This window comes from Clostridium pasteurianum, from assembly GCF_001705235.1.
GTDB lineage: Bacteria > Bacillota > Clostridia > Clostridiales > Clostridiaceae > Clostridium_S > Clostridium_S pasteurianum_A.
Genome location: NZ_MCGV01000001.1, coordinates 461,373 through 519,043, shown reverse-complemented (window position 1 = coordinate 519,043; position 57,671 = coordinate 461,373). Strand labels below are relative to the sequence as shown.

51 protein-coding genes (2 of these 51 cut by a window edge) are annotated in these 57,671 nt (G+C 30.3%); 45 read left to right on the top strand and 6 right to left on the bottom strand.

The features are described from left to right. The 5 genes from BEE63_RS02360 to BEE63_RS02340 all read left to right on the top strand — a co-directional run. A protein-coding gene (locus BEE63_RS02360; protein ID WP_066019860.1) for a 6-phospho-beta-glucosidase crosses the window boundary here: on the top strand, positions 1-545 show its 3' end. The gene continues 886 nt to the left of window position 1, outside the view; only the last 545 of its 1,431 coding nucleotides appear in the window; the start codon falls outside the window, past its left edge; its stop codon occupies positions 543-545. Positions 546-651: 106 nt separating this feature from the next. Further along, positions 652-2,064, top strand: coding sequence for a glycoside hydrolase family 1 protein (locus tag BEE63_RS02355; RefSeq protein ID WP_066019859.1), 1,413 nt, complete (start codon positions 652-654; stop codon positions 2,062-2,064). Positions 2,065-2,198: 134 nt separating this feature from the next. Then, on the top strand, positions 2,199-2,519 hold the full coding sequence (locus BEE63_RS02350; RefSeq protein WP_066019858.1) for a PadR family transcriptional regulator: 321 nt from the start codon (positions 2,199-2,201) through the stop codon (positions 2,517-2,519). A gap of 13 nt (positions 2,520-2,532) precedes the next feature. Next, a complete protein-coding gene (locus tag BEE63_RS02345) occupies positions 2,533-3,267 on the top strand; it encodes a DUF2812 domain-containing protein (protein ID WP_066019857.1) in 735 nt (244 codons plus the stop codon). A 198-nt stretch (positions 3,268-3,465) separates the two neighbouring features. Further along, positions 3,466-6,369, top strand: a complete 2,904-nt coding sequence (locus tag BEE63_RS02340; RefSeq protein ID WP_066019856.1) for a DEAD/DEAH box helicase — start codon at positions 3,466-3,468, stop codon at positions 6,367-6,369. Positions 6,370-6,467: 98 nt separating this feature from the next. Here the strand turns inward: BEE63_RS02340 and BEE63_RS02335 are convergent, their stop codons facing one another. Beyond that, complete coding sequence (locus BEE63_RS02335; RefSeq protein WP_066019855.1) at positions 6,468-10,001, bottom strand: DUF5050 domain-containing protein; 3,534 nt, start codon at positions 9,999-10,001, stop codon at positions 6,468-6,470. Between the two features lie 213 nt (positions 10,002-10,214). On the opposite strand from BEE63_RS02335, the gene BEE63_RS02330 reads away from it, so the two are divergent. The 6 genes from BEE63_RS02330 (at position 10,215) to BEE63_RS02305 (ending at position 17,675) form a co-directional block, all read left to right on the top strand. After that, entirely contained in the window at positions 10,215-11,114 is a 900-nt protein-coding gene (locus BEE63_RS02330) for a 3'-5' exoribonuclease YhaM family protein (protein ID WP_066019854.1), read from the top strand. An 847-nt stretch (positions 11,115-11,961) separates the two neighbouring features. Continuing rightward, a complete protein-coding gene (locus BEE63_RS02325) occupies positions 11,962-14,349 on the top strand; it encodes a BglG family transcription antiterminator (RefSeq protein WP_066019853.1) in 2,388 nt (795 codons plus the stop codon). A gap of 70 nt (positions 14,350-14,419) precedes the next feature. Further along, the gene (locus tag BEE63_RS02320; RefSeq protein ID WP_066019852.1) at positions 14,420-14,731 is read left to right on the top strand and encodes a PTS fructose transporter subunit IIB; all 312 of its coding nucleotides are present in this window, start codon (positions 14,420-14,422) and stop codon (positions 14,729-14,731) included. A gap of 101 nt (positions 14,732-14,832) precedes the next feature. Beyond that, on the top strand, positions 14,833-15,912 hold the full coding sequence (locus BEE63_RS02315; RefSeq protein ID WP_066019851.1) for a PTS fructose transporter subunit IIC: 1,080 nt from the start codon (positions 14,833-14,835) through the stop codon (positions 15,910-15,912). Between the two features lie 16 nt (positions 15,913-15,928). Continuing rightward, positions 15,929-16,780 (top strand): class II fructose-bisphosphate aldolase, encoded by an 852-nt coding sequence (locus BEE63_RS02310; RefSeq protein WP_066019850.1) that lies wholly within the window; start codon positions 15,929-15,931, stop codon positions 16,778-16,780. Positions 16,781-16,802: 22 nt separating this feature from the next. Beyond that, complete coding sequence (locus BEE63_RS02305) at positions 16,803-17,675, top strand: ketose-bisphosphate aldolase (RefSeq protein ID WP_066019849.1); 873 nt, start codon at positions 16,803-16,805, stop codon at positions 17,673-17,675. 72 nt (positions 17,676-17,747) lie between these two features. Here the strand turns inward: BEE63_RS02305 and BEE63_RS02300 are convergent, their stop codons facing one another. Then, positions 17,748-18,626, bottom strand: a complete 879-nt coding sequence (locus tag BEE63_RS02300) for a MurR/RpiR family transcriptional regulator (RefSeq protein ID WP_066019848.1) — start codon at positions 18,624-18,626, stop codon at positions 17,748-17,750. Between the two features lie 230 nt (positions 18,627-18,856). Here BEE63_RS02300 and BEE63_RS02295 point away from each other — a divergent pair, with 230 nt between their 5' ends. The 18 genes from BEE63_RS02295 to BEE63_RS02215 all read left to right on the top strand — a co-directional run bounded on the left by BEE63_RS02295 (position 18,857) and on the right by BEE63_RS02215 (position 37,295). Next, the gene (locus BEE63_RS02295; RefSeq protein WP_066019847.1) at positions 18,857-20,332 is read left to right on the top strand and encodes a 6-phospho-beta-glucosidase; all 1,476 of its coding nucleotides are present in this window, start codon (positions 18,857-18,859) and stop codon (positions 20,330-20,332) included. A gap of 259 nt (positions 20,333-20,591) precedes the next feature. After that, positions 20,592-22,349, top strand: a complete 1,758-nt coding sequence (locus BEE63_RS02290; RefSeq protein WP_066019846.1) for an SUV3 family DEAD/DEAH box RNA helicase — start codon at positions 20,592-20,594, stop codon at positions 22,347-22,349. Between the two features lie 306 nt (positions 22,350-22,655). Continuing rightward, positions 22,656-23,645, top strand: coding sequence for an aldo/keto reductase (locus BEE63_RS02285; RefSeq protein WP_066019845.1), 990 nt, complete (start codon positions 22,656-22,658; stop codon positions 23,643-23,645). A gap of 173 nt (positions 23,646-23,818) precedes the next feature. Next, positions 23,819-24,082, top strand: a complete 264-nt coding sequence (locus BEE63_RS22025) for an MFS transporter (RefSeq protein ID WP_066019844.1) — start codon at positions 23,819-23,821, stop codon at positions 24,080-24,082. Between the two features lie 51 nt (positions 24,083-24,133). After that, on the top strand, positions 24,134-24,478 hold the full coding sequence (locus BEE63_RS22505; protein WP_066019843.1) for an aldo/keto reductase: 345 nt from the start codon (positions 24,134-24,136) through the stop codon (positions 24,476-24,478). After that, positions 24,463-24,645, top strand: coding sequence for an aldo/keto reductase (locus BEE63_RS22500; protein ID WP_431732483.1), 183 nt, complete (start codon positions 24,463-24,465; stop codon positions 24,643-24,645). The genes BEE63_RS22505 and BEE63_RS22500 overlap by 16 nt, the downstream gene beginning before the upstream one ends. Then, a complete protein-coding gene (locus BEE63_RS02270) occupies positions 24,614-25,633 on the top strand; it encodes a Gfo/Idh/MocA family oxidoreductase (protein ID WP_066019842.1) in 1,020 nt (339 codons plus the stop codon). The genes BEE63_RS22500 and BEE63_RS02270 overlap by 32 nt, the downstream gene beginning before the upstream one ends. A gap of 159 nt (positions 25,634-25,792) precedes the next feature. Next, complete coding sequence (locus BEE63_RS02265) at positions 25,793-26,680, top strand: LysR family transcriptional regulator (protein WP_081312441.1); 888 nt, start codon at positions 25,793-25,795, stop codon at positions 26,678-26,680. A 173-nt stretch (positions 26,681-26,853) separates the two neighbouring features. Next, entirely contained in the window at positions 26,854-28,134 is a 1,281-nt protein-coding gene (gene larA / locus BEE63_RS02260; protein WP_066019840.1) for a nickel-dependent lactate racemase, read from the top strand. 102 nt (positions 28,135-28,236) lie between these two features. Then, positions 28,237-28,965, top strand: coding sequence for an MIP/aquaporin family protein (locus BEE63_RS02255; protein ID WP_066019839.1), 729 nt, complete (start codon positions 28,237-28,239; stop codon positions 28,963-28,965). A gap of 215 nt (positions 28,966-29,180) precedes the next feature. Next, positions 29,181-30,164 carry a cobalt transporter CbiM gene (gene cbiM, locus BEE63_RS02250; RefSeq protein ID WP_066019838.1) on the top strand — a complete coding sequence of 328 codons (984 nt, stop codon included), beginning with the start codon at positions 29,181-29,183 and terminating at the stop codon, positions 30,162-30,164. Then, complete coding sequence (locus tag BEE63_RS02245; protein ID WP_066019837.1) at positions 30,161-30,955, top strand: energy-coupling factor transporter transmembrane component T family protein; 795 nt, start codon at positions 30,161-30,163, stop codon at positions 30,953-30,955. Before cbiM ends, BEE63_RS02245 begins: the two co-directional genes overlap by 4 nt. A gap of 21 nt (positions 30,956-30,976) precedes the next feature. After that, entirely contained in the window at positions 30,977-31,702 is a 726-nt protein-coding gene (locus tag BEE63_RS02240; protein ID WP_066019836.1) for an energy-coupling factor ABC transporter ATP-binding protein, read from the top strand. A gap of 218 nt (positions 31,703-31,920) precedes the next feature. Next, positions 31,921-33,129, top strand: a complete 1,209-nt coding sequence (larC, locus tag BEE63_RS02235; protein ID WP_066019835.1) for a nickel pincer cofactor biosynthesis protein LarC — start codon at positions 31,921-31,923, stop codon at positions 33,127-33,129. 19 nt (positions 33,130-33,148) lie between these two features. Continuing rightward, positions 33,149-33,958: an ATP-dependent sacrificial sulfur transferase LarE gene (gene larE / locus BEE63_RS02230; protein WP_066019834.1), complete on the top strand. Its 810-nt coding sequence runs from the start codon at positions 33,149-33,151 to the stop codon at positions 33,956-33,958. Positions 33,959-34,004: 46 nt separating this feature from the next. Further along, positions 34,005-34,751, top strand: coding sequence for a nickel pincer cofactor biosynthesis protein LarB (gene larB, locus BEE63_RS02225; protein WP_066023126.1), 747 nt, complete (start codon positions 34,005-34,007; stop codon positions 34,749-34,751). Positions 34,752-35,153: 402 nt separating this feature from the next. Further along, positions 35,154-36,464, top strand: coding sequence for an MATE family efflux transporter (locus BEE63_RS02220; RefSeq protein ID WP_066019833.1), 1,311 nt, complete (start codon positions 35,154-35,156; stop codon positions 36,462-36,464). 18 nt (positions 36,465-36,482) lie between these two features. Beyond that, a complete protein-coding gene (locus BEE63_RS02215; RefSeq protein WP_066019832.1) occupies positions 36,483-37,295 on the top strand; it encodes a MerR family transcriptional regulator in 813 nt (270 codons plus the stop codon). Positions 37,296-37,721: 426 nt separating this feature from the next. On the opposite strand, the gene BEE63_RS02210 is transcribed toward BEE63_RS02215, so the two are convergent. After that, complete coding sequence (locus tag BEE63_RS02210; protein WP_066019831.1) at positions 37,722-38,870, bottom strand: DEAD/DEAH box helicase; 1,149 nt, start codon at positions 38,868-38,870, stop codon at positions 37,722-37,724. 432 nt (positions 38,871-39,302) lie between these two features. Between BEE63_RS02210 and BEE63_RS02205 the strand changes: the two genes are divergently transcribed. Together BEE63_RS02205 and BEE63_RS02200 are read left to right on the top strand one after the other, a co-directional pair. Then, positions 39,303-41,060 (top strand): SUV3 family DEAD/DEAH box RNA helicase, encoded by a 1,758-nt coding sequence (locus tag BEE63_RS02205; RefSeq protein ID WP_066019830.1) that lies wholly within the window; start codon positions 39,303-39,305, stop codon positions 41,058-41,060. Between the two features lie 12 nt (positions 41,061-41,072). After that, positions 41,073-41,540 (top strand): ASCH domain-containing protein, encoded by a 468-nt coding sequence (locus BEE63_RS02200; protein WP_066019829.1) that lies wholly within the window; start codon positions 41,073-41,075, stop codon positions 41,538-41,540. A gap of 94 nt (positions 41,541-41,634) precedes the next feature. Here the strand turns inward: BEE63_RS02200 and BEE63_RS02195 are convergent, their stop codons facing one another. Beyond that, a complete protein-coding gene (locus tag BEE63_RS02195; RefSeq protein WP_066019828.1) occupies positions 41,635-42,276 on the bottom strand; it encodes a cysteine hydrolase in 642 nt (213 codons plus the stop codon). A gap of 86 nt (positions 42,277-42,362) precedes the next feature. Between BEE63_RS02195 and BEE63_RS02190 the strand changes: the two genes are divergently transcribed. From BEE63_RS02190 to BEE63_RS02170, 5 genes are all read left to right on the top strand, one after another. Beyond that, a complete protein-coding gene (locus tag BEE63_RS02190) occupies positions 42,363-42,833 on the top strand; it encodes a hypothetical protein (RefSeq protein WP_175400820.1) in 471 nt (156 codons plus the stop codon). 133 nt (positions 42,834-42,966) lie between these two features. Further along, a complete protein-coding gene (locus BEE63_RS02185; protein ID WP_066019827.1) occupies positions 42,967-43,782 on the top strand; it encodes a dienelactone hydrolase family protein in 816 nt (271 codons plus the stop codon). Between the two features lie 51 nt (positions 43,783-43,833). Further along, positions 43,834-44,343, top strand: coding sequence for a GNAT family N-acetyltransferase (locus tag BEE63_RS02180; protein WP_066019826.1), 510 nt, complete (start codon positions 43,834-43,836; stop codon positions 44,341-44,343). Between the two features lie 298 nt (positions 44,344-44,641). Next, the gene (locus BEE63_RS02175) at positions 44,642-45,361 is read left to right on the top strand and encodes a L,D-transpeptidase family protein (RefSeq protein ID WP_100369857.1); all 720 of its coding nucleotides are present in this window, start codon (positions 44,642-44,644) and stop codon (positions 45,359-45,361) included. A 140-nt stretch (positions 45,362-45,501) separates the two neighbouring features. After that, positions 45,502-46,581 carry a hypothetical protein gene (locus BEE63_RS02170; protein ID WP_066019825.1) on the top strand — a complete coding sequence of 360 codons (1,080 nt, stop codon included), beginning with the start codon at positions 45,502-45,504 and terminating at the stop codon, positions 46,579-46,581. 265 nt (positions 46,582-46,846) lie between these two features. Here BEE63_RS02170 and BEE63_RS02165 read toward each other — a convergent pair whose 3' ends face one another. Beyond that, a complete protein-coding gene (locus tag BEE63_RS02165) occupies positions 46,847-48,151 on the bottom strand; it encodes a helix-turn-helix domain-containing protein (protein WP_066019824.1) in 1,305 nt (434 codons plus the stop codon). Positions 48,152-48,386: 235 nt separating this feature from the next. Between BEE63_RS02165 and BEE63_RS02160 the strand changes: the two genes are divergently transcribed. The 6 genes from BEE63_RS02160 to BEE63_RS02135 all read left to right on the top strand — a co-directional run bounded on the left by BEE63_RS02160 (position 48,387) and on the right by BEE63_RS02135 (position 52,059). After that, positions 48,387-48,902: a GNAT family N-acetyltransferase gene (locus tag BEE63_RS02160; RefSeq protein ID WP_066019823.1), complete on the top strand. Its 516-nt coding sequence runs from the start codon at positions 48,387-48,389 to the stop codon at positions 48,900-48,902. A gap of 26 nt (positions 48,903-48,928) precedes the next feature. Continuing rightward, a complete protein-coding gene (locus BEE63_RS02155) occupies positions 48,929-49,498 on the top strand; it encodes a hypothetical protein (protein WP_066019822.1) in 570 nt (189 codons plus the stop codon). 177 nt (positions 49,499-49,675) lie between these two features. Further along, complete coding sequence (locus BEE63_RS02150; protein ID WP_066019821.1) at positions 49,676-50,029, top strand: hypothetical protein; 354 nt, start codon at positions 49,676-49,678, stop codon at positions 50,027-50,029. An 84-nt stretch (positions 50,030-50,113) separates the two neighbouring features. Then, complete coding sequence (locus tag BEE63_RS02145) at positions 50,114-50,653, top strand: nitroreductase family protein (protein ID WP_066019820.1); 540 nt, start codon at positions 50,114-50,116, stop codon at positions 50,651-50,653. Positions 50,654-50,658: 5 nt separating this feature from the next. Further along, the gene (locus tag BEE63_RS02140; protein ID WP_066019819.1) at positions 50,659-51,537 is read left to right on the top strand and encodes a S66 peptidase family protein; all 879 of its coding nucleotides are present in this window, start codon (positions 50,659-50,661) and stop codon (positions 51,535-51,537) included. A gap of 315 nt (positions 51,538-51,852) precedes the next feature. Then, positions 51,853-52,059 (top strand): hypothetical protein, encoded by a 207-nt coding sequence (locus BEE63_RS02135; protein WP_066019818.1) that lies wholly within the window; start codon positions 51,853-51,855, stop codon positions 52,057-52,059. A gap of 40 nt (positions 52,060-52,099) precedes the next feature. On the opposite strand, the gene BEE63_RS02130 is transcribed toward BEE63_RS02135, so the two are convergent. Further along, a complete protein-coding gene (locus tag BEE63_RS02130; RefSeq protein ID WP_066019817.1) occupies positions 52,100-53,815 on the bottom strand; it encodes a methyl-accepting chemotaxis protein in 1,716 nt (571 codons plus the stop codon). A gap of 356 nt (positions 53,816-54,171) precedes the next feature. Here BEE63_RS02130 and dut point away from each other — a divergent pair, with 356 nt between their 5' ends. The 3 genes from dut to gabT all read left to right on the top strand — a co-directional run. Then, on the top strand, positions 54,172-54,612 hold the full coding sequence (gene dut, locus BEE63_RS02125; RefSeq protein ID WP_066019816.1) for a dUTP diphosphatase: 441 nt from the start codon (positions 54,172-54,174) through the stop codon (positions 54,610-54,612). Positions 54,613-54,859: 247 nt separating this feature from the next. Continuing rightward, positions 54,860-56,074: a PucR family transcriptional regulator gene (locus BEE63_RS02120; RefSeq protein WP_066019815.1), complete on the top strand. Its 1,215-nt coding sequence runs from the start codon at positions 54,860-54,862 to the stop codon at positions 56,072-56,074. A gap of 652 nt (positions 56,075-56,726) precedes the next feature. Next, positions 56,727-57,671, top strand: the 5' portion of a protein-coding gene (gene gabT, locus BEE63_RS02115; protein ID WP_066019814.1) for a 4-aminobutyrate--2-oxoglutarate transaminase. It continues 393 nt past the right edge of the window; 945 of the gene's 1,338 nt are visible here — the first part of the coding sequence; its start codon is at positions 56,727-56,729; its stop codon lies off the right edge, out of view.

The following is a 57,671-nucleotide window of genomic DNA, read 5'->3' as shown; positions in this document are numbered from 1 at the left end:
CTGAGATATTAAAAGAAGGAACTGTAGATTATATAGGTTTCAGCTATTATATGTCTGATGTCGTTAAATCTGGAGTTAATACTAAAGATGAAAATTCAGTTGTTGGATCAAGCGCAAGTGTTAAAAATCCATATGTAAAAGCATCAGATTGGGGATGGCAGATTGATCCAGTTGGACTTAGGTATTCATTAAATATGCTATATGAGAGATATGAATTACCACTATTTGTTGTAGAAAATGGGTTTGGTGCTGTGGATGTTAAAGAAGAAGATGGTTCTTGTAATGATGATTATAGAATTGATTATTTAAGATCCCATATTACGGAAATGGAAAAGGCTGTCCAATTAGATGGAGTGGATTTGATGGGTTATACTCCTTGGGGATGTATTGATTTGGTGTCATTCACAACTGGAGAAATGAAAAAGCGTTATGGATTTATTTATGTAGATAAAGATAACGAAGGAAATGGAACACTTAAGAGATCTAAGAAAAAGTCTTTTGATTGGTATAAAAAAGTTATTGCATCTAATGGTGAGGAATTGTAAAGAATCACTTTTAGCTGTAATTCTGTTTTGAAAGTATAGTATTGTTTTAAGTTATTAAGGGAAAAATATGACATAGTAAATACAGTATAATAAGGAGGAATAAATTATGGGAGTTAAGTTTCCACAAGGATTTTTATGGGGAGGAGCCACAGCTGCGAACCAATTTGAAGGAGCATATAATGAAGATGGTAAAGGATTATCAATTCAAGATATAATGCCAAAGGGTATAAGAGGACCTATAACCTCAGAGCCAACAGAAGATAATATGAAGCTCATAGGTATAGATTTTTACCACAGATATAAAGATGATATTAAATTATTTGCAGAAATGGGTTTTAAAACTTTTAGACTTTCAATTGCATGGTCGAGAATATTTCCAAATGGTGATGATAAAGAGCCAAACGAAAAGGGATTACAATTTTATGACAATGTATTTGATGAACTTCACAAATATGGAATTGAACCATTAGTTACAATTTCTCATTATGAAACACCACTTGCCCTTGCTAAAAATTATGATGGATGGACAAATAGAAAGCTTATAGGGTTCTTCGAAAACTATGTGAGAACAATATTTACTAGATATAAGGATAAGGTAAAATACTGGCTTACTTTTAACGAAATAAATTCAGCACTTCATGAGCCTTATATGAGTGCTGGAATATGGACACCAAAGGAAAAACTAAGCAAGCAGGATTTATATCAGGCTATGCATAATGAATTAGTAGCTAGCGCACTGGCAGTTAAAATTGGTCATGAAATAAATCCTGATTTTAAGATTGGATGTATGATTCTTGGAGTACCCAATTATCCACTTACTCCAAAGCCAAGTGATGTACTTAAAGCAATGCAGCAGGATAGAGAAAATCTTTTCTTTGCAGATATTCAGGCAAGGGGTAAATATCCTAGATACATGAATAGATTATTTAAGGAAAATAACATAAAGATTAAAATGGAGCCAGGAGACGAGGAAATATTAAAGAATACGGTAGACTTTATCTCGTTTAGTTATTACATGAGCTCATGCGCAACAGCTGATCCAGAAAAGAATAAGTCTGGAGCAGGCAATATTATTTCTGGAGTGCCAAATCCATATTTAAAAGCTTCAGATTGGGGATGGCAAATAGACCCAGAGGGATTGAGATACATACTTAATCTCTTATATGATAGATATCAAAAACCTTTATTTATCGTTGAAAATGGTTTAGGAGCTGTTGATAAGTTAGTAACTGATGAAAATGGCAACAAGACTGTAAATGATGACTATAGAATTAATTACTTAAATGATCACTTAGTTCAAGCGAGAGAGGCAATTGAAGATGGTGTTGAACTCATAGGATACACAACATGGGGCTGCATAGATTTAGTTAGTGCATCAACTGCTGAACTTAAGAAGAGATATGGTTTTATATATGTAGATAGAAATGATGATGGTAGTGGAACACTAGAAAGATATAAGAAAAAGAGTTTCTATTGGTATAAAAAAGTTATTGAAACTAATGGAGAATGTTTAAAATAGTAAGTTTAGGAGGAGCTTTATGGCTCCTCTTAATTTTTGTCTAAATATTTGACAAATATATTATTAAATGATATATTATATTTAATGATATATCATTTAATGATATAGTGTAAATTGCAAAGAGGGAGAGAACTATGCCGCGAAAAGGTTCTATTGATATAGGAGAATTAACTGATTCAGCTTTCTATATTCTATCCAGTGTAATAGAGGAAAAGCACGGTTATTTGATTATGAAAACGATTGAAGAATTAACAGATAATGAAGTTGTAATTGGTCCTGCTTCGCTTTATACTACACTGAAAAAATTATTAAAAGCAGGACTTGTGGAGTTAATTAAAGTGCCAGATGAAAATAAGAAAGTATATAGAATTACAGAATTAGGACGTGAAAGACTTATACAGGAAATTGAACGAAAGAAAAAAATGGTCAAGTTTGCTGAACATTTTTTAAAATAAAGGGGGAGGCAAAATGAAGAATAAATATTTTGCTATTGGTGGATTTGCTTTTAGTGAAGAAAGCGATATGGAGAAACTTAAAAATTATGCAAAAGAGGGATGGATATTAGAAGGTATTTCAGGTGAATTTTTTTATAAATTAAAAAGGGGTAAGCCACAGAATATAGAGTATACTCTTGATTATCAGGATGAGCCAACTGAAGAATATTTTGATTTGTTCTCAGAAGCAGGTTGGACACGGGTTGTTTCATCAGGCAATATAATGCATATATTTTCGGCACCGGAAGGAACAAAACCTATATATACTGAACGTGAATCAGAAATAGATAAGTATACCAGAATGAAGAAACTAACGTGTAAGGGAAGCATTTATTCTCTAATTGCAGTTATTGCTTTTGCAGCCTTATCATGTATTTCATTTGTTTTTATAAGACCTGTATTTATAGCTGCTTTTATATTATTTATTCTAAGTATTTGTACATTCATCTTTAGCTTTATGCCGTATCTAGCATATAAGGGCAGAATAAATAAATTAAATGGAAATAAAAGTATTTTAGGATTCAATACTAAGTTATCTATATTTTATGCATTTATAAGTGTTAGTTTTATTTTTATGGGAATACGTGAGTTAGTGAAAAAGAAATATTGTATTTCATTAATGTTTATATTAATTGCAGTGTTTGATATTATTCTAATAGTATCTAATTTTAGAGAAGACAAAATCTTATGTAGTGGAAAAAAGAAATGATTGAAATAATTGTTTTGATATATTTGTTTATTATTTATTTGCTTTGGTAGTAATGAAAAAATTGGAGCAATAAAAGCACTTTATAGGCGTCATATCAATATAAGTGCTTTTTGTGATATAATTAATTTTGCTAAGGATACAGCTAATTTGCAGGGTTTAGATAATGAGGCTCAGTAGTGTTTTAAAGGAAGTGATTATTTGAAGTTACGTGAATTGAAATCCATATTACTTGAAGGAACTTCCGACTTTATGAAAAAGGAAGGGGAAGATGCTTTAAATAGTGGTTTAGTTACATATTTTAGAGGAAAAAAGATAGATAATATATATCATATTTATAGTAGGATAAGAGACAAAAATAAACCTGATGAATTTAATGTACATATTAAGATTAATTTTGAAAAGAAAAAACTTGATGGAGTAGAATGTTCATGCAGTGACTTCAAAGAGTTGCATTCAAGTGGATATAATTTAAAATGCAGCCATATAGCTGCTGCCAGCTGTAAGTTTCTAAAATTGCTTTCTAGAAGTAAAACAAGCAGACCTCTAGAAAAAAGAGCTACATGCGAAAGCAAAAAAATTCAAAGTAATTCTATATTTAGGCTTATCAGAAAAGTGGAAAATGATTCTGTTTATTATAAAGTTCAGAAAGTTTCAATGGGTGAGTGGGCTTTAATTAAACCAAATAATTTAAGGGCATTTTTAGCTAGCATAGAAAAAAGAAAAATAAAGTTTAAATTTGATTATATAGAATTTATGGTTCCAATTATACATAAGGATTTGCCATTAACCTTTAATTTAAAGGAGGATAAAAGAGGCATAGTTTTAACAACTCATAAGCAATTCCCAGTACCATTGAATTCTAATAATGATGTCTACTACTATAGAAATGAACTTTATTTGCCATCAAAAAATCAGATTGATAAATATTCTGTTTTATATGAAAAACTGAAGGCTAATGGTGAAATTACATACAGAAAAAATATAGGAAGTTATAATAATCTCATTTGTAATTTGAGTAGTATTTCAGATAATATCAATATAGAAGAGAATTTAAAGAACTTTATGTTCAATTTATTAAAGCCAGAATTTCTGGTGCTTGAGGAGAAGGATAAGGTATATTGCTGCGTTTTCTTAAATTATGGAGATAAAAAAGTTAATATATTAGATAAAAATAGACCTCAAGATTCTTTTATGCGTGATTATAAAAAAGAAGAAAAGCTCATTATGAAGATTGAAAATAGTGGCTTTATAAAAATGAAGAATAGATTTATGTTCATAGGTACAGACGAAGAATTGTTTAACATATTAAGTGGACAGAAAAATGGTATTGGAAATTTAGGAAAGATAATTTTAGGCAGCGGACTTAATGATACAAAAGTGTATGGTGCGGATGATATTAAAGTGAATTTAAAAGATATGGATGGGTACTATGATTTCTCGTATAGTATAGATGGTATTGGAGTAAAGGAACTGAATAGTGCATTTCAGGCATATAGGTCTAAAAGTAAATTCTACAAGACGAAAGATAATGGATTTCTGGATTTTGAAGATGATGGTATAGGGAGTTTTTTTAATGTTCTTGAAGTTTTAAATACAGATGATTATTTAGAAGGCGAGAGCATAAAATTAGAAGCCAATAAAGCTTTATATGTGAGTGAAAAATTGAAGTTTATGAAAAGCTCTGATGAGATTCAGAAAATAGAAGATAAATTAACTAACATAAAGGATATAGAAGTACCTAATAATTTTAAAGGTACACTTAGAGACTATCAAATTAAGGGCTTTAAATGGCTTAAAACACTTAGTGAAGTGGGTTTCGGAGGAATACTTGCAGATGAAATGGGACTTGGAAAGACAATTCAAATTATAGCTTTTTTATTGGCAGAGAAAGATAAAAAGGCACTTATTATATGTCCTACTTCGTTGATCTATAACTGGAAGGATGAACTTAAAAAATTTGCTCCTGACTTAAAAGTATTGATAATTCACGGAGCAGAAAGAAAAAAAGCAATAGACAGCATAAGTGAAAATGATGTCATTTTAACTACTTATGGAACTTTAAGGATGGATGTAGAAAGTTATAATGATATTGTTTTTGATTACTGTATTATTGATGAGGCACAGAATATAAAAAATGCTTCGGCTAAAAGCTCGCAAGCTGTAAAGAAAATTAAAGCAGATACAAAATTTGCTTTGACTGGAACGCCTATTGAAAATAGTTTAATGGAACTATGGTCTATATTTGATTTTATAATGCCGGGATACTTATATTCCAGAGAGAAGTTTGAGGAAAAATTTATTTTAACGGGTGATGAAAATTTAGATAACCTTAAGTTTTTGATACAACCTTTTATTTTAAGAAGAACTAAGAAAGAAGTAATAAAAGAGCTTCCTCATAAAATAGAAAAGAAGCTTTTAGTTGAAATGACAACTTCTCAAAAGAATATATATGGTGATTATGTAAAAAGAATAAAGGCTTTAATGAAAAATAATACTCAAGGTAAAATTGAGATATTTTCATATTTAACAAGACTTAGACAGATATGTTTAGACCCCTCTCTTGTAATGGAAGACTATGAGGGAGGAAGTGGGAAGCTTCAGGCAGCATTTGAACTTATTGAAGGACATATAGCTTCAGGAGGAAAGGTACTTTTATTTTCTCAATTTACTTCTGCATTAAATAAACTTAGCGAATGTCTCACAAAACATAAAATTAAATTCTTTTATCTTGATGGAAAGACAAAGCCAAAGGATAGAGTAGATATGGTGAAAAAATTTAATTCTAGTACTTCCGTGCGTGTGTTTTTAATTTCACTTAAAGCTGGAGGTACAGGACTTAACTTAACATCAGCAAATTTAGTTATTCATTTTGATCCATGGTGGAATCCAGCTGTAGAGGCTCAAGCTGCTGATAGAGCTCATAGGCTTGGTCAAAAGAATGTAGTAGAGGTAATTAAGCTGGTGGCAAGAGGGACTATAGAAGAAAAAATAATAAGGTTGCAAGAGGATAAAAAAGAACTTATTCATAATGTTATTACTGGAGAACTTCAAAATAGTAGTTTGTCAAAGGAGGATTTGATACAGCTACTTTACAGGGATTAATTAGTGTGAAAGTAATAATGTTAACTTTATAATGAACTAATTAAAAAAAGAAATTGCAGAGAGTTTAATGCTCTTTGCAATTTCTTTTTAAATAAGTATTAGTTAGTAAAATTGTAGAATTTGTTGATATCTCTTATTGCAGTTTGCTGACCAGATGTTCCATCAAGCTTAACCTTGAATACATATCTTGCTTCATCATCCGATTGTTGATTTGGTAAAGTTCCTGCGTAATAAACCCAGTCGCCTACTACTGTAACGCCAAAGACTACTTCACCGTTATCACATAATTTAACTATAGAAGTACCATCTATATTAGCTTTATATAGTGTACTTGAACCTGGAGCCTGATTATACAAAATATAATTTGGAGTTATTTTAATAGTGTATGGTGATGCATCTACTAGTTTAACTATATTATTTGTATCGATATTAAGCTTGTACAAGGAACTTCCTTTTGTATAGAATACACTATCGCTGATTGTAGCATAGTCTACTAAAGTAATATTACTATCTAATGTTGTTGCAGAAGTGCCATCCATATTTGCTTTCCACAATTGATTTTGAGTGTTACTTGAAGCTTTATTATAAAATATATTGTTTCCTTTACTAAATAAATCGGTACAAGATCCGCTAATAATTTTAATGTCTGAAGGACTGCTGATACTTGTTTTGTATATTCCTGATATATCTGGATATTGTGAATTATTAACAGTATAATATACAGTATCATTTTGAACTATAAATTTATCACTGTAAGAATTAAGGTTGTTGGTTGAAAGCTTAGTTTGACCACTTCCATCTAAGTTCATTTTGTATAGATTACATTCATCAGGAGATTGAGATGTATAAACTATAGTATTGTTTGATATTTCAAATTGTGGTACATTAGCACTTAGCTTTGTTTCTCCGGTGCCATCTGTATTACTTCTATATAATGAATAATAAAAGTCATAAATAGAGGCTTTCTTTAAATAGTACTTTCCAGTATTTGTAGTAACTAAGTCTTTAATAGCATCTGGTGAAGTACCAGTCAATTTAGTAGGTTCAACAGAATTAACATTGACATTCCAATCAGAATTATAGAAGTCTTTGTATAAAATATTATTGTCTTGTGCTCCTGTTATATCACTACATATATTGTTATCATAATAATCAAAATTTGAACCATCAGTTTTCATCTTCATAGGAAAATTAAACATTTGACCCCAATCACCGTAAGATCTAGCACTTTGAAGGTTTCCAAAAATCCAATTATTAACTATATTAATGCCAGTGATTATTTTGCTGTCTATATTTGCAAAATTTACTTCTCCAGTACCATCTGTTTTTATTTTATAAGTGTTTTCTGTATATGAAGATGGTTGAATGCCTCCATTGTCAAGTAGAGAATAATAAACCCATCCATTTGCAACATTTAGATTAGTAAACTTAAGTACTGTATCTCCAAAACTTTTCAAAGCTGTTTTTGAAGTACCGTCTACATTTATTTTATATAGTTTATTATCAGCATATGGAGCAAAAGCCTTATAAGCATCGTCAGCAGGAAGATAAGCACTCTTATAATAAATACAACCATTTTCAACTGTAATTGAAGGTGTCTCTGGGTCTATAAAACTGTCACATATTAAAGTATCAGAGGTACCATCTGTTTTTACCTTATGCAATTTTCCTATTGTATCAGGGATGTCTGTTATGGTTATGTCCTCTAATTTAACGTAGTATACCCAATCATTTTCAATTGCATACTTTAATACTTTGTTAGTAGTAACAGTAGATTTTGAGGTGCCATCTGTTTTTATTTTGTATATGCCGTTAAAGTAGTCATCTGAATCATTTGCTGTAGGTATGTAGTAAATCCAATCACCTATTACATTCATTTGTAGAACATTACTCATTTTTAGATCTGTTTTTGAAGTACCATCCGTTTTTACTTTATACGCATTATTATTTTCGTCAGTATAATAAACCCAATCACCTACTACATTTATGTTTCTTACAGCGCCACTTACAAGTACCTGTTTTGATGTGCCATCTGTTGAAACCTTATTTAAAGTTTTAGATGAAATATCATCATAATATATCCAATTGTTTTTTTCTGCTGCAAGTCCATTGTTTGCTAAATTGCTGTTAGTATTTCCTATTTCATTACTTACATTTACATTTGTATTTTGTTTAGGAACTATTTTGACTTTAAGAGCTTCAATTCTTAGATTCTTTCCAGTAGTTCCAGCTGCATCATCGTCGTATTTCCAGTCCTGCCAACCAATATTTTCAATATAAGCTTGATATGCAACTGAATAATCAGGCATATTTTGAAGTTTGATTTTAATACCCTCAATTCTTAAACCTTTCCCAGTTGTACCAGATATATCTCCATTTGATTTATAATCTTGCCAACCAATATTTTGAATATGAGTTTGATAAGATATAGAAGCACCTGCTGGAGCATTAGTAAGATTTATTTTAAGAGCTTCAATTCTAAAAGCTTTACCTTCAGTACCAGATTCACTGCCATCCTTAGACCAAGGTGTTTGCCAGCCTATGTTTTGAACGTGGGCATCATATGTTACACCAATGCCAGGGCTATTTACAGTTACATCGCAGATGGATGTTTTACTTCCATCAGCTGTAGTTGCTGTAATTTTAGCTGTTCCTGCGCTTACAGCAGTTACAACACCAGTACTTGATACAGTTGCTATTTTTGAATCTGAAGTTGTCCATGTTACAGACTTGTTTGTTGCGTTGTCTGGAGCTACTACAGCCGTTAAAGTATCTGTATCTCCAGCTGTTAAAGTATCTGTAGTTTTATTTAAGCTCACAGAACTTGCATTTACAGTAGGAACTATTTTGACTTTAAGAGCTTCAACTCTTAGATTCTTTCCAGTAGTTCCAGCTGTATCATCGTCATATTTCCAGTCCTGCCAGCCAATATTTTCAATATAAGCTTGATATGCAACTGAGTAACCAGGCATATTTTGAAGCTTGATTTTAATGGCTTCAATTCTCAAACCTTTTCCAGTTGTACCGGAGATATCTCCGCTGGTCTTGGAATCTTGCCAGCCAACATTTTGAATATGAGTTTGATAGGCTATAGAAGCGCCTGCTGGAGCATTAGTAAGATTAATTTTAAGGGCTTCAATTCTAAAAGCTTTACCCTCAGTCCCAGCCTCACTGCCGTCTTTAGCCCAAGGTGTTTGCCAGCCTATGTTTTGAACATGGGCATCATATGTTACACCAACGCTAGGGTTATTTACAGTTACATTGCAGCTGGATGTTTTACTTCCATCAGCTGTAGTTACTACAATTGTAGCTGTTCCTGCACTTACAGCAGTTACAACGCCAGTACTTGATACAGTTGCTATTTTTGAATCTGAAGTTGTCCATGTTACAGATTTGTTTGTTGCATTGTCTGGAGCCACTGTTGCTGTTAAAGTATCTGTATCTCCAACTGTTAAAGTATCTGTTTCTTTATTCAATGTTACAGAAGATACACTAACATCACTGGACAAAGTGGATGCATAAACATTGCTGCTATTTGCTGCTTGAATTTTGTTAAAAACAGTAGTATTAGATAAGCTAGCCATTAATGAAATACTTAGAGCTAAACTTATTCTGTATTTTGCCTTTTTCACGGTATTACCCCCATATTCGTCAATATTCCCTTAAATTATAACAATTTTTTTATATAAAGTACATAATTAGTTCATAATTTTGAAAGAAATACTTTTTAGATTAAAAATATATAAAAATAATTTGAAAATATATACATTAGAATTTTTGACTAGTATAAAAAAATTTTATAGTGAAACCATAAATTAAAAGCTAATTTTGGAGGAGTTTAAAATATGTCAAAAACAAATTTCTTATGTAATTTAAAAAGTAGAGATAACGTAAAAACATCATTAATGGTAATGAAGATAATATTCAAAGATAATGATAAAACTGTATGTATATTAGCAGATAAAAGTGGAGATATAAAGGCAAGTATACCTGGAAGAAACAACGATATTAAACAGGGTACAGTAATAGAAGTTGAAGGACTTAAAGCCATGAATTTAGAGGTGAAAAAGTATAAAATAATTTCAAATTACAACATATCGGATTATCTTCCAACAGTGAAAAGACCTATTGAAGAGATTATGAGTGAAATTAAGGTGTATACGGATGAATACATTATCTCAAGAGAGGGGAGGGCTTTAAATGATTATTTTTTTAAAAATGACGAATTCTTAGACAAATTTAAAAGGTGCATAGGTGGGGTTTCTATGCACCACAATTATTTAGGTGGACTTGCAGAACATACCTTAAACGTGATGAAATTAACTTCTGAACTTTGTGAAAAATATGAATGCAGGAGAACTGAACTTGCAGTACTTGCAGCAAAACTTCATGATATTGGAAAAGTATATGAGTATGATTATGATGGACCATTTAAATACACACTTAGAGGACAGATGGAGGGACATATTGTAATTGGAGTAGAACTTGTGGATAGAGCTATTAGAGAAAATCCTAATATTTATACTGAGGATTTTGTAGAGCGAATAAAAGGTTGTATTGTTCAGCATCATGGAAAACTTGAATTCGGTTCTCCAAGAGAAATGAATATGGAAGAGTCATTTATAGTTAACTATGCTGATTCAGTAGATGCTACTATGAATAAAATCTCTCAAATAAAAGAAAAAACGGAGCCTGGCACTTGGTCTGAATTTGATAGAAGAATTGAAAGAAAATTATATCTATGAGCAAAGTAATAATGCTTAAGGAACATTAAAAAAATTCTATAAATCTTATCATAACAGGGGTTTGGGTCAAAGAACAATTATCCTTCTGTATAAAATATAGGCTATCTTAATATTTACGACTAATAATTTCAATTTCTTAACGTTATAATGATTATTTAAACCTCTTAATAATATAGAGAACGTCTGCTTGAAGTAAAGAAGGATAATGGTCAGAGCCCAAGCCTCGCGTATGATAAAATTGAAGTATCTAAGCATTTTATAATTTTTCCATCAAGATTTATTAGAATTTTTTTAAACCGTTCCTTAAACATTATTACTTTGCGTCTACAGTAGTACAAGGAAAAAATTCCTCCGTACCTACGGAATTTTAATATTCTGCATAACATACAGGCTATTTTAATATTTACGATTAATAAGTTTGATTTATTATTAAGGTTTATCTAAGCTTCTTATAACTTATAGACTGCTTGTTTAAAGTAAAGAAGGATAACGATCATACATGGGGTTTGGGTCGAAGACCCATTATCCTTCTTAATTATCAATAGGCATTTTCTATATTACTACTAATAACTTCATATAGGCACTTTATAAATCGCCCAAACCTCGTGTAATTTGAGGAGTGCTTATATTGAGTTAAGAAGGATAATGGGCTCCGCCCAAACCTCGTGTACGATAATATTGATATGTACTTGCGTAGATTGTATAATTAAAAGGTCTGTGCCTTTATTTATGGTAATGATACATGAGTTCCATTTCAAGGGGAACTTATTTGTTATTTTACAATGACGGTATAAATGATATCGTATACATATAGAAAGCACAGAGGCAAAAAGAGAGGAGGTTAAATATGAATAGTCTAAATCCACGGCAAATTGAATTTATAAATTTGCTGCTCAAAGAAAAAGACTATAAACCAATTAAATATTATGGAGAATTCTTAAATGTATCTAGCAAAACTTTAAAGAAGGATCTGGAAGTAATTAATGAATATTTAAGTGGGTTTAAAGTTGAATTAGAGAAAAAGCATGGTGCTGGGATAAAAATAAAGGATGCCCGTAATGCAAAATTAATTTTGAATGATACTCTACAAATCCAGGGAGGAAAAAGTGAGAAGATTTCAATTAATGACAGGCGAATGGAAATTATTAAACACATGCTTATTGATACACATAATATTACCTCAATTCAAAAGCTTTCTGATAAATATTATGTTAGTAAGACTAGTATAGTTAATGATTTTAAATATATAGAGGAATGGTTGTCTTCATTTAAGTTAAAACTGGAGAAAACCGTAGAGGGAACCAAAGTAAAGGGCTCAGAAATCAATATTCGAAGGGCAATTGCATCCTTGTTATTTGAGTATTCAAAGGGTGAAAAAAATGAAAAGACCATTGATGAATTAGCAACAAGACTTGATGGAGTAACCTTGAATGCGTTGTCAGAGCTCTTTGAAAAAGACAAAATAATATATGTAAATAAACTTTTATTGGGTTTACAAAAAAAGTATAATTGCAGGATTGATGACCCATATTATGTTAATCTACTTACGCATATTTTAATCTCAATGACAAGAGGCTCAAAAGGACAATTAATATGTGAAGAAGAACAGCATGAGAATTTAGAATCAGAAAGAGATTATAAGGAAGCTGTTTTATGCATTAATAGAATTAATAAAGATTTTAAAATGAATTTAAATGAGGCAGAGATTTATTACTTATATCAATACTTTGTATCCTTTGGACTCATTAAGGAAAAAAATGAAAGCAAGGATAAAGTATTAAGTAAATTAGATCGCACAGCAATTATATTTAGAGATAATATGACTCAATGTATAGAGGAAATCTTACAGGTAGATATAACAAATGATAAAAATGTAATGGAAAAATTACTACTCCATATAAGACCAATGTTAAATCGTATGGAATATGATATTGAAATATCTAATCCGCTTATTAACGAAATAAAGGAACAATATCCTGTTCTTTTAAATATATGCAATGCTGCTGCACTTATGGTGGCTCATAAGTTGAAGCAAAAAGTTATTCCTATAGATGAAATTGGATATTTAGCTGTGTATTATCAGCTAGGGTTAGAAAGTTGTTCTATAAGGAAACGAGTTTTAGTAGTTTGCCATAGTGGTTATGGAACATCACAATTATTAAGCACAAAGCTCAATAGGCATTTTCCTAACTTTGAGATTATTGATAGCATTTCAGCAAATAGAATTAAGAGTAGGAATCTTGATGACATTGATTTTGTGATTTCAACAGTTCCACTAGATCTTAAAACTAAGCCATATTTATTGGTATCAACGTTTTTAAATGAAAATGATGTTAAAAATATATCTGATTTTTTAGCTCATAATAAAGACACACAAAGCAAGATAACGGTTACAACTAAAAACATAGGAAATTACCTGTGTAAAGATTTAATATATTTTAACAAAAATAAGGATGAAGTGGGGAGGGAAATTAATAGTACTTTAAGTACAAATATTGTTTTTAATGAAATAGAAATCAATTGCAGCTTAAAAATATATATGGGTTTTTGCAAGCAAAAGAGTATACTTGGGCTTTCAATAAACAATATAGAAGATGATAAAAAACAAATAGAGTTTTATATTGCAATGGAAGATATAAATGCGATGACTGGCATATTAAGAGAAATGGTTAATTTCAATATAAATGCTGAATATGCTGGATATTTGAGAAAATGCAAAAAGAAAGAAGATGTAAAAAATTACTTTAAATTAAACAGTAGAGGTGGGGAGAAAATGAGTGTAAATTTATCGGAGGTAATACAAGAGAAAACAATAAAATTAGATATGAATGCGACAACAAAGGATGAGGCATTAAAGGAACTTACAGATTTATTATTTGATAGTGGAGTTCTTTCTGATAAAGAGGCATTCTTAAAGGATGTATATTACAGAGAAACTTTGGGATCAACAGGTATAGGAAATGGAATTGCAATCCCTCATGGGAAATCAAATTTTGTTAGTAAAACATCTATAGCTATTGGTAAAACAAAGGTTGGCATTAAATGGGAGAGCTTAGATGATAAGCCAATAAACTTTATTATATTATTTGCTGTAACAGAATCTGACAAAACAAGTGTCCATGTTAGATTGCTTTCCAAGGTAGCAGCAAAGCTTGGAGATGATGAAGCTTGTAAGGATTTACTTAAAGCAACAAAGCCAGAAGAGGTATATGAAATATTTACAAGGGAAGAATAGTATCAGTTAAAAAGCTTAATAATTATATTTATATATAAATATTAAAAAAAATAGGGAAGGGGAAATTTGTATGAAAATCGTTGGAATAGCAGCTTGTACATCTGGAATTGCACATACCTATATAGCAAGAGAAAAACTAATACGCGCAGGGCAAGCATTAAATCATGAAATTCACATTGAGACTCAGGGCACAATTGGAACAGAAAATGAGCTTACTCCTGAACAAATTAAAGAAGCTGATGTTGTAATCGTTGCAGCTGACATCAAGGTAAGTGGCAGAGAAAGATTTGCGGGAAAGAAGGTGGTTGACTTACCAACAGAAATAGTTATTAAGGCACCAAAAGCAATTATCAATAAAATCCAGAACGAACTAGGACTATAAAATGTATTTATAAGCAGTGAGCAATTAGACAGTTATATTAAAATTTGAACTAATAATTATGGGAAGATATTAAAAATTAATGCAATAAGGGGGAAATTATAATGTGGAAAAAATTACAATTAAAAAAACATGCACTTACTGGTATATCTTATATGCTTCCATTGGTTGTAGCAGCTGGTCTATTAATTGCTGTTGGTAACTTAGCAGGAGGAAATCCTGCCGTAATCACTAATTATAAAAAAGGTTATACTCTCTGGCAGGCAGCAGTTTCACTAGGAGTATTCGGTATGCAATTATTACCTGCTGTTATCAGTGCGGCTATTGCGTATTCCATAGCTGACCGTCCTGGTATTGCACCCGGTTTGTTAATGGGTATGATTGCAAATGCCATGGGAGCTGGATTCCTTGGCGGTATGCTTGGTGGTTACCTTGCAGGTTACTTTGTAAACTTCTTAAAGAAAAACTTAAGAGTACCTAAATGGGCAGAAGGTTTAATGCCAATGATGATTATTCCATTTATCTCATCTGCAGTAGTCGGAGCATTTATGCTATTTGTTATAGGACCTCCTATAGCATCAGCTTCAGCATCTCTTACTGAAATGCTTAATGGTATGAAGGGCGGTTCAAAAGCAATATTCGGACTTATCATGGGTGCTATGGCTGCATTTGACTTCGGCGGTCCTGTTAACAAGGTTGCTTCATTGTTTGCTGATGGATTACTATTACAGGGCGTTTACGGACCAGAAGCTATTAAGATCTGTGCTTCCATGGTTCCACCATTTGGAGTTACATTATCATGGTTAATTAAAAAATCTAGATACACTAAAGGCGAATCTGACAATATAAAAATTGCTTTCCCAATGGGAATATGTATGATAACTGAAGGTGTTATTCCAATCGCAGCTGTTGATCCTATTCGTGTAATTGTATCTTGCTCTACTGGAGCAGCTATTGGTGGTATGTTAATTATGCTATTAGGTGTTGAATCAAGAGTTCCTTCCGGCGGAATGTTTATTGTACCGGCTATGAAAAATCCTGTTGGTTTCTTAATTGCTTTAGGAACTGGTTCTCTTATAACAGCAATCTTGCTTGTATTACTTAAGAAAGATGCGGTAGAGCCAACTGAACCAACTGAAGAAATAGAAGAAGAAGTAGATTTATCAGATATAAAAATAAAATAAAGAAGGAAGTAATGGTATGTATGTTTCAATGACTGAAATGTTAAAGAAAGCCAATGAAGAAAATTATGCGGTTATGGCTATCAATTGTTTCAATTTAGAAACTGCAAGAGGTGTAATTAAAGCAGCAGAGTTAGAAAATGCACCTATCATAATAAATATAGTGCAGGAACATTTGATTAATCACTGCGACAGTGAGCTAATAACTCCAATTGTAAAAAAATTAGCTAGTAGAACTTCAACAAAAGTAGCTTTGAATTTTGATCATGGCCAGGAGGTTTTATTTCTAAAAAAGGCAATAGACGATGGATTTTCTTCTGTAATGGTAGATGCTTCTCGCTTTGGACTTCAAGGAAATATTGACATGACAAGAGAAATTGTAAATTATGCTCATCCTAAGGGTGTAAGCGTTGAAGGTGAAATTGGATGTCTTGGCGCTACTGAGGGAAAAGCATTTACAGAGGATGATATGTATACGGTTCCAGAAGAAGCACTAAAATTTGCAAAAGAAACTGGAATTGATGCTTTAGCAATATCAATTGGTACATCACATGGAAATTATCCAGCTGGAATGGTTCCTAAATTTGATTTTGAAAGACTTAAAAAAATTAAGGAATTAACTAAAATGCCGCTTGTACTCCATGGAGGTTCTGGTTCTGGAAAAGATAATATTCTAAAATCAGTAGAATGTGGAATTAATAAAATCAATGTTGGTTGTGATTTTATGAATGCAAATGTACAAGCCATTAAAGATAGATTAAAAGAAGATCCTAATATTAATTATTATGTATTAATGCATCAAGTTGAACAGGATAGTATGAATCTTGTCAGGGAGTATATTAAGCTGGCTGGATCAACTAATAAAAACTAAAAGAAAAAGGGAGAATGATAGTATGTTAATGAATATGAAGGACTTATTAACTGTAGCAAAGGAACATAAATTTGCAGTACCAGCTTTCAACACAAGCAGTAACATGATTTTAAGAGGAGTTATGGAAGCTTGCAAAGAAAAGAAGGCTCCAGTTATCATAGCAATACACCCAGATGAATTATCATTCGTAGAAGATAGTTTTATAGCAAGTGTAAAGGAAGAAGCTGCAAAAACTGATGTGCCTGTAGTTATTCATCTAGATCACGGCGGGACTTTTGAACAAGTACTAAGAGCAATAAGATGTGGATTTACTTCAGTAATGATTGATGCATCACGTTTATCCTTTGAAGAAAATATTGCAATAACACAAAAAGTAGTTTCAGTAGCACATCCACTTAATATATCAGTTGAAGCAGAACTTGGTACTATAGGAACAACAGGTAATGGAGCAGAAGAAGGCGCTGATAAAATAATATATACAGACCCAGCTAAAGCTAAAGAGTTTGTTGAAAGAACAGGAGCAGATACCCTTGCAATTGCTATCGGAACATGTCATGGAATCTATCCAAAAAATATGAAACCAAAATTGAGATTAGATTTACTAGAAACTATAAGAGATACTGTAGACATTCCACTAGTATTACATGGCGGATCAGCTAACTCAGATGACGAAATTGAAAAATCAGCAAAACTTGGAATATCCAAAATAAATATTTCTAGCGATATAAAAGATGCTTTCTATAGAAAATGTCGTGAAATATTAACTAAAGATCAAGATGCTCGTGAGCCAAATGCTATTTACCCACCATGCATAGAAGCAATGAAAGAAGTTGTTTATCATAAAATAGACTTATTTGATGATGCTGACAAGGTTAAATATTACTACAATAAATAAAACTAATTAAAAGTATAAAGTTGTCCGTGGTTTAAACAGTAGACCACGGGCAACTTTTTTATTATGTTTTATTTATTTTTCCTTAAGTAAAGAACTGGTTGAAAATCTATCATCTATATTTTGGGATACAGTTGTTTTGTACTCCAAATTGTAATCATAATCAAGTTTAAATATGCATGAATATAAAATATCCAAAATCAAATGAATAGAAGTATTACTTGAATATGTGCCAATTTTGGAATAAAGTTTTTCACGTGAAGTTATAGAAAAAGTACAATCAGCAAAGTTTCTCAAATCATTTTCACCAACGCTTGTGAGCACAATCATTGGTGTCTTTCTCTGCTTTAGTATTTTTGCAATTCCGAGGACTTCTTTTGATTCGCCTGAATATGAAATCAGTATAGCGCAATCATTAGGTGAAGAGTTTGAAGCAACAACTGTTTGCTCACCAGACAAACCTTCAATTTCAACACGGCGGTTAATACGCAGCATTTTGTACTTAAAATCATAAGCCATAAGCAGTGAATTGCTGATGCCATATACATTAATTATTTGTGCTTTGTGTAATAAGGTAACAGCTTTTTTCATGTCATCATTTTTTAAAAGTGACAGTGTATCCTCAATGCTGTCTGAGGCAAGGTGACCGATTTTTGAAGCTATATTCATAAAAGTATCGTGAGCTTCAAAGGGAATATTAGAATTAATTTTAGAAAAATGTTCATTTAAATATTTAAGCTCTTCAAGGTACTTTTCCTTTAATTCATTCCAACCGCTGAAGCCAAGCTTTTTAGACAAACGAATTACTGTAGACGGAGAAGTATAAGTTGCATTTGCTAAGTCCTTTGTAGATAATTTTTCTATGTTTTCTTTTTCACGAAGAATATAGTTTGCAAGAATTTCTTCTGATTTAGAAAGGGAATCTGTGGATTCCAGTTTATTCATAATAAGCATAGTATACTCCTTCTTTTTCACAAGTGTTAAAATAGCGTTTCGATATTATATATTAAATTCCACAAAAAAATGAAATGTCATTTTAATATATGGAGAAAATGTTTAAAATAATAAATTTATTATATATGATTATACCATAGAAGTAATTGTTTACATAATTAAAGATAATAAGAATAAAATGATTTTGCATATTGTTATTTAAAATTAAGCAAACGAGAGGAGATTATGAAATGAGTTTTAGAAAAGATTTTTTATGGGGCGGTGCTACAGCTGCTAATCAATTTGAAGGTGCATACTTAGAGGATGGTAAAGGATTAAGTACTGCTGATATTATGACTAACGGCAGTCATACATCTTCTAGAAGAATTACTTATACTATGCCTGATGGGACTAAAAAATCTCAAAGTACATTTCCATTTAAATCAATACCTGATGGTGCTGTACTGGAATGTCATGAGGGAGAATATTATCCAAGCCATCAAGCTATAGATTTTTACCATCACTATAAAGAGGATATAGCATTATTTGCTGAAATGGGATTCAACTGTTTTAGATTATCTATAAACTGGGCAAGAATTTTTCCAAATGGTGATGATGAAGTACCTAATGAAAAAGGATTACAATTTTATGATAATGTATTTGATGAACTTTTAAAATATAATATTGAGCCAGTAGTTACTATTTCTCATTATGAAACTCCACTTGGATTAACAAATAAATATGGTGGATGGCTTGATCGTAAGGTAATTGATTTCTATGTAAGATACTGTGAAACTATATTTAATAGATATAAAAACAAGGTAAAATACTGGATGACTTTTAATGAAATTAATATAATTGATTTTATGCCTACTTTCGGTGCGGGACTTATTAAGGATGATGCTAAGTCAAAAGCACAGGCAGTTTATCATCAATTTTTAGCAAGTGCAAAGGTTGTTAAATTGGGACACAAAATTAATCCTGATTTTCAAATTGGTATGATGACTGCTTATGGATCAACATATGCTCTTACATGTAATCCAGAAGATGAATTAAAATTAATGAAAGCTGATCAGGAGAGACATTTCTTCTCTGATGTTCAGTGCAGAGGATTTTATCCTCAATATAAATTAAAAGAATATGAGAGACTAGGAATAAAACTTGAAAAACAAGATGGTGATGATGAATTACTTAGAACAGGTACAGTAGATTATATTGGTTTTTCATATTATTCAAGTTCAGTTGTTACTACAGATAAATCTAAAACTGTAACAGATGGAAACATGTCTACTTCAGTTTTAAATCCTTACTTAAAGGCAACAGATTGGGGATGGCAAATTGACCCTGTTGGTTTAAGACTTGCACTAAATAGACTTCAAGAAAGATATAATTTACCTTTATTTGTTGTTGAAAATGGTATGGGAGCTCTTGATAAGGTAGAAGAAGATGGATCTATTCACGATGATTATCGTATTGATTATTTAGCTAAACATATTGAAGCAATGAAAAAAGCTGTTGAAGAAGATGGTGTAGATTTAATGGGATACACTCCATGGGGATGTATCGATCTTGTTTCAGCTGGTACTGGAGAAATGAGAAAACGTTATGGATTTATTTATGTAGATAAAAATGATGACGGTAATGGACCACTTACAAGAAGCAGAAAAGATTCTTTCTACTGGTATAAAAAAGTAATAGAGACAAACGGAGAAAATTTAGAATATTAATGTTTTAAGGGAGGCGATGAGCCTCTCTTTTTTATTTTGAAAAACACTTAATTTGGAGTTAGTATGAACAAGTAATTTAGAAAAATTAAAAAAATGACTTGGATAATAAGGTATAATAAAAACATAAAGGCACTAATAATAAAGGAGAAATGTGTAAAATTAGAATCTATAAATTGTAATTTGTTTTGTAAGGATAAACTTAGTATCTGTAATTTTTGATTTTTAGAGTAGTTTATCTTTAAATAACGTGGAGGCAAACATGAAAAAAAGTGGCAATCAAAGAGAGTTTAAAAAGATAAAAGGGCAATTTTATCAAATAGAAGAAATAATATATCATTCAAAGCCAGCTGCACTTATAGAACATGAGTCAACTGTAAGAAAAAAATTAAGACAGCTTAAAGAATTTGAAAATGACGGCTTTAGGGATTTTAACGATACATATAAAAACTATTTAGAATTATTGCAAGAGATAGCAAGAAGGATGCTGGAGAATTATAATAGGAAAAATGGAACTAATTTTGCTTTGGATGAAGTCGTACAGGGGAATTATAATATTCTTTTAAATTCCGGATTTATGACCTTACTTACAAAGCAGCATATACCTAAACTAATCGCTAAAGAGTTTGAAGAGAATTTTCCAGACAATCCTAAAGATGAATATCCTGAAACTCGAACAATGAAGAGAAAAATTTATATTCATTTGGGAGATACAAATACAGGTAAAACTTATAATGCTGTAGAACGTCTTAAAACAGCAAGAAAGGGTATATATTTATCACCGCTTAGAATTCTTGCTTTAGAGAATTTTGAAAAACTAAATAGTGAGGGAATAGTTTGTGATTTATTAACTGGTGAAGAAGAAATATTAAAACCAGGAGCAACCCATATTTCCTGCACAATAGAGAAGGTTAATTTAAAAGAGCATTATGATATTGCAGTTATCGATGAAATACAAATGATTAAGGATGAACACAGAGGAATGGCATGGAGCAGAGCTTTGCTAGGTCTTAAGTGCGATGAAATTCATATATGTGGAGCGGCTAATGCTAGATACATATTAGAAACTGTTTTGAAAGATTGCAAAGATGATTACGAAATAAAAGAATATACAAGAGCAATACCTTTAATTGTTGAAGAGAAAAACTTCAGGTATAGGGATATTAAAAAAGGAGATGCTGTTGTAGTATTTTCAAAAAAGCGAGTTTTAGAAATTGCACAAAACTATTCTAATAGGGGCGTAAAGGTTAGTGTAATATATGGAGATTTGCCGCCAGAAGTTAGAAAGTCACAATATCAGCAATTTATAAACAAAATTACAAAGATTTTAATAACTACAGATGCAATAGGCATGGGAGTTAATCTGCCTATTAGAAGAATTATTTTTCTAAATATAAAAAAGTTTGATGGCGAAGAAATAAGAGAACTAACCTCACAAGAAGTAAAACAAATAGCTGGTCGTGCAGGGCGAATTGGCATTTATGATGAAGGTTATGTAGCCTGCACTGATTATAATCAAGATTTTATTATAGATAAACTTGAAGCAAAGGATAAAACAATAGAGAGTGCTGTTATTGGTCCATCAGATGCAATACTTAAGATTAAGGGACTGCCTTTAAGTGAAAAATTAGCTTTATGGAGTACTAGAGAGGAAAAATTAGATTATTATAGCAAGATGGATATTAGTGACTACTTAACGGTTCTAGATAGAATAAAAGGATATAAGCTTAAAGAAGAAATTGAATGGGAACTTTTAAAGGTACCATTTGACATATCAAAGTCACCTTTGATGTACACATTTTTAAATTATGTAGAAGAGCTTTTTATTAATAAGAAGGATAGTTTATCTAGACCAGAATGCTTTACAGGTGATTTAGATGATTTAGAAATTTACTATCAAAAGATAAATATGTATTATTCTTTCTCTAAGATATTTAATTTGGAATTTGATGTAGACTGGGTTTACAGTGAAAGAAGGAATGTTAGTGAGGATATAAATGATATATTAATTGGATTGTAGAAAACTGAAATTAACATTATGCCATTGGATTAATAAAATCTAGTGGCATTTTTTGTAATTCTATTTTTGTGAAAATAGTAATTGACTTGGAGTGGACTCTAAGGAGTATAACAATATTAAGGAAACTGAAGGGGATAATAGTATGAAACTAATAATAAGTAAGAAAAATATTAATAATACAAATAAAAAGTGATAATAATAGGAGAAATAAATGATGCTAGGAAATTTCAGTTATTGTAACCCAACAAAATTACATTTTAAACTAAGTGATTTTAATAATAAGGCTAAGAAAGGTTGTAAAATAATATGGAGTATACAAAATTAGGAAAAACAGATTTAAATGTATCCAGATTATGCTTAGGAACCATGGGATTTGGAGCTGCAAACGTTGGGCAGCATACCTGGACCTTGGATGAAGAAAAATCAAAACAAATAATCAAACGTGCACTGGATTTAGGGATAAATTTTATTGATACTGCCATAGGATACTCAAATGGAACTAGTGAGCAGTACGTAGGGCGGGCAATTAAAGAATGTGCTAAGCGTGAGGATATAATTTTAGCAACAAAGTTTTTTCCAAGAACTCCAGATGAAATTGAAAATAATGTTAGTGCTAGAGAACACATAAATAAGTTACTTGATATGAGTTTGAAAAATCTTAGTACAGATTATATTGATCTATATATTTATCATTTTTGGGACTATAATACGCCTATTGAGGATATTATGGAAGCTTTGAATGGGACGGTAAAATCAGGAAAAGTTAGATATATTGGAATTTCTAATTGTTTTGCATGGCAGATTGCAAAGGCAAATTGTATAGCTAAAATGAATGGCTGGTCACAGTTTCAGTCTATTCAAGGACATTATAACTTATTGTTTCGAGAGGAAGAAAGAGAGATGATTCCTTACTGCAGGGAAGAAAATATTGCAATTACACCATATAGTCCACTTGCCTCAGGGCGTTTGGTGAAGCCTCGTACAGAGACATCAAAGAGATTAGAAGAAGATACTTATGCAAAAGGAAAATATGCTGGTGCAGCAAGGCAAGATGCCATCATTATTGATAGGGTAGCAGAATTGGCTGAAAAGAAGGGGATGACTAGAATTCAGATTGCGCTTGGATGGCTACTAACTAAAGTAACATCCCCTGTTGTTGGAACAACTAAAATTTCTCATGTAGAGGATGCAGTAAAAGCTATTTCAGTTAAATTAACAGCAGAGGAAATAGCATATTTAGAAGAAGCATATGTACCACATAAGTTAGTAGGTTTAATGGGACGAAAATTAGATTAAGTAGTAAGTAGAAGAAAGGAAACGATTATCCATTAGATTATACACAGTGCGCAGAAACTGCAAAAGATGAACTTAATTCCAATGTTGGCTCAATGAAAGTATTTAAATATAAAATTTTAAATTGTAACAATGTAATAGAACTTATGCGTTATATATAGGAGGAAATTTTTTATATGAAGAAGAAAGGAATTTTGATTGTAACACTGGCACTGCTATTGTCAAATGCAATGGCAGGTCTAGATGGAACAATCATTAATACTGCCCTGCTAGCAATTATAAGTGATTTGCACGGAATTGAATATATGGGCTGGATAGTAGCTGTCTTCTTATTGGGTATGGCAGTTGTAACTCCACTTTGGAGCAAATTAGGAGAACGTATAGAAAATAAGAAGGCATATCAAATGGCTACCTTACTATTTGAAAATTTTCTTCAGTGAAGTTAAAAGAGCACTGTCAATGAAAAGGTTAATTATTTAGGCGCTTCAATAATGGTAGTGGGATTAGTAACAGTTTTAACGGGAATTCAAATGATAGTTACAGCTCCAATAAGTCTAATTATTAGCTTAATTGCTATTTGGGGAATATTTTTAATAGTACTATTTAAAGTTAAGAAAAGGCAAAAATTATTGGAAAGCTTGGGGTACAAAATGAAATATGTAAAGTTGGGAAGTACAGGATTAGAGGTATCTAAACTATGTTTAGGATGTATGGGATTTGGAGAGCCTAGTAGAGGAAGAGAGCTATGGTCACTAGATGAAAGGCACAGCCGTGAAATAATTAAACGTGCATTAGACCTACTAGAAATTAATTTTTTAAAATCGATAAAACTTTAGAAAGATTACAAACTGATTATCTAGACCTTTATATTATCCACCGTTGGGATTATAATACTCCTATAGAAGAAACAATGGAGACTTTGAATGATTTAGTGAGAATTGGATTTATAGATTTTAAAAGGAGGACATATTATGCTTACAATTGGTTATATAGGAAATGGTAAAAGCACTAATAGATATCACTTACCGTTTGTATTACAAAGAAAAAATATTAAAGTAAAAACAATCTATGAAAGAAGGCCTCATCCTCAAAGTATATGGAAAAGAATTGATGGAGTAAATTATACTTCAAATTTAGATGAGTTATTAAATGATGAGGAAATACAATTAATTGTAATTTGTACACCACATCAAATACATTATGAAAATGCAAAAATGGTATTAGAACACAATAAAAATTGTCTAGTTGAAAAGCCATTTATGGAAGATTCAGAACAAGCAAAAGAAATTTTCAAGCTGGCAAAAGAAAAAGGATTAATTGTTCAGTGTTATCAAAATAGGCGTTTTGATAGTGATTTCTTAACAGTTCAAAAAGTTATAGAGGAAGGAGAACTTGGTGAATTATTAGAAATAGAAATGAACTTTGATTATTTTAGACCAGAAGTACCTGAATCTGTTACTAAATTTGATCGGGATTCATCATTTTTATATAGTCATGCATGTCATACTTTGGATCAAGTAATTAGCTATTTTGGTAAACCAGATGATATTCATTATGATGTAAGACAATTATTAGGGACAGGTAGGATGAATGATTATTTTGATTTGGATTTATATTATGGAACTTTAAAAGTATCTGTGAAGTCAAGTTACTTTAGAATAAAGGCAAGACCAAGTTTTGTGGTATATGGCAAAAAGGGATGTTTTGTAAAAGAAACAAAGGATCGTCAAGAAGAACATTTAAAGTTATTTCATATGCCAGAAAACAAGGATTTTGGTGTTGATACACTTTCACAGTATGGTGTACTTACATATGTGGATGATAGTGGAGATATACATGAGGAAAAGGTAAAGTCTGTTAATGGTGATTACGGTAGGGTATATGATGATTTATATGAAGCGATTATAAACGGTAAAGACAAGACTGTTACTGACGAGCAAACATTATTACAAATGGAGTTACTGGAAAAAGGAATAAAAAGTTGTAGGTAATAGTATGAACCTCTTTACATTTATTTTAAAATTAATGAGTGTAAATGAGGTTCTTATTTTTAAAATTATAAAATAGAAAGAACTGTAAAGGATACTATTGCAATTAAAAAATATATATGATATATTACAAAAAGTCAGGATGTGATTTAAATAAAAGAGTTGCCTAGTATTCAAGAGTTAGAGAATTTTATAATTTATGTGAAAGTGCGTAATTTTACACTTGCAGCAAATCAAGCTAACATAACACAATCAGCTTTTAGTTTCCAAATGAAGAAACTTGAAGAAATTTTAGGAGTAAAACTAATTATACGGTCAAATAGAGGTAGTACTTTAACGTCTGATGGAGAAAGATTTTATGAATGCATAAGTAGAACGCTGCCAGAACTGGTGGGGGCAATTTATGATTTTCAACAAAAGGGCGGTAAAAAAGCAGTAGAATTGAAAGTTGGCATACTAACATCACTTGGAGATGTATTGATGAATAAGTATGTAACATATTTTCGGGAGAACAATAATATATCAATTACTGTTTATAGTATGGAAAAAGATGAGCTTATAAGAGCATTAAATAATGGAAAAATTGATATTGCTTCTACTTTTCTTTTAGGTGATGAAAATTTGGACAACTTTGAAAAAAAGTTATTTAGAAAAGATAAAGTAGTATACTATGCACCTAATATTAAGGAAATAGGTGACACAATAAGCATACAAACAATGTTGAATTTTTCTTTAGCAAAATATCCACCAGATAATTTCATGAGTAGAATAAGTGATAGATATTTTAATGCTGTTGGTAAAATGCCGAAGATTGCCGCGCAGTTACCATCTCCATATGCAATAATACGATATTGCAAGGTAAATACTACGGGAGGACTTGTTACAGAACCTATCCTTAATGAACTTGAAATTAGCAATAAGAATGCATTCGCTAATATTGAACCTGCATATTATATTGAAGCTTTTCTATTATACAAAAAAGAAAATCCAAAATATAGGGCGATAAAGTTGTTTGTTGATTATGTTATTAAATTAAACAAAACAAAGTAGAAACTAAATTTATTATAGCTGGCATAAAATTAATTTTGTTATAAATTTTTTTTATGTCAGCTATCTTTTTTTTTTGCTATACAACATTATTCTACTGAACTATAATAATTTCGACACAAAAAAGGGAAAGATTTTAGAATATAATTCCTAAAAATAGAGAAAGGATGATAAAAATGGAGTATATTAATATAAAATTACCTTATGACAAAAAACAAATTGTTGCAAAAATAAACAAAGAAAATTTAGTCGGTGTCTTAAATTCAAAAGCAGAAAATTATAAAAGTGATTTATCTGAGGAAGAACTTGTTGAAAAATCTTTAGATAATCCAATTGGATCACCCAAATTAGAGGAATTAGTAAAAGGAAAGAAAAATATAGTTTTAATTAGTTCAGATCATACACGTCCGGTTCCTTCAAAGATTATTACACCTATATTACTTCGTCGTATTCGTAGTGTAGAACCTGATGCAAAAATTACAATACTTGTTGCTACAGGTTTTCATCGCCCATCTACTCATGAAGAATTAGTTAATAAATATGGTGAAGAGATTGTAAATAACGAAAATATTGTAATGCACGTTTCAACTGATGATTCTTCTATGGTGCAAATAGGTATGCTTCCTTCAGGAGGTCCTTGCATTATCAATAAAATTGCAGCCAAAGCAGATTTACTTATTTCAGAAGGATTTATTGAATCTCACTTCTTTGCTGGTTTTTCAGGAGGTCGTAAATCTGTATTACCTGGAATTGCGTCATATAGAACAATTATGGCAAACCACTGCGGTGAATTTATAAATTCAAAGAAAGCACGTACTGGTAATATAAAATGCAATCCAATTCATAAAGACATGCTATATGCTGCTAAAACAGCTGGACTTAAATTCATTTTAAATGTAGTTCTTGACGGCAAAAAGCAAATAATAGGATCTTTTGCAGGAGATCTTGAAAAGGCACATGAAACTGGATGTAATTTTGTAAAAGAACTTGCAAGCGTAAAAAAAGTACCTTGTGATATTGCTGTATCAACTAATGGAGGATATCCTCTTGATCAAAACATATATCAAGCTGTAAAAGGTATGACAGCAGCAGAAGCTGTAAATAAAGAAAATGGAGTCATCATAATGGTTGCAGGATGTGCAGATGGTCATGGTGGTGAAGGTTTTTATAGAAATTTAGCTGATGCAAAAACACCTAAAGAATTTTTAGAAAAGGCTATTCATACAAAAAGACAAGATACTATCCCAGATCAGTGGACTTCTCAAATATTAGCACGTATTCTTTCAAAGCATCATGTAATAATGGTTTCTGATCTTGTTGATCCAAAGCTTATTAAAGATATGCATATGGAACTAGCAAAAACTTTTGAAGAAGCATTAGAACGTGCTTATGAAATAGAAGGAAAAGATGCAAAAGTAACAGTTATTCCTGATGGTCTTGCTGTTATTGTTGAGTAAAAATTTATTCTTATAAGATAAAGCCCAAAACAAACAAATTGGTCTTTTATGTTAAAAGAATTTTATGATAAGAAATAATTATATAAGAAGGAGTTGTTAGCAATGCATTACAGTTTAACTGTAAGATTGATTTGCGAAATGCTGGGTACAGCAATTTTAATATTATTTGGTAATGGTGCAGTTGCAAATGTAGATTTAAAAGGAACAAAAGGTTATAAAAATGGATGGATTATTATAGCCGTTGGTTATGGAGTTGGTGTAATGATTCCAGGACTAATGTTTAGTAGCATCAGTGGAAGTCATACAAATCCAGCTATGACTTTAGGTTTAGCAGTAAATGGATTATTTCCTTGGTCAGAAGTTATGCCATACATAATAGCTCAGCTTATTGGAGCCATACTTGGACAAGTTATTTTATATTTTGTATATCTTCCATTTTATAAGCAAACAGAGGATACAAAAAGTATTCTTGGTACATGTTCTACAATTTCAGCTTCAGGAAGCCACATAAATGGATTTATTACGGAATTTTTCGGTACATTTTTATTAGTTCTTGGTGCATTATTTATATCTAATTCAAGTGGTGTAAAAAGTACTCCAGCAGTAGGATGTGTTGGACTTGGTTTCCTTGTTGCTTCATTAGTTACATCTTTAGGAGGACCAACTGGACCAGGTTTAAATCCTGCTAGAGATTTAGGACCACGTATTGTACATGCATTCATGCCACTTAAAAACAAGGGAGATTCTGATTGGGCATATGCTTGGATACCTGTGGTTGCACCAATAGTTGCAAGTATTGCTGCTGTATTTTTATATAAACAAATTTGCTAATATTTAATATAGACGTATTTGAATTGCAGAAAGCTTTAGGTTTTCTGCAATTTGATTTTTACAATATGGATAATTTTGAAAGTTTAGTCGATATTTTAATTAGGAAAAAGTAAAGTTAAAAACCTACTTGACTTGGAGTTAACTTTAACGTTTATAATAGCAGTATTCAGATAAATATGTAGCATTTAAATTATTAATATAGGAGGCTTATATGTATGCATATACCTGATAATTATTTAAGTCCTTCAACTTGTGCTGTTTTTGCAGTTGTAATGGTGCCTATATGGAGAAAAGCAAGTATAAAAGTAAAGAATGAAATGAGCAAGCAAAAGATGCCACTACTTGGAGTTGCAGCAGCTTTTTCATTTTTAGTTATGATGTTTAATGCTCCAATTCCGGGAGGAACTACTGCACACGCTATAGGAGGAGCACTTATAGCTATATTACTTGGGCCATATGCCGCGGTGCTTGCAATTACAGTAGCACTTGTGATACAGGCTATATTTTTTGGAGATGGTGGTATTCTGGCAATAGGAGTAAACTGCTTTAATATGGCGTTTGTAATTCCCTTTGTGGCGTTTAATCTATTTAATCTTTTTAAAAAGATTTCAAAGGGCAAAAAAGCTGAATATTTTGGAGTGTTTTTATCAGGATATATTTCTATAAATGTAGCGGCCTTTTTTGCAGCAATTGAATTTGGAATTCAACCTTTACTATTTAAAGATGCTTTAGGACGACCATTATACAGCCCATATAGTTTGAATGTTTCTATTCCAGCCATGTTAATACCGCATTTGTTGGTTGCTGGAGTTATAGAAGGAGTAATAGCGGTGGGTGTATATAGCTATGTGAAGAAAGCAGCACCAGATATAATATACAAAGGTAAAGAAATAAAAAATAAGTTTTTATATGCTATATTGGGAATTCTTATTTTAGCTGTACCTTTAGGGCTTTTAGCAGATGGAACTGCATGGGGAGAATGGAATCTAGATGACATGAAGAAGCTTATAGGATATGTTCCCAAGGGAATGAGTAAAGGCTTTAAATTTAATTCTCCATTTAAAGATTATAGCTTTGGATTTTTAAATCAGTATTTTGGGTATGTTTTATCAGCATTAGTTGGTGTAGTACTAATTTTGATTATCTTTAAATTTGTAGAAAGAATAAATTTAAGGAAAAATAAAAAGGAGATTAGATGATTCCAGAATGGCTTAAGGTGAAAGATGATTATGCTCCAAGAGAAGAAAAAAGTTCATATATTGAAAAGAGTATTTTTTCTTTCATTAAAATAACTTCTATAATTAGACAAAATAAAAATCAAGATAAATTAATTTACTCAATAAATTCAACTTTGAAACTTATATGTGTCATAATAATGATACTATGTGTATCTATTTCAAGAAGTTTTATTTATCTAATGGTAATAGATTTATATGTGTTAATTAATCTTTTTCTTATGGAAAAAAAGTTAGTCAAAAGAATTCTATTAAAAAGTATTCCGTTTCCTTTTATAACGTTAATAGCTTTAATACCATCTATGCTTTGCGGAAATGTTAATAATAGTTTATTGCTTTTTCAAAAATTAATTATAACAATATTACTTATGAATTTATTATCTCATAATACTAAATGGAATGAAATCAGCAGAGCATTAAAACTACTATTTATACCAGACATGTTTATATGGATTATGGATATAACGATAAAATATATTCTTCTTCTAGGTGAACATTCTCTTAATTTGTTATATGCATTGAGGCTTAGATCGATTGGTGTAACTAGTAATAAATATAAGTCTCTCACAGGAATTATAGGAAATTTATTTATAAAGTCTTATAAAATGAGTGAAGAGATGTTTCATGCCATGGAATGCAGGGGGTTTGTAGGAGAATACACCACAAAGGTAAATTTCAAATTAAAGAAAATCGATTATATATATTTAGCGATAAATATAGGTTTACTTAGTTTGTTTTTTTATATAGCTTACTAAAAAAATCGAGGAGAATTATTTATGATAGAATTAGAAAATATCTCATTTACGTATAAGAATAAAATAGCTCTTGATGATGTAAATGTTCATATAAAAGAAGGAGAAGCTGTAGCAATCATAGGACCTAATGGAAGTGGAAAATCAACTTTCTTGAAGCTTCTAAATGGTATTATTTTTGGGGGTCATGGCAAATATATATTTGATAATAGTGAAATAAATGAGGGTGCGTTAAAGGATAGCAAAGTCTTAAAATTATTTCATAAAAGATTGGGATTTGTATTTCAAAATTCTGATGCTCAGTTATTTTGCCCTACAGTCTTTGAAGAAGTAGCATTTGGACTTATGCAAATGGAGCTATCAGAGGAAGAAGTAAATAAAAGAACTTCAGATTGTCTTAAGCTTCTTAATGTGGATAAATTAAAAGATGAACATCCATATAATTTAAGCGGGGGAGAAAAGAAGAGAGTTGCAATTGCCAGTGTACTTGCCATGAATCCGGAAGTAATAACTTTAGATGAGCCAATGAATGGAATAGATCCAAAGGGAAAAAGATTTTTAAAAGAATTATTGGTGGATTTAAATAAAAGTGGCAAGACTATAATCTGCGCAACTCATGACTTTGAATACATAAAGGGCGTCTTTCATAGGGCTATTGTGTTTTCAGAAGACCATAAAATAATAAGAGATGGCGAATACGAAAATATAATAAATGATAAAGAATTTTTAAGAAAGTGCAACATTATATAAATGTTGCAAAGTAGTGCAAGGAGAAAATTTCTCCGTTCCTACGGAATTTTAGGCTTTAATCTTTGTAACCAATTAAATTTTTGTACTATATACTTATTACTAATAATTTTCATTGGTTAGCCATTTTTACAGCGCATTTTTGGTAGAGAAGCTGATTTTACTTTGCAATGTTTTTAAATTACAGAAGTATAGTGGAATAAATTTAGGGAGTGAATCAAATGAAAGTATTATATTATGATTGTTTTTGCGGAATAAGTGGAGATATGAATTTAGCAGCATTAATAGATTTAGGGGTTCCTAAGGAATATTTAATTGAAGAACTCTCAAAGCTCAATTTGAATTCTGAATATGAAATAAAAATTGAAAGTTCTATAAAACTTGGGATAACAGGAACTAGAGTGGATGTTACATTAAAAAATAATGTACATGAACATAATCATGAAGAACACCATCACCACAGTCATGAGCATCATCATAGAAACTTAAAGAATATAGAAGAAATAATAAATTCAAGTAATTTGAGTGATAAAGTTAAAGAACTCAGTTTAGATATATTTATGAAGGTTGCAGAGGCAGAAGCTAAAGTTCATGGAAAAGATTTATATGAAGTACATTTTCATGAGGTAGGAGCCATTGACTCAATTGTGGATATAGTTGGAGCCGCTATTTGTTTAGATTGCTTAAAGGTTGATAAAGTTATTGCATCTCCAGTTCAGGTTGGAGGAGGATTTATTAACTGTGCACATGGTATTATGCCAGTACCGGCTCCTGCAACAGCAGAAATACTAAAGAATATTCCTATGAATACCGGAATTGTACAATTTGAAACAACTACACCTACAGGTGCTGCAATATTGGCGGCAAATGCTGAGGAATTCACTAAAAATATTGATTTTAAAGTTCAGAAGATAGCTTATGGAATAGGACATAGAGATTTAGAAATTCCAAATGTTTTAAGAGTATATTTAGGTGAAAAAGAAAGTAATAGAAAAAATGAAGAACAATACATACTAGAAACGAATATAGATGATATGAATCCAGAACTTTACGGATATGTGGAAGAAAAGCTTTTTGAAGCTGGAGCTTTAGATGTATTAAAAATACCTGTATATATGAAAAAAGGGAGGCCGGGCATAAAATTAAGTGTACTAATTAATCCGGAAAAAGAGGAAGATATTTTGAATATTATTTTTAAGGAAACAACTTCATTAGGTGTTAGAAAACTTAAAGTGGAAAAAATAATGCTTGATAGGGAGTTTTCAAAAGTAAAAACAGAGTATGGAGATATTACAGTAAAGAAAGCTTATTATAAAGGCAAGCTATTAAAATACAAACCAGAATATGAAGAATGTAAGACTATAGCAGAAGAAAAAAATGTACCCATAGATAAAATATATAAAGCAGTATATAAACAAGATTTAAATTGATTGTGAGGTTGAAGGATATATGATAAATAATGAAAAATATAATGAATTAATAAAATATCTTAAAAGTCTCGGAAAAGTAGTTTTAGCATTTTCAGGTGGAGTGGATAGTACCTTTTTACTTAGAGCAGCAAAGGAAGCACTTCAGGATAATTTAAAAGCGGTTACAATTATGTCTCCATATATTCCAAGATGGGAAATAAGAGAAGCGAAGGAATTAGTTAAAGAGTTAGGAATAGATCACGAAATTATAGAAGCTCCAATTATTGATTCAATTAAATTTAATCCAGAGGATAGATGTTATCATTGTAAAACAGCAGTATTCAGTATGATAATAGATGCTGCTAAAAAGCAGGGATATGACTGTGTAATTGATGGAACTAATTTTGATGATATAAAAGATTACAGACCAGGACTTAAAGCTTTAAAAGAGTTAGATATAAAAAGTCCACTTTTAGAATGCAAATTAACTAAAGCGGAAATAAGAGCATTTTCTAAGGAATTAGGACTGAAAACTTGGGACAAGCCAGCTTATGCCTGCCTTTTGACGAGAATACCTTATGGAAATGAATTAAAGGTAGAGGACTTTGAAAAGATTGAAAAAGCAGAAAGATATATGATGAGCATAGGTTTTAGAGCTATTAGAGTAAGATGTCATGGAGATTTAGCGAGAGTTGAAGTTGCGAGAGAAGACAGAAGCAAGTTATTTGATGAAGAACTTTTGGATACTATTGCTGAGAATATAAAAAAATGCGGTTTTAAGTATGCAGCATTAGATTTTCAGGGATATAGAGTAGGAAGCTTTAATGAAACAATTAAAAATAAGAATTAAGAATTTTAGAGTCGAAATTATAGTTTAAAGTGGGACGGTGAATATATTGGATAAAGAAGAAATTAGAGTCCTATTAGAAGAGGTTAAGAATAACAAAATAAATATAGAAGAAGCTTCTAAAAAATTAGAGGATCTGCCATTTAAAGATTTAGGCTTTGCAAAAATAGATAATCATAGAGAAATTAGAGTTGGTTATCCAGAAGTAATATATTGTGAAGGAAAGACAGTAGAGCAAGTTAGAGACATTGTTAAATTTATGCTTACAAAAAATAATAATATATTAGGAACTAGAGCTACAGAAGAAATGTATAATGCAGTAAAAGAAATAAGCTCTGATGCAGAATATAATAAGCTTGGAAAGACTATTACTATAAAGAAAAAAGAACAAATTATTACGGATAATTATATAGCTATTGTTGCGGCAGGAACTTCTGATTTACCAGTAGTAGAAGAAGCCTATGAAACAGCAAAAATACTAGGAAATAGAGTGGAAAAAGTAATTGACGTAGGGGTTGCAGGAATACATAGACTTTTTGCAAAATTAGATATTATTAGAGGAGCTAAGGTTGTTATAGTAGTTGCAGGAATGGAAGGAGCATTAGCTAGTGTTGTAGGCGGTCTTGTAGATAAGCCTGTTATAGCAGTTCCAACCAGTGTTGGTTATGGAGCAAATTTTGGAGGAATATCAGCCCTATTATCAATGTTAAATAGCTGTGCTAGCGGCGTGAGTGTAGTAAATATAGATAATGGATTTGGTGCAGCTTATAATGCCAGCATGATTAACAAGTTATAGTGGGAGATAAGAGTGTTACTGGATATTAAATGAAATTAATAAATCTAAGTGTGAAATATTTAAAATCCTAAGAACTTTCAATAACTCGCTGAAAGCTCAGACAAATTGAAAGTTCTAAGTCTTTTAAATATTTCACACTAAGATTTATAAAATTTTATTTAAATTATCCGGCAACACTCTTATTTTCCATGTACAGTGGTTTAAGGAAAAAATTCCCCCGTACCTACGGAATTTTGAAATAATATAGAATAAATGTTTTTGGACGTAACATTATATTGAGATTGTTTAAATTGCAAAATTTGAATGGCGCAGGATATTAAATAAAAAACATAAGTGTTGACTCTACAGTTACTATAGACTTTATAATATCTATAGTAAATAAGTATTAAGGAAGGTAGAGTCATGTTTAAAAAGTTCTTAAGATATTCTATACCATCGGCAGTAGCTATGTGCATTTCTTCACTATATACTGTCATAGATGGAATATTTGTAGGGTGCGGAATGGGAAAGTTAGGACTAGCAGCAGTATCAATATCATTTCCAGCCATAATATTTCTTATAGGATTAGCTACGATGTTTGCAGCTGGTGGAGGAGCTCTGGTTTCTAAAAATTTTGGTGCTGGAAAAAAGGATAAAGCAATATATGTTTTTAGGCAAGCAATTAAAGTTGTTATAATATTAAGTGTTATTATTAGTTTAATATTTGTAGCTTTTGCAGAACCTATAGTAACAGCACTGGGAGCAACTGAAACGTTGAAGAAATCATCAGCAGAATTTTTAAGATATTATTCATTATTTTGTATACCTAATTTACTTGGAATAGTACTAAATGGGTTTGTTAGAAATGATGGAAGACCAAGGCTGGCAATGATATCTACAATAATAGGAGCAATTTTAAATGTATTATTAGATTATATTTTTATATTCATTTTACATATGGGACTTAAAGGTCCTGCTATTGCAACAGGATTAGGGCAGGTGGCTACAGTTGCAATAATTTTGCCACATTTTTTAAATAGAAGAGGACAATTGACTTTTGGAAAGGTAAAGCTTAAAACAAGTGAAATAAAGGATATTTTTGCCATAGGTTTTCCGTCTTTTTTTGCAGAAGTGGCATTCTCAATAATAATATTTTTTTATAATATAGTGCTGAGCCGCAGCATTGGGGAAAATGGAATTGCGTCTTACAGCATAATAAATTATATTACTACCAACATATATATGATGCTTGTTGGGGTTAGTTTTGGAGCACAGCCATTAATAAGTTATTATTTTGGAACTAAGTCTTCTAAGAAAATGCTATCCATATATAAATTTTCACTAATAATTTCTGCAGCAATAGGTTTCATTTTTACTTTAGTATGTTTTGTTTTTGGAATGAAGTTTGTGAGTCTCTTTACATCAGATATAAAACTAATTAATATGACATATATTGGTCTTAATATATCAAATTTTGCTTACATTATTATAGGTTTAAATTTGAACACATCAATATATTACCAAGCTATAGAAATGCCTAGATTTTCGAATCTTATTTGTTCTTTTAGATCTTTTATATTTTTGCCAATAATTTTATTTATAGCGTCACGTTTTTATGGTATAAATGGGATATGGGCTAGCATGATATTTTCGGAAATGCTATGCTTTTTAACAATAAATATTATTACCAATATAAAGGCTAATACTAAAAAAGCTGTATCATATATAATGTAAAAGCAAGGGTGATAAAGGATGAATAATTTTTCTATTGGTGAGATTTCAAAACTTCATAACATATCAGTTCAAACTTTGAGATACTATGATAAAATAGGACTACTTAAGCCTAAAATTATAAATAAAAAAAGTAATTATAGATATTATAGTGTAGAACAATTTCTTCAGATTGATATAATTAAATATTGTAAAAGTATAGGACTATCACTGGAGCAAATAAAGAATTTAATAGGTACAAACAGTTCTACACGAGAACTATTTAATATGATAAATATTCAGCAAGAGATTATAGAAAATAAATTAAAAGAGTTAAATGAGATAAAGAATCACTTGAATTCAATTAAAAATACGCTTTCCTCAATTATTGAGCATGAAAACGATAAGGTATTTATTAAATATAATAAGGAGAGAAAATATATAAGTTTTGATTGTGTTTCAAATAACAGCAATGAACTCGAAATTAACTACAGAAAAGTAATACTAGATATAGAAAAATATGCGGAAAATTTAAATTATGATTTAGGTACTAGAGTGTCATATGATAAGCACAAAGATAAAATTACATATAAAAGTATAATGTTTAATATGAATGAAGAGATTTTTAGACATAATAGCAATATAATTACTTTACCAGAGGGAGAATATGTAACAATATATTTTGAAGGCAAATGGTTTGAAAGTAAAGAGTATTATGACAAAATTATAAAATATATAGATGAAAATAATATTAATGTAAAGGGAGATTTTCATGAACTGTATATCTTTCCACAAGTAGATGAAAATGGCGAAGAAAAAACTATTACTCAGCTTGAAATACTATTAATGCGCTAAAAATAAAAGCAAGGTAAACTTTTATCCGCTTATGCGTGAAAAATAATATATTAATCTATTAAATAATATAGGTATCAAATTAAATCAGCTATTTATACCAAAATTCCGTAGATACGGAGGAATTTTTTCCTTGTACTACTGTAAATGCGAATTAACATTGATCTGTAACGATTTAAAAAAATTCTAATAAATCCTGGTAAAAAAATCGTAAAATACTTAGATTTTTGAATTTGTCTGAACGTTAGTAAGTTATTCAAAACTCTTAGTATTTTACGATTTTTAATTAGATTTTTTAATTAGGGAATCAAGGCTATTAGTCGTAAATATTAAAATAGTCTGTATTTTATAAAGAAGGATAATGGGTCTATGACCCAAACCCCAGTTATGATAAGATTCATAGAGTTTTTTTAATGTTACAAATCAATGTTAATTCGCATTCATAATTTTGCCCTTGTACATATGCATTAAATCGATTTTTATATTAAACGTCTTTTCATATTTTTTTAATAATTTCTCTTCTTTGTCTGTTATTATGCATATGGAAGTACCATTTTTGCCGGCTCTTGCTGTCCTTCCTGATCTATGCAGATAGTTATCGGTATCTTCCGGCATATCGTAACTGAAAACATAATCCACATCTTCTACATCAAGTCCTCTAGCAGCTATGTCTGAAGCCACGAGTAAATTTATTTTACCAAGTTTAAAATCTTCTAAAGCTTTTTTACGTGTTTCTTTATCGGCAGTTCCATATATAGCTTCTGCTTTTAATTTATGGTATTTTAATTTTTCTGTAAGTGTTTCTATTTCATCTGGTTTATTTACAAACACTATAGCTCTTTTAGGATTTAATATATGTACAAGTTTTCTTAGAATTAATATTTTATCTCTTTTTTCGCACATAAAGCACATATGTTTTATATTTTCATTCATAGAGTTTTTATGTTCTGTCTTTATAAATTTATGATCTTTCATTAAATCCCTTGCGATATCTAAAGTCCTATCATCTATAGTAGCTGAAAAAAACATTAATTGTCTGTCTCTTAATGTGGTTTTTATTATAGCTTTAACATCATTTATATTGTTTTTATCTAAAAGTTTATCTGCTTCATCTACGACAATGGTCTTAATAGCATGAGATTTTAGCTTTTTCATTCTAATAAGTTGAAGTATTCTACCTGTAGAACCAACTACTATATGAGGTTTTCCTTTTCTTAAAGTTTCTATTTGTCTTTTTATACTTGCACTTCCTATTATAGCTGCAGATCTAACTGGAATATCTGAATTAGTAGATAAAGTTTTTATTACATTATGTACTTGGAGTGCAAGTTCATGTGTAGGAACAAGGATATATGCCTGAACATCTTTACTTTCCAAATTTATATTTTGAAATATAGGAGCAATATAGGCTAAAGTTTTTCCGCTGCCTGTTTCTGATTCTCCTACTATATCTTTACCTGAAAGAGCGCTTGGAATTGTTTTACGTTGTATTTCCATAGCATATTCAATGCCCTCTTTTTTTAGTCCATCTGCTATTTCTTGACTTATGCCTAATTCATTAAATAAAGTATTTGTCATGTATTTTAACTCCTTACTAGTTACTGGTTAATTTTACTTTAACTTTTTTCTTTTAATAGTATCTTCTATTATTAATGATAATATTAAGTATGCTAGATAATAATAATTGTAAAATTAAATGAGTCATTATTTTAAAGGTGACTCATGTATGATTATAACATTAAATACATAGGGAAAACATATAGATATTTTATTATTCTATAAGCATACTGAAAAATTAAGAATGAATAATTAAGAATTGAGGATGATTTTCCGCCGCTTTGTTCTGGAAAATCTACATTCAGTCTTAATTTTAATAAGGTACTTGTACTGTTTTTAAATTGCTAATTATTAATATTAGTGGTAGTTCAATTTTAATGTATGATTTACTTTAAAGTCTATATAGTTATATAATTAAAGTATAAATTATGGAAATGTATATGGAGGAAATATATGAAAAAAAGTGGTAAGCAAAGGGATTTTAAAAAATTAAAGAGCCAAATTAATCACATTGAAGAGATTGTATATCATTCAAAGCCTGGAGCACTCATAGATCAGGAGACAGCTATAAGGAAGAAAATACGACAGCTAAAGGATATGGAAAATGAAGGCTTTAAGGATTATAAAGATACATATGATAGTTATATTGAATTGTTAGAGGAAACATCTAAAAGGATGCTGGACCATTATAATAAGAAAAATGGAACGGATTTTAATTTCTATGAAGTTTTGAGGGGAAATTATAATGTCTTTTTAAATTCAGGATTTTTGACAGTGCTTACTAAATACCATATACCAAAGCTTATTGCAAAGGAATTTGAAGAGAAGTTTCCAGACAGCCCTAAAGATGAATATCTTGAAACTAGGAGAATGCACAGAAAGTTTTACATTCATCTAGGTGACACCAATACAGGAAAAACCTATAATGCTGTGGAACGTCTTAAAAAGGCAAAACATGGTGTATATTTATCGCCACTAAGGATTCTTGCATTAGAAAATTTTGAAAAATTAAATAATGAAGGTATAGCCTGTGATTTATTAACTGGCGAGGAGGAGATATTGAAGCCGGGTTCTACGCATGTTTCTTGTACCATAGAAAAGGTTAATTTAAAAGATCATTACGATATAGCTGTTATTGATGAAATTCAAATGATTAGCGATGAGTTTAGAGGAATGGCATGGAGTAGAGCAGTTCTAGGATTAAAGTGTGATGAAATCCATATATGCGGGGCAGCGAATGCAAAAAGTATACTTGAGAAGATTTTAAAAGAGTGCGGCGATGATTATGAAATAAAGGAGTACAAAAGAAGTATTCCGCTGGAAGTTGAAAGTAAGAGCTTTAACTACAAGGATATTAAAGCTGGAGATGCCGTTGTGGTATTTTCTAAAAAGAGAGTACTCAGCATAGCACAGCAGTATTCAAGTAAAGGTGTTAAAGCCAGCATAATATATGGAGATTTGCCACCTGAAGTTAGAAAAGCGCAGTACCAGCAGTTTATAAATAAAGAAACAAAGGTTTTGGTAACTACTGATGCCATAGGGATGGGAGTTAATTTACCTATTAGAAGGATAATCTTCATGAACATAAAAAAGTTTGATGGTGAGGAAATACGTGAGCTGACATCTCAGGAGGTAAAGCAAATAAGTGGGCGTGCAGGAAGAAAGGGAATTTACGATGTAGGCTATGTGGCAGGTGCAGGAGATACTCAAGATTTTCTTAAATCCAAATTAGAAGAAGAGGATAAAGAAATAGAAAAAGCTGTTATAGGTCCATCTGATGCCATACTTAGAATAAAAGAGCTTCCTCTCAGAGAAAAGCTAGCCTTATGGAGTACCAGGGAAGAAAAACTGGATTATTATACTAAAATGGATATAAGTGATTACATTTTGATTTTAGATAGAATAAAAAGATACAAATTAAAGGAAGAGGTAGAGTGGGATTTGTTAAAGGTTCCTTTCGATGTATCAAGTGAAGAATTGATGGATACATTTTTAGGGTATGTTGATGAATTATTTATTAATAAGCAAGATAGTTTATTTAAGCCCCAGTGTTTTAAGGGGAATTTAGATGATTTAGAAATATACTATCAAAAGATAAATATGTATTATTCATTTTCTAAAATATTTAATTTGGATTTTGATGTGGAATGGGTTTATAGTGAAAGAATGAAAGTAAGTGAAGATATAAATGATATATTGATTAGGATATAGGGGGATTAAAATATGGAGCATGAATCAGTAAAAAAAATGTGGCAGGAGTACTTAAAATCCATAGGAGAAGATGTTGATAACACCAATAAAAGTTATACATCATGGTATTTTTGCGATAATGAAAAAAGTGCTAATGATTTAGCAGAGCTCGTTAAAAGTGGAGTTAAGCGAGGAACCAGCAGTCTTTATTACTGGTATAAAGTGGAGAATGAAGAACTGCCCAAAGAAGGGGAGCACAGCATAATTACGGATTGGAATGGAATAGCTACTTCTATTATAAGAACTAAAAAAGTAACTGTACTGCCTTTTGAGAATGTAAATCAGGAACTTGCAGAAATAGAAGGCGAAGGAGACAAGTCTTTAGAATACTGGAGAAAAGAACATATTCATTTTTTTACAAAGGAATTAGAGGAAAAAGGTATAGAATTTTCAGAAGATATGCTTGTAGTGTTTGAGGAATTTGAAGTGGTGTATAAATAATAGAGAAGCACTAATAAGTTATACTGTTTTAAAAATATCAATTTTAAAGGAATTGCTCTTTATGCATAACTTATTAGTTGAGCTTTTTTATATATTATTGAATTGATATTAAGTCTACCTTTGATAATACTGACTTATTTCTAGTTCCAGGACTATTAAGCATATGCCAAGCAGTATATTGCTCTGCATAGGGATTATCCGCAGATATTGAATCAACTGGAACAATTATATTGTAACCACGAAAAGCAGCACTTGTAGCTGTATCTAAAACTGCACCATTGGCAGAATAACCCGTAACTATAACAGTTTTAATTCCTTTCTCACGCAGTGTTTGGCTTAAATTTGTATTGTAGAATTTATCTACATTTGATTGTACAATGAGCTCATCTGATTGAGGTGCTAAAGGTTCAAAAATTTCTGAAGGGTTTCCACCGGGTGTGAGGCTGTAGATGATTAGCATGTTATTTTTGCGAGCTGTATTTAATAAATTTTGAATGTTATTTACGGTAGTTTTGCAATTAGAACTTTTACATATAGTATTTTCCATATCTAATATTAAAAGTGCAGTGGTTTTAGGGTCAATCTTTACACTTGTTAAGGTAGGTGCAGGGGGAACAGGGACCTCATTCCATTTATCTATGATGGTTAGGTTCTGTTCTTGACGCAGAATGCTTCTGTAATTATTATTCATAGAACTTTTAAAAAATTTGTTGTGCACAGGGCAAAAATATATCATATTAATTCTCCTATATAAGTTATACATTTATATATTATGTATTATGTAGTAAAAAGTAAAATATTCATTTTTTAGGAGGAAGTATTATGTTGGGGCATTTTGGATTTTCATATGTAGGACTCATATATTTGCTGATGCTATTTATTCCTAATATAATTTGGAGTAAGAATCAACCAAAAGATTATGACCTTACAGTAGAAAATAAAGTATTATTGTTGTTTGAACGTGTTGGACAAGTATGCTGCACGTGTAGTATACTACTTTTTAAAGATTATAACATTGGGACAGTTTCAGTATGGAGTTTGTGGTTAATAGCATCATTTTTGCTTATGCTTCTTTATGAGATTTATTGGATTAGATATTTTAACGGTGAGCATACAGAAAAAAATTTTTATCGCAGTATTTGTGGCATTCCCGTACCTGGTGCGACTCTGCCAGTTATAGCTTTTTTATTAGTTGGTATTTATGGTAAAGTTATTTGGCTTATTTTATCTTCTATTATAATTGGTATAGGGCATATAGGAATACAACTTCAGCATTTAAAGGCAAGGCAATAGGTTCTTTTTAGCAGTATAAGTAAAAAAATTTCCGTATAATGTTGGAATTTCAGTTCAAAATACTTTATAAGGTTTGTGAAATTTGATGAAGTATAATTATAAAATGTATTTTAAATTTCAAGGAGTAATTAAAATGTTAACGAGAGAAGAGATTCTAAGAAAAGAAGTAGTTTATAAGCTCAATAGTATGGAAATGATTAATATATCAAGAAACATAGAGTGTTGGATTTGTGAAAATAAAAAGACTTTTATAGATTTGTATTCTAGTAAAAATTCAAAAGGTAAATCACCTGTTGTAGTATTGGTTCATGGGGAAGCTAAAGATGTAAATTTTAAAGAATCAGGTCAGTATACTTCACTGGCGAAGTTGGTAGCTTCAGTAGGGTTAAGGGCGGTAACATTTAACCATAAGGTTTTATCAGATGGATTTACTATAGAAGAAGTTAATAGCGATATAAATAATATTCTTAAGTATCTTATAGAAAATGCTGACAAATTAAGTATAGATAAAGATAGAATTGGCATTTGGTGTTTTTCCGGAGGTGCTCCATTTGGTTTATATGCAGCAATGAATAATTGTTCTGATTATATACGGTGTGCAGCGGTTTATTATGGATTAACTGATTTTAAGCGCATAGGTGAATTAATTTCAACTAGTATTAATCTAAAGGATTCAGAAATAAGGGAATATTCACCTGTAAACCTAATAAAAAGTGAATCATATAAGATTCCACCTTTGTTTATTGCCAGAGCAGGACTAGATAGTTCGGCAATTAATGAACCGCTTGATGAATTTATAATGAAGGCACTTATAAATAATCTTACTGTTGATGTTTATAATCATCCTACAGGTAATCATGCATTTGATTTATTTGATGATAATGACAGAAGCCGTGAGATAATAGCTGAAACACTGGACTTTTTTAAAAAGCATTTGGAGCAAGTTTGAATTAGTGCAGCGTTATTATGATAATTTGATAAAAAATTAAGGAGGAACATTATGAAATTATTAAGACCATCTATAGAGTATAAAAATCAAGTTTTAGAATACAAAAATGAATTTATAAAAAATGGTGATGATTTAGCTGGTACATCATATTTATCAGAGTACGATGATTATGAAGAATGGATGAAATTTGTACTAGACAACGAGAATGAGGATACAAAGCATACTGAAGTAACTGCGGATGTGTTTTTATTAGTCAGGGAAGAAGACAATAAATTAGTTGGTATGATAAATATTAGACATACACTAAATGACTATTTATATAATTATGGAGGGCACATTGGATATAGTGTAAAAAAATCTGAACGTAGAAAAGGTTATGCTAAACAGATGTTAAAAATGGCACTGGAAAGATGCAGAAAGCTCAAAATTATGAAAGTTTTAATTACCTGCGACTCTAATAATATTGCTTCACAAAAGACCATAAAATCCTGCGGAGGAATATTAGAAAATGAGTTGCCTCATGATGAAGGAATAACTCAAAGATATTGGATTAAATTATAAATTTTATTTGTTTCTCAATTTTCTTATAAGTACTGGAAAATTGAGAATTTTTTTATTTAAGATTTTTATTTCCAGCGGGAAACAATTTATAAGATTAAGAGACTGAAAACTATAGTTTTAAAAAATCATTTTTAGCTTTTTAAAGCACTAATTTGAACATTTGCTAAATAAATTGACGCAAATATAACTAAGTATCAGCTTTATGCCGATTATTATGATAATTTAATTGAAAGAAAATGTATATTGTAATATAATTAGCTTAAATACATAATTAACCAATAATGTAAGGAGTGATGTTATGAAAAAGTTTAAAACCATTTTTGTTTTAATATCAACTTTTGTACTAGCTATAATTATGATACCCACAAAATTATTTGCATATTCAGATACGCTGCCAGTAACTCATTTAAGGAATTTAGGAAATTCACGTCAGGTAGTATTAGTTACCACGGAGTCTTTTAATACTTGTATTGCCAAAATTCAGACTTTTGAAAAAACATATGGCATTTGGAAACAGGTATTAAGTCCAACGGCAGCTGTTATAGGTGTAAACGGATTTGCAGTAAACAAAGTTGAAGGTGATGGCAAATCGCCTGTAGGTAAGTTCACTTTGAGGCTGGGTTTTGGAAAATATGATAATCCCGGTTTAAAGGTACATTACAGAAAAGTTACAAGTAATGACTATTGGGTAGATGACCCTAATTCTGAGTACTACAATACCTGGCAAGAGGGACCTAGTAATGGTAGATGGAATTCTGCTGAGAATCTACTGAGAACTGATTCTGCATATGATTACGCAATGGTGATAAATTATAACACGCACCCTATAATAAAGGGAAAAGGCAGTGCTATCTTTTTTCATTTGTGGAGAAATTCTATAAGTGGAACAGCAGGTTGTACAGCTACTGATGAAGAAACTTTACTGTCTGTAATGAGATGGTTAGATCCTGCTAAAAAACCTGTTATTGTACAGGGTCCCGCTTCTAAAATATTAAAACATAGCAAAAATAACAGGTAAATAATAATTTAAGAATCATTTTATTTGTAAGGTAAAGACTTTATTGAGTTCTTATGTGAATTTTTTTGAAATTAGGTCATAGACTATAATTGGGGTAGTTTGAAGGTTTTGTTTGTAATAATATTGAGGTGGGGAGAAATATGGATAATCCATTTATTGAAAAGGGGTTTTTATCTTCAAATGCATCTATAAATAAACTTATAATACAGAAAATGCCAACTGATAAAATCACACAAAAGCTTGAAGGTAAGAGAACAGTAGATATATTTTCCACAGAACTGTTTATAAGGGAGATTAAGAAAAATAGTAATGAATTGAAAATAGATATAAATGATATTCAAGAAAAGGTTCTGCCGCAATACCTAAATAAATGCCTCAAAAGTGATGATATTTCTGTTAAAAAAACTGCTAATAGTATTGTAAAATTATTTGGTGAAAGGTTAGCAGTTATATTATTAACTTTAAAAAAGGGTGAAAGAGTAAACAGAATTAGCAGAAAAGATTGGAATGATACCCATTGGGAATACTGGAACAGCTTAAAAAATGTTATTCTAGTTGGAGGACTTTCAAGCTCAGAATTAGGAAAAAGATTAAAATATTATGTAGAGGAAGTTTTTAAAAAGTTAAATGAAAACTGCTATAATATTATACTAAGTGAAGATTCTGCAAATGCTGGAATAAGAGGATGCTTAACGTATATTAAGAATCCTGAAAAAAGAAAGTCATACCTCATTTTTGACTGCGGACAAACTTTTATTAAGAGAGGCCTAATTTGGATAGATGAAAAGGGAATTAAAAATGTCATAAAATTAGATAAGGTTTTATCCAAGCATACAGGGTGGAATTTTCAATATATTAAAAAAGAAAAAAGTGAAGCAGAGGCTCTAAATAGTTATATTTTAAGTGTGATTATAGCTACTATAAGAGGAGTAAAAGGTGGAGCTTCTAATATGGGAAATGATATAGTAATAAGTATAGCTAACTATGTTAAAAATGGATTATTTGCTAATAGGGGAGGATACGGTAAGTTAAGATTAATATCAGATAACTATGAAGAATATTTATCTTATGTATTATATCAAAGCCTCGGAAAAATGTTTAAGGTAACTTTAGTGCATGATGGTACTGCCATGGCTGCTGCTTTTTCAAATTATTCAAATGCGGTTTGCTTATCATTAGGGACTGCCTTTGGGGTAGGATTTCCTGTTAGTGAGAAATGAATATTTAAAAGTCCAGGCAGCATATAAAATGTTAGCTGGACTTTTAAATAAGAAGGTAATGCTATAAAAAGCTTCTGGAAAACGTTGTCACTAAGTAGCTAATACATAAAAAGCCATTTATGTGGTGAAAATCACCAAGGCCAAACTGGATAGTGAGCTAAAGTTTGAAAGTTAGAAAATGCTAAGCTTAAAAATAACACACTAAAAACAAGCAGTGAAAATACTATTTTTTGTTTTTTAGAAAACATGATTATCACTTCCTTCATCATACAAATTTTTCAGTGAAAGCATATATTTCTTTAAGAGATTGAATATCTTCTGTATTTAAATAAAAACCTATTAGTTTATACATAATGGCAGTATCTAGTTTGTTTTCTTTGCCTGTAAGCATAAAGAATTCATTTTTAATATTTGTCATTGCCTTATTATTTTTGGTTAAAGTATATATATCAATTAATTGTATGAAAATATTATTTAACATATGATAATTATTAGTTTTTTTTGCATAATTTAAAGATTTTGAACAATAATCTTCTGCCTTTTTTAAATTATTTAAACTCTTGTATATTTTACTCATTTCAAAATACAACCTGGATAATTCGTTATTATCATTATTAAGTTTACCTATATTATCCATTATAATATTTAAATTTTTTTCTACTAAATCATATTTAGAAAGCTCTATGTAAATTTCTGATGTATTAACTAATATTAAAATTTGTTTTTCATAATTATCTTTATCAATATATTCTGATAATATATCATATATACCTAGACTTTTTCTATATTCCTTAAGTTCTTGAAAGCAAATAGCTTTTGACATTAATACTTCATAATATTTATCCATGTTTACCTTCTTTATTGTTTCTTCTATTGCTGATAGTCGATTCAAGGCTTTTTTGTATTCCTTAAGTTCTATGTAACATAAAGCACTGTTAAATACAAAAATATAATAATATTCATTATTCATGTTAGTGATTTTGTTTATTGCAAATTCGCAGCATTTTATATCAGCTTCATATTTGCCCATGTAAAAATAGACCATGGATAATTTCCTTAAAATAGATATGATGTTTTCATTAGAATTATTCATGTCAATTAATGCTTTAACTTTTTCATAGTATATAGAACTATTATAAAAGTCGTTGATATTGCAAAAATAATCTCCCGCCAATTCGAAAATGGCTATTTTTTTATCTTTAAAATCCCAATTTGCTAGGAATTCTTCTACTTCATTTAATTTATTACAGAATGTATTATCCTTATATATACTTAAATCCTTAAGTTCCTTTATATACGTATCAAGTATTTTACTGGCTTGACCTTTCTCATCTTCCATTAGATAGTTTACACATTCATTAAGGTCAAATTTGTGCTCTTTGCAAATTGCAATTAGGTTTTTAATTATTACAGTTGCTGCATTTTTTGTTAGTTTAGCTTTATTATGTTCAATTTGGCTTATAAGATTTCTAGTTATTTCATCTCCAGCTAAGTCTTCTTGTCTTAAATTGTATTTTTCTCTTAAATTTTTAAGCTTGTCACCTACTGACAGTATCTTATAACTCTTCATACAAATTCTCCTTATTGCTAATGTATTTTGTTAGTTATAATTATAATACTATTTACATATTTTGTAAATAATGTATCTCGAAGTAAATAGATATGATAAGTGCAATACAGGGTGCATTTAAAGATGTAAAGCGTTAATGGAGTTTGACTAAGTTTACAAAATAAATTAATATAGACATATAAGTATAACCATAATATAGTAATATAAACCAAAATTGAAGGAAGAGGTAAATATAATGAACGATAAAGTAGTGATAAGAAAAGGAAATAAGGAAGATGCTTCTAAAATGGTAGAATATTTAAAAGAGATTGGTGGAGAATCTGATTTTTTGACATTTGGTAAAAATGAACTTAATGTAAATGTATCAGATGAAGAAAATTTTATTGATAATTCAAACAAAAATGAAAATTCACTTTTTCTTGTGGCTGAGGTCAACGGTAAAATAGTGGGAAACCTAAACTTTTCAGCAGGAAAAAACTCAAAAGTTAGACATGTTGGTGAATTTGGAGTAAGTGTACTTAAAGCTTATTGGGGAAATAAAATAGGAAATGAATTGATTGAATATTTAATAAAATGGAGCAAGCATACGGGAATAATTAAGAAAATAAATCTCATGGTTAGAGAGGATAATGTTCGCGCAATAAAGTTGTATAAAAAAATAGGCTTTGTAGAGGAGGGAATATTAAAGCGTGAATTTTTATCAGAAGGAAAATTTTATAGCGGTATATCCATGGGGTTTTATGTTAACTAATATAAAAATTAAATAGGGGAGTTGCTATGAGCTATATTTTAATCATTTTAGCTGCTATTGCAGTTGTATTTTTGGGCGTTAAATTAATAAATAAAAGGAAAGATAAACTTAGTATTTTGCTGCATGCTAATATTATTTATAACAAAGTAGGTGACAGGGAAAATATTAAGGGCACAGTAGTTATTGATAATTTTGACATAAGGCATGAAATGCTTTTAAATGTAAGGGTTACAAATAATGGGGAAAAGAATTTTGAGGTAAGTCATATATTTATGGAGGTAGAGCTGGAAAATGGGGTCTGCTATGAAGTAAGAGTTACACCAGAGGAACTTCCAGAAGTTGTAGAGGAATTTAGCAGTATTGAAATAAAAATACAAAAAGAGTGGCTGGATTATGAAAATGTAAATTCTTTTGGAGTAATAGATTCTAGGGGAAAATATTATTATCTTCCTAAAAATCAGCTTGATGAATTGTGGAAAGAGTCCAATGATTTACCTAGTTATAAAGATCGTGATTGTGATCACAATGATCCGAATGAGGTTGTGAAATCGTTTAAAGCAAATGATAAAAGCGAGATTATTAAAAAGAGCAGATAGATGTGTAAAGTAAAAAATTAATATATAAAAGGTGGTTGCATTAAATAAAAATAGTGCCAAGTAAATCGAAAAAATCAATTAAGAATTAAGTTGCTTGGCATTGTTTTAAAACTATCAATTACTAATTATTAATGATTAATGTGACAGTCTTAGATAGTGTATTTGGGGGGAGTAGTAATGAAAAAAAATAAAAAAATATTAGTAATGGTTCTAACAATTTGCATTGCAATTTTTATGAGCGGTTGTTACTCTGCATGTTTAAAAAACAGTATTATATTTAGTCCAAAGAGTAATAACCAGGTTTTAACTGTTAAATTGTCTAAAAGTAATAAAGTAAAAGTTGATTATGAATCTTCAGTAAAAAAGGGGACTCTTAGGCTTAAACTTATAGATTCCAATGGTGAAATAATAGAAAAATTTGAAACTAATAAAAGTGGAACTAAGGAAATAAAAATTAAGAAAGCAGGAGAGTATATACTGTCGGCTGAATATAAAAATTTTGTTGGAAGCTTTAAGCTTGGAATTAAATGATAAAAAAGCTATAATTACATAAAAAGGAGAGGAAGTGAATTTTAGTAGGAATAGAGGCAGTAAGATTCTTACTAACATATAAATATGCTTAAGGAAATTGAAGAAAGAAGAAGTGTAAGAAAGTATCTTGATAAGGATGTTGATGAGGAAAAAATAACTCAGATCCTCCAAAGTGCAAGATGTGCGCCATCAGGAAGTAATACACAGCCATGGCACTTTATTGTAGTGAAGTCAAAAGAAAATAGAGAAAAGGTAGCTAAGGCATGTCATAAACAAAAATGGATGCTTTCTGCACCAGTGTTCATAGTTTGTGTAGGTGATGTGCGCTCAAGAATTGATGAAAATGTAGACATATGTGTAGATGAAAATAGCAAAGAAGAAGAGCTAAAACAGGTTATACGTGATACTGCAATTGCAGCTGAACACATAGTACTTGAAGCTAAGAACCTTGGTCTTGATACCTGCTGGGTTGCATGGTTTACTCAAAGTGAGATACGTCCTGTACTGGATATTCCTGAGGATAAATATGTTCTTTCAGTTATAGTCTTGGGTTATGGTGCTGAAAACCCTAATATGCGTCCAAGAAAAAAGATAGAGGATATGATTCACATGGAAAAATGGTGATTGAAATGAATGATCTTAAGTTAAATAAAGGTGATAAGGTTGCACTTATAAGTTGTTCTGATGGTGTAAAAAGAGAGAATTTAAAACTAGTTCATAAAGTGTTACATAGTTTAGAATCAATGAATATTGAGGTTGAGGTTTCAAAATGCTTGTTTAGAAAAAATTCTTTCTTTTCAGGTACAGGAGAAGAGAGAGCAGAAGAACTTACTAGGCTTTTCTGTGATCATAGTATAAAGGCAATTTTTGATATTTCAGGTGGAAATTCTGCAAACCAAATTATAAGTTATCTCGACTTTGGGACTATAAAAAATAATCCTAAGCCTTATTTTGGAATGAGTGATTTGACAGTTATTTTAAACAGTATATATGAGAAAACTGGTATAGAAAGTTATCATTATGCTATATACAATTTAGGAAGAGATAAGGCTGAACTTCAAGAAAAAAGATTCAAAAAATCATTTATGGATGGATGCAGTGATATTTTTGATTTTAAATGTGAGTGGCTTAGAGGAAAAGAAATTAGTGGAACGGTGATAGGTGGTAATATAAGATGCTTTTTAAAGCTTGCTGGTACAGAGTATTTTCCAGAACCAGAAAATAAGATTCTTCTTCTTGAAGCTTTAAGTGGAAATTTAGCTAACATAAGTTCTTTAATAGAACAGCTTTTTATGCTTGGATATTTTGATAAATTATCTGGAATAATATTAGGTACTTTTAGTGAGGTTCAAGAAGAAGGAGATATTAATATTTTGAAGGATATAATACTCCAAAGGACAAAAGAGTTTAATATTCCAATAGTAAAAACGGAAGAAATAGGTCACGGAAGTGATAGCAAATGTATTATAATTGGCAAAAAGATAAAGCTAATTAACATTGATTTGTAACATTAAAAAAATTCTATAAATCTAAGGTGAAAAAATCATAAAATACTAAGAGTTTTAATAACTCGCTAAAATATGCTCAAACAGATTAAAACTCTAAGTATTTTATGATTTTTTCACCAAGATTTATTAGAATTTTTTTAAATCGTTACTTCATCAATGTTAATTAGCTTTTGAAGTAAAACCAGGGAAAAAATTCCTACGCACCTACAGAATTTCAGACATAAATGTAAATGCCAATGTGAAAGTGCATAAAAGTTCCAACATAAAAATGTAGGAATTTATGCACTTTTTATATGCTGTTTTTTCAAGTTATAATTGTATAAAAATTCTAATGAAGAAGGTGCAATTATAATTGAGAAAAGAGGATATAGTGGCAAATATAGTATTGTAGCAGCCTTTGTAAAAAAACATAAGCAAGTTGAGATACAAAAAGCAACTATTAAATTTGAAATAACACCAGGACTGCAAGCTCAGGTGGATTGGAAAAAAATCTTCCTTGCTTTTACCAAAAAAGCGAAGTAATAGTATTTAATGTTTCAAAATACTATTACTTCACAATTTGTTATTCTATTTTAAATTTGTTTGCTAGATTAAGTAAGTCTTCTGCTAGTTTAGCACTATCCTGTGTTCGGCTTGCAACTTCTTCAAGTGCGGAAGTCGTTTCAGTTATAGTTGCAAGTATTTCCTCTGAATTTGAAGCAGAAGTTTCTGATGATGAAGAAATCTTAGCTATTGATGAATTTACTTTAGAAATACTTCCTGTAATTGTATTTGAGGAAGAAGAAATTTTATCCGATATTTTAGTTACAAATCCAGCATCTTTTTCATATTGAGCTCCTAATGATTTTAGCATGGCATAATCTGGCTTAACCTGATTGTTTATGAATTTCATAATATCAGTAGTATGTCCTATTAAATTTTTGTTTGCAGTTACTACTTTTCCTATATTTTCTCTGATATTATTAACTGTATCAGCAGATTGCTCAGCTAAATTTTTAACTTCGCCGGCAACTACAGCAAATCCTTTACCTGCTTCGCCAGCTCTAGCTGCTTCAATGGAGGCATTAAGTGCTAAAAGGTTAATTTGTTCAGAAATACCGTCTATAGCTTCTGCCATTTTAGTTACTTCATTTATAATTTTTGTATCTTCTATAGCTTTTTTGATTTCTAGTTCCTTTTCATTACATAAAGTAACAGCATTTGTTGATGATTCTGAGCTAGCTTTTTTTAGATGTAAAGCTCTTTGCATTATTTCCTCAGAAGTATCTTTACTATTTTTAGCTTCATTGTTTAAATCCTCAGCTAATTTATTAATGCCATCAGTGGATGAATTTACATCTTTAGTAGAGTAACTTAGATTGACACTTGAAGATGCGATTTCTTCCGTGGAGTTTTTAACATTTATCATGGAAGAAGATATTTCCTCAATTGTAGCACTTAAGTGTTCTGTTGAATCTTCCATATCATGCATTCCATTTGTTATTTGTGAAATTAAGTTTTTCATATTTTTTGTTGCAATATTTAAAGAATGTCCTACATTACTTATTTCATCATTGTTTTCTACTAATATTTCATGTGTTAGATTTCCTTCAGCTAAGTCATTTGCAAATAATACAATTTTACTCATTCTTTTTTTTATTTCATGTATAAGCAAAATGCTAATGGCAGTAAGTACTATAGTACCTAATATAATTATAATTGTTTGAAGTATTATTGAATAATTATGTGTTTTATCACTTGAGTGTTTCATTGTCTCTGCTGAATCAATTTCATCCTGTATAAGACTAGTTAAATCACTATCTACAGCTTTTTTAAGTTCTGTATATTTACTGTTATATAAATCAGTAGCATTATTATAATCACTGTCTTTTACATAGGATACTATATTTTCACGCACAGTACGATATTTTTTTAAGTCATCATTTAATGTAGCGTAGTCACTTTTTTGTTTTGAATTTTGTGTTGATATTTTTAAGTATTGAGATAAAATATAATCATTAGTTACAGATAAATTTTGTAAATCATCTTGAGAATTTGATACATCATTTTTGAAATTACTGTTTACTAAGTGTTCCATATCATTTAAACCGTAATTTATGTTGTTTTGAAATGTATACAGTTTTTCAAGGGCAAGTAAGTTTCTATTATATAAGGTATTTGTAGATTTATTTACAATGTTTATATTTATTATTCCGATAATACCTACTAATATTAAAAACGTACTACTTATAATACTAAAAAGAACCAATTTTTGAGAAATCTTTAAGTTTTTAAGCATTTATATTACTTCCTTTTTATGTAGAATTATTGCGGATTATGACCATAAACAATTAATACCTTAATAATGTAGCAAGAATCTTAAAGGTTGTCAAGAAGATGATTTTAATTAATAAGTGATGAATACAATATAGAAACGATAAATATAAACAATAAATCATATGCATTTGATATATTTTTTAGTAAATTGCAGTTGAATTTATATTAGTGTTTTGAAAAGATAATGACTGTACATGCCTTTCATTTGACTGAAAAAAACATTTTAGTTACAATTAAGTATCTAGAATATTAAAGAAATATAAAAGAAATATACATGATTAAAAGTTAAAGGTTTTAAATAAAAAGGAGAAATGATTAATGGTAAATTTAAAGGTTAAAAGAATAGATAGCGAAGCAATTATTCCTGAGTATGCACATGAGGGTGATGCTGGATTAGATTTATTTTCAATAGAGGATAAAGTTATTAAGGCTGGAGAAAGCGCTTTAATACGTACTGGAATTCAGATAGAACTTCCTCCTGATACCGAAGCGCAGGTAAGACCTAGAAGTGGATTGGCGTTAAAACATTCTATAACAGTTTTAAATACTCCAGGTACAATTGATGAGGGATACAGGGGAGAAATAAAAATTATATTAATAAACTTAGGTAAAGATGATTTTAAGGTGGAAAAATCAATGAAAATTGCACAAATGCTTGTTAAGCCTGTACTTAGAGTTAAAGTTTCTGAAGTTAAGGAACTGTCGTCAAGTGATAGAGGAGCTAATGGGTTTGGTTCTACAGGACTTAATAAAAAATAAAGCCAATTTAAGTGATTTTGTGAAAGATACAAATAATATGGAATACCTATAACAGTGATAATTTCAAGGCAAGCTTTTTTGAATTTACTCCTATTTTAATATAATTACAAAATGATTTTTAAAAAAATGCAGATTAAAATTAACAAATATATAAAAAAAGCTATGATTTTGTGATAAAATAGCATTATATATTGATGGCTTTTTGCAAGCAATATATAATAAAAAACATTAAAGGGGAGTATTGAGTATGCTTACTACTTGTGAAAGTATTTTAAAATTGCCTTATCTTGAAAAAATGAAAGTTGTTGCAGGTGAAAAGGGATTAAATAGGATTATAAGATGGGTTCAAGTTATGGAATATCCTGAATATTCAAAATGGCTTAAGGGCGGTGAGCTTATACTCATAAGTGGTATAGGTATAAAAGATAATGTAAATGTTCTAGTGGATTTTGTTAAAGATATAAATTCTAGAAATCTTTCTGGATTAGTTATAAATATAGGACCGTATATTAAACAAACACCCAAAGAAGTCATAGAACTTGGTAACGCTCTCGATTTTCCTATTTTTGAACTTCCTTTTGAGGTTAAATTTATAGATGTGAGTCAGAGTATATGCAAAACTATTTTTGCAAATAAGTTAGACCAAGAGTCAATGGATAATTTTATGAAGGATATAATTTTTAGAGATTTTACTTTTTCAGATGACATACTTAGTCGTGCCATGAACTATGGTTATGATCCTAAAAAGAATTATACATCCTTTGTAATAGGTATAGAAAATATAGATGATGTAGTTGACAATAAAAATAAGGATGAAGAAAGTATTTTATCAATTAAGCAGTATGTTGAGCAGATTGTTATGAATGTTCTCAGTAAGTGGAAGAAAAAAAGTATATATATAATGCAGTATAATTCAATTATTCTTATGATACCTGAAAGCGGAAAGAAGACAACAGATGATATAGCTAAAGACATTATAGATAATATTACGTCAAAGGAAAAAGGATTAAATGTAAATATAGGCATAGGCGGCACATGGAATGAACTTAAGGATTTTAAGACAAGCGTTAATGAGGCACATAGATGTCTTAAAGTGATTAAATTAAATGATGGTGTAAATCAAGTACAGAGGTATGATGATATAGGGATATATAAGTTGTTTTTTGAAATGGATAAGCCTGAAAGAATGAAAAAGTTTTATTTAAGTACTCTTGGAGAATTAATTAATTATGATTTTAAAAATAGTACTGAGCTTTTAAATACTCTTGAAGTGTATATAAAGGAAAGTGGAAATATAAATAGAGCTGCTGAAAAACTTTTTATTCATAGAAATACTTTAAAATATCGTATTAAAAGAATAGAGGAAATTTCAAAATGCAATCTTAGAGATGTAAATGAGTTATTTAATTTTGATACTGCAATTAAAATAAAGAGATTCTTATTGATGGAGAATATCGGATAATTATTATATACGAGGTGTGGGGTATTAACATTGTTTTGCCATTTATCTATTAACGAGCGGAGTAATGTTAATAGTTCATATTTTAGATGTGCCTAATACGAATTTTTGAATTAAACAAAGACTTAATTTACAAGCTATCCTCCTATAATAATATATTGTAGTATTTTTCGCAGAGAAGCGGAGAAAAATTTACCTTGCATTTATTTTAGGCGAAGTAATAGTATTTTGGGAACGATTTAAATAAAAATCAATAAGTCTTGTTCTAAATTATAAAAGGACTTAGAAATTTTAATTTGTTTGAGCTTTTCTTCAGCGAGTTATTAAAATTTCTTAGTCCTTTTATAATTTGGAGCTTAGACTTATGACTTTTATTTAATGTTCACAAAACACTATTACTTCACTTAGTGTATGTATGCTAAAAAAGAACAAATTCAAGGCATTAATTTTGTCCATTTTGGATATATGAAGTTTGTTCAAAATATGATAAATTATATACAACGTAATTAATAAATTATCAATAATAAAACATTATAAATGATAAATCGATAATTAAAACATATGTTTTATGATAATTAATGCAATGTTAAGTGCTATTACGTAGTGCAAATGTATTTTAGATATAAATTTTATATATGATGTGGAGGAATTAAAAATGGAAGAGACAAACGCTAAAATTGTAACAGCATTACCAGGACCTAAATCAAAGGAACTTGTTAAGAAAAGAGAAAAATATGTTGCTAAAGGAGTAGGAACTTCATATCCAGTATTTGCATCAGAAGCTAAAGGTGCTCTAGTTAAAGATGTTGATGGAAATGTATTTGTAGATTTTGCAGGTGGTATAGGAGTTCAAAATATTGGACACAGAGATGATGAAGTTGTAAAAGCTATTAAAGAGCAGTTAGATAAATATATTCATGTATGTTTTCATGTAAATATGTACGAACCATATGTAGATTTAGCAGAAAAACTTACTGAAGTAACTCCAGGAAATTATCCTAAAAAAGCAATGTTTGTAAACAGTGGTGCTGAAGCTGTAGAAAATGCAATAAAAATAGCAAGAGCTTATACGGGAAAATCAGGAATAATTTCTATGCAGGGTTCTTTCCATGGTAGAACAAATATGACTATGTCAATAACAAGTAAATATAAACCTTACAAAAATGGATTTGGACCTTTTGCATGTGAAACTTACAAAACTGATTATGCATATTGTTACAGATGTCCACTAGGCAAGAAATATCCTGGATGTGGAATTGCTTGTGCTGAAAAGCTAAGAACAATGCTTAAAACTGTAGTTTCACCTGATATGATAGCATGTCTTATAGCAGAGCCTGTACAAGGTGAGGGCGGATTTGTAGTTCCACCAAAGGAATACTTCCAGGAATTACAGAAAATATGTAATGAAAATAACATAGTATTCATAGTTGATGAAGTACAAGCAGGATTTGCGAGAACTGGTAAGCTATTTGCCCATGAATATCATAAGGTAGATGCTGATCTTATAACAATGTCCAAATCTATAGGAAATGGAATGCCTATAGCTGCAGTTGTTGGAAAATCAGAAATAATGGATTCAGCTTGCGTAGGTGGAATCGGA

Coding starts and splice junctions, on each gene's coding strand:
- BEE63_RS02355 (WP_066019859.1), top strand. CDS start 652: ATGGGAGTTAAGTTTCCACAAGGATTTTTATGGGGAGGAGCCACAGCT.
- BEE63_RS02350 (WP_066019858.1), top strand. CDS start 2,199: ATGCCGCGAAAAGGTTCTATTGATATAGGAGAATTAACTGATTCAGCT.
- BEE63_RS02345 (WP_066019857.1), top strand. CDS start 2,533: ATGAAGAATAAATATTTTGCTATTGGTGGATTTGCTTTTAGTGAAGAA.
- BEE63_RS02330 (WP_066019854.1), top strand. CDS start 10,215: ATGTCAAAAACAAATTTCTTATGTAATTTAAAAAGTAGAGATAACGTA.
- BEE63_RS02325 (WP_066019853.1), top strand. CDS start 11,962: ATGAATAGTCTAAATCCACGGCAAATTGAATTTATAAATTTGCTGCTC.
- BEE63_RS02320 (WP_066019852.1), top strand. CDS start 14,420: ATGAAAATCGTTGGAATAGCAGCTTGTACATCTGGAATTGCACATACC.
- BEE63_RS02315 (WP_066019851.1), top strand. CDS start 14,833: ATGTGGAAAAAATTACAATTAAAAAAACATGCACTTACTGGTATATCT.
- BEE63_RS02310 (WP_066019850.1), top strand. CDS start 15,929: ATGTATGTTTCAATGACTGAAATGTTAAAGAAAGCCAATGAAGAAAAT.
- BEE63_RS02305 (WP_066019849.1), top strand. CDS start 16,803: ATGTTAATGAATATGAAGGACTTATTAACTGTAGCAAAGGAACATAAA.
- BEE63_RS02300 (WP_066019848.1), bottom strand. CDS start 18,626: ATGCTTATTATGAATAAACTGGAATCCACAGATTCCCTTTCTAAATCA.
- BEE63_RS02295 (WP_066019847.1), top strand. CDS start 18,857: ATGAGTTTTAGAAAAGATTTTTTATGGGGCGGTGCTACAGCTGCTAAT.
- BEE63_RS02290 (WP_066019846.1), top strand. CDS start 20,592: ATGAAAAAAAGTGGCAATCAAAGAGAGTTTAAAAAGATAAAAGGGCAA.
- BEE63_RS02285 (WP_066019845.1), top strand. CDS start 22,656: ATGGAGTATACAAAATTAGGAAAAACAGATTTAAATGTATCCAGATTA.
- BEE63_RS22025 (WP_066019844.1), top strand. CDS start 23,819: ATGAAGAAGAAAGGAATTTTGATTGTAACACTGGCACTGCTATTGTCA.
- BEE63_RS22505 (WP_066019843.1), top strand. CDS start 24,134: ATGGTAGTGGGATTAGTAACAGTTTTAACGGGAATTCAAATGATAGTT.
- BEE63_RS02270 (WP_066019842.1), top strand. CDS start 24,614: ATGCTTACAATTGGTTATATAGGAAATGGTAAAAGCACTAATAGATAT.
- larA (WP_066019840.1), top strand. CDS start 26,854: ATGGAGTATATTAATATAAAATTACCTTATGACAAAAAACAAATTGTT.
- BEE63_RS02255 (WP_066019839.1), top strand. CDS start 28,237: ATGCATTACAGTTTAACTGTAAGATTGATTTGCGAAATGCTGGGTACA.
- cbiM (WP_066019838.1), top strand. CDS start 29,181: ATGCATATACCTGATAATTATTTAAGTCCTTCAACTTGTGCTGTTTTT.
- BEE63_RS02245 (WP_066019837.1), top strand. CDS start 30,161: ATGATTCCAGAATGGCTTAAGGTGAAAGATGATTATGCTCCAAGAGAA.
- BEE63_RS02240 (WP_066019836.1), top strand. CDS start 30,977: ATGATAGAATTAGAAAATATCTCATTTACGTATAAGAATAAAATAGCT.
- larC (WP_066019835.1), top strand. CDS start 31,921: ATGAAAGTATTATATTATGATTGTTTTTGCGGAATAAGTGGAGATATG.
- larE (WP_066019834.1), top strand. CDS start 33,149: ATGATAAATAATGAAAAATATAATGAATTAATAAAATATCTTAAAAGT.
- BEE63_RS02220 (WP_066019833.1), top strand. CDS start 35,154: ATGTTTAAAAAGTTCTTAAGATATTCTATACCATCGGCAGTAGCTATG.
- BEE63_RS02215 (WP_066019832.1), top strand. CDS start 36,483: ATGAATAATTTTTCTATTGGTGAGATTTCAAAACTTCATAACATATCA.
- BEE63_RS02210 (WP_066019831.1), bottom strand. CDS start 38,870: ATGACAAATACTTTATTTAATGAATTAGGCATAAGTCAAGAAATAGCA.
- BEE63_RS02205 (WP_066019830.1), top strand. CDS start 39,303: ATGAAAAAAAGTGGTAAGCAAAGGGATTTTAAAAAATTAAAGAGCCAA.
- BEE63_RS02200 (WP_066019829.1), top strand. CDS start 41,073: ATGGAGCATGAATCAGTAAAAAAAATGTGGCAGGAGTACTTAAAATCC.
- BEE63_RS02195 (WP_066019828.1), bottom strand. CDS start 42,276: ATGATATATTTTTGCCCTGTGCACAACAAATTTTTTAAAAGTTCTATG.
- BEE63_RS02190 (WP_175400820.1), top strand. CDS start 42,363: ATGTTGGGGCATTTTGGATTTTCATATGTAGGACTCATATATTTGCTG.
- BEE63_RS02185 (WP_066019827.1), top strand. CDS start 42,967: ATGTTAACGAGAGAAGAGATTCTAAGAAAAGAAGTAGTTTATAAGCTC.
- BEE63_RS02180 (WP_066019826.1), top strand. CDS start 43,834: ATGAAATTATTAAGACCATCTATAGAGTATAAAAATCAAGTTTTAGAA.
- BEE63_RS02175 (WP_100369857.1), top strand. CDS start 44,642: ATGAAAAAGTTTAAAACCATTTTTGTTTTAATATCAACTTTTGTACTA.
- BEE63_RS02170 (WP_066019825.1), top strand. CDS start 45,502: ATGGATAATCCATTTATTGAAAAGGGGTTTTTATCTTCAAATGCATCT.
- BEE63_RS02165 (WP_066019824.1), bottom strand. CDS start 48,151: ATGAAGAGTTATAAGATACTGTCAGTAGGTGACAAGCTTAAAAATTTA.
- BEE63_RS02160 (WP_066019823.1), top strand. CDS start 48,387: ATGAACGATAAAGTAGTGATAAGAAAAGGAAATAAGGAAGATGCTTCT.
- BEE63_RS02155 (WP_066019822.1), top strand. CDS start 48,929: ATGAGCTATATTTTAATCATTTTAGCTGCTATTGCAGTTGTATTTTTG.
- BEE63_RS02150 (WP_066019821.1), top strand. CDS start 49,676: ATGAAAAAAAATAAAAAAATATTAGTAATGGTTCTAACAATTTGCATT.
- BEE63_RS02145 (WP_066019820.1), top strand. CDS start 50,114: ATGCTTAAGGAAATTGAAGAAAGAAGAAGTGTAAGAAAGTATCTTGAT.
- BEE63_RS02140 (WP_066019819.1), top strand. CDS start 50,659: ATGAATGATCTTAAGTTAAATAAAGGTGATAAGGTTGCACTTATAAGT.
- BEE63_RS02130 (WP_066019817.1), bottom strand. CDS start 53,815: ATGCTTAAAAACTTAAAGATTTCTCAAAAATTGGTTCTTTTTAGTATT.
- dut (WP_066019816.1), top strand. CDS start 54,172: ATGGTAAATTTAAAGGTTAAAAGAATAGATAGCGAAGCAATTATTCCT.
- BEE63_RS02120 (WP_066019815.1), top strand. CDS start 54,860: ATGCTTACTACTTGTGAAAGTATTTTAAAATTGCCTTATCTTGAAAAA.